The sequence below is a fragment of the Paenibacillus sp. GCM10027626 genome (assembly GCF_042676285.1).
Classification (GTDB): domain Bacteria; phylum Bacillota; class Bacilli; order Paenibacillales; family Paenibacillaceae; genus Paenibacillus_Z.
In genome coordinates this window covers 1-57,671 of the sequence record NZ_JBHTHC010000014.1, presented here as the reverse complement: position 1 = coordinate 57,671, position 57,671 = coordinate 1, and the positions used below count along the sequence as shown (strand labels likewise).

General features: G+C 51.5%; 52 protein-coding genes and 1 other annotated feature (1 of these 53 running past the window's edge). Of the genes, 12 read left to right on the top strand and 40 right to left on the bottom strand.

Translation table 11 applies throughout. The features are described from left to right. The 4 genes from ACFQ0N_RS24325 to ACFQ0N_RS24310 form a co-directional block, all read right to left on the bottom strand. Positions 1-2,563, bottom strand: the 5' portion of a protein-coding gene (locus ACFQ0N_RS24325) for a ComEC/Rec2 family competence protein (RefSeq protein ID WP_379331162.1). It extends 50 nt beyond the left edge of the window; the window shows 2,563 of its 2,613 coding nt (coding positions 1-2,563); its start codon is at positions 2,561-2,563; its stop codon lies beyond the left edge, outside the window. A gap of 79 nt (positions 2,564-2,642) precedes the next feature. Beyond that, positions 2,643-3,179 carry a deoxycytidylate deaminase gene (locus ACFQ0N_RS24320; RefSeq protein ID WP_379331160.1) on the bottom strand — a complete coding sequence of 179 codons (537 nt, stop codon included), beginning with the start codon at positions 3,177-3,179 and terminating at the stop codon, positions 2,643-2,645. A 32-nt stretch (positions 3,180-3,211) separates the two neighbouring features. Further along, entirely contained in the window at positions 3,212-4,504 is a 1,293-nt protein-coding gene (locus tag ACFQ0N_RS24315; RefSeq protein ID WP_379331158.1) for a homocysteine synthase, read from the bottom strand. Between the two features lie 69 nt (positions 4,505-4,573). After that, positions 4,574-5,026 carry a ComEA family DNA-binding protein gene (locus ACFQ0N_RS24310; RefSeq protein ID WP_379331156.1) on the bottom strand — a complete coding sequence of 151 codons (453 nt, stop codon included), beginning with the start codon at positions 5,024-5,026 and terminating at the stop codon, positions 4,574-4,576. 180 nt (positions 5,027-5,206) lie between these two features. Between ACFQ0N_RS24310 and comER the strand changes: the two genes are divergently transcribed. Further along, positions 5,207-6,046: a late competence protein ComER gene (gene comER, locus ACFQ0N_RS24305; protein WP_379331154.1), complete on the top strand. Its 840-nt coding sequence runs from the start codon at positions 5,207-5,209 to the stop codon at positions 6,044-6,046. 46 nt (positions 6,047-6,092) lie between these two features. Here comER and leuS read toward each other — a convergent pair whose 3' ends face one another. The 17 genes from leuS to ACFQ0N_RS24220 form a co-directional block, all read right to left on the bottom strand. After that, positions 6,093-8,534: a leucine--tRNA ligase gene (leuS, locus tag ACFQ0N_RS24300; RefSeq protein WP_379331152.1), complete on the bottom strand. Its 2,442-nt coding sequence runs from the start codon at positions 8,532-8,534 to the stop codon at positions 6,093-6,095. A gap of 159 nt (positions 8,535-8,693) precedes the next feature. Further along, positions 8,694-8,933, bottom strand: a binding site (T-box leader). Between the two features lie 100 nt (positions 8,934-9,033). After that, positions 9,034-9,813 (bottom strand): class I SAM-dependent DNA methyltransferase, encoded by a 780-nt coding sequence (locus ACFQ0N_RS24295; protein ID WP_379331150.1) that lies wholly within the window; start codon positions 9,811-9,813, stop codon positions 9,034-9,036. 28 nt (positions 9,814-9,841) lie between these two features. Beyond that, positions 9,842-10,756 (bottom strand): CvfB family protein, encoded by a 915-nt coding sequence (locus ACFQ0N_RS24290; protein WP_379331148.1) that lies wholly within the window; start codon positions 10,754-10,756, stop codon positions 9,842-9,844. Next, a complete protein-coding gene (gene rsfS / locus ACFQ0N_RS24285; RefSeq protein WP_379331146.1) occupies positions 10,753-11,100 on the bottom strand; it encodes a ribosome silencing factor in 348 nt (115 codons plus the stop codon). Before rsfS ends, ACFQ0N_RS24290 begins: the two co-directional genes overlap by 4 nt. Beyond that, positions 11,091-11,672: a bis(5'-nucleosyl)-tetraphosphatase (symmetrical) YqeK gene (gene yqeK, locus ACFQ0N_RS24280; protein ID WP_379331144.1), complete on the bottom strand. Its 582-nt coding sequence runs from the start codon at positions 11,670-11,672 to the stop codon at positions 11,091-11,093. The genes rsfS and yqeK overlap by 10 nt, the downstream gene beginning before the upstream one ends. Next, on the bottom strand, positions 11,662-12,249 hold the full coding sequence (nadD, locus tag ACFQ0N_RS24275; RefSeq protein ID WP_379331421.1) for a nicotinate-nucleotide adenylyltransferase: 588 nt from the start codon (positions 12,247-12,249) through the stop codon (positions 11,662-11,664). Before nadD ends, yqeK begins: the two co-directional genes overlap by 11 nt. 34 nt (positions 12,250-12,283) lie before the next feature. Next, the gene (gene yhbY, locus ACFQ0N_RS24270; RefSeq protein ID WP_379331142.1) at positions 12,284-12,574 is read right to left on the bottom strand and encodes a ribosome assembly RNA-binding protein YhbY; all 291 of its coding nucleotides are present in this window, start codon (positions 12,572-12,574) and stop codon (positions 12,284-12,286) included. A 40-nt stretch (positions 12,575-12,614) separates the two neighbouring features. After that, on the bottom strand, positions 12,615-13,463 hold the full coding sequence (locus tag ACFQ0N_RS24265; protein WP_379331140.1) for a shikimate dehydrogenase: 849 nt from the start codon (positions 13,461-13,463) through the stop codon (positions 12,615-12,617). Between the two features lie 25 nt (positions 13,464-13,488). Further along, positions 13,489-14,610 (bottom strand): ribosome biogenesis GTPase YqeH, encoded by a 1,122-nt coding sequence (gene yqeH / locus ACFQ0N_RS24260; protein ID WP_379331138.1) that lies wholly within the window; start codon positions 14,608-14,610, stop codon positions 13,489-13,491. Then, positions 14,607-15,272, bottom strand: coding sequence for a YqeG family HAD IIIA-type phosphatase (locus tag ACFQ0N_RS24255; protein ID WP_379331419.1), 666 nt, complete (start codon positions 15,270-15,272; stop codon positions 14,607-14,609). Before ACFQ0N_RS24255 ends, yqeH begins: the two co-directional genes overlap by 4 nt. A gap of 751 nt (positions 15,273-16,023) precedes the next feature. Further along, entirely contained in the window at positions 16,024-18,237 is a 2,214-nt protein-coding gene (locus tag ACFQ0N_RS24250; RefSeq protein ID WP_379331136.1) for a DUF4129 domain-containing transglutaminase family protein, read from the bottom strand. Positions 18,238-18,239: 2 nt separating this feature from the next. Continuing rightward, a complete protein-coding gene (locus ACFQ0N_RS24245; protein ID WP_379331134.1) occupies positions 18,240-19,475 on the bottom strand; it encodes a DUF58 domain-containing protein in 1,236 nt (411 codons plus the stop codon). Between the two features lie 6 nt (positions 19,476-19,481). Then, positions 19,482-20,438 (bottom strand): AAA family ATPase, encoded by a 957-nt coding sequence (locus ACFQ0N_RS24240; RefSeq protein WP_379331132.1) that lies wholly within the window; start codon positions 20,436-20,438, stop codon positions 19,482-19,484. A 153-nt stretch (positions 20,439-20,591) separates the two neighbouring features. Next, complete coding sequence (spoVAE, locus tag ACFQ0N_RS24235) at positions 20,592-20,942, bottom strand: stage V sporulation protein AE (protein ID WP_379331130.1); 351 nt, start codon at positions 20,940-20,942, stop codon at positions 20,592-20,594. Between the two features lie 2 nt (positions 20,943-20,944). Next, a complete protein-coding gene (gene spoVAD, locus ACFQ0N_RS24230; RefSeq protein WP_379331128.1) occupies positions 20,945-21,955 on the bottom strand; it encodes a stage V sporulation protein AD in 1,011 nt (336 codons plus the stop codon). A 1-nt stretch (position 21,956) separates the two neighbouring features. Beyond that, positions 21,957-22,445: a stage V sporulation protein AC gene (gene spoVAC, locus ACFQ0N_RS24225; RefSeq protein WP_379331126.1), complete on the bottom strand. Its 489-nt coding sequence runs from the start codon at positions 22,443-22,445 to the stop codon at positions 21,957-21,959. 64 nt (positions 22,446-22,509) lie between these two features. Further along, complete coding sequence (locus tag ACFQ0N_RS24220) at positions 22,510-23,586, bottom strand: LacI family DNA-binding transcriptional regulator (protein ID WP_379331124.1); 1,077 nt, start codon at positions 23,584-23,586, stop codon at positions 22,510-22,512. 154 nt (positions 23,587-23,740) lie between these two features. Here ACFQ0N_RS24220 and ACFQ0N_RS24215 point away from each other — a divergent pair, with 154 nt between their 5' ends. After that, positions 23,741-26,908: a beta-galactosidase gene (locus ACFQ0N_RS24215; RefSeq protein ID WP_379331122.1), complete on the top strand. Its 3,168-nt coding sequence runs from the start codon at positions 23,741-23,743 to the stop codon at positions 26,906-26,908. An 82-nt stretch (positions 26,909-26,990) separates the two neighbouring features. Here ACFQ0N_RS24215 and ACFQ0N_RS24210 read toward each other — a convergent pair whose 3' ends face one another. The 8 genes from ACFQ0N_RS24210 to ACFQ0N_RS24175 form a co-directional block, all read right to left on the bottom strand. After that, complete coding sequence (locus tag ACFQ0N_RS24210; RefSeq protein WP_379331417.1) at positions 26,991-28,352, bottom strand: serine hydrolase; 1,362 nt, start codon at positions 28,350-28,352, stop codon at positions 26,991-26,993. Between the two features lie 765 nt (positions 28,353-29,117). After that, positions 29,118-29,597, bottom strand: coding sequence for a MarR family winged helix-turn-helix transcriptional regulator (locus tag ACFQ0N_RS24205; protein WP_379331120.1), 480 nt, complete (start codon positions 29,595-29,597; stop codon positions 29,118-29,120). 162 nt (positions 29,598-29,759) lie between these two features. Further along, positions 29,760-30,329: a nitroreductase family protein gene (locus ACFQ0N_RS24200; RefSeq protein WP_379331118.1), complete on the bottom strand. Its 570-nt coding sequence runs from the start codon at positions 30,327-30,329 to the stop codon at positions 29,760-29,762. Between the two features lie 134 nt (positions 30,330-30,463). Continuing rightward, positions 30,464-31,348 (bottom strand): carbohydrate ABC transporter permease, encoded by an 885-nt coding sequence (locus ACFQ0N_RS24195; protein ID WP_379331116.1) that lies wholly within the window; start codon positions 31,346-31,348, stop codon positions 30,464-30,466. A gap of 25 nt (positions 31,349-31,373) precedes the next feature. Continuing rightward, positions 31,374-32,273, bottom strand: coding sequence for an ABC transporter permease (locus tag ACFQ0N_RS24190; RefSeq protein WP_379331415.1), 900 nt, complete (start codon positions 32,271-32,273; stop codon positions 31,374-31,376). 80 nt (positions 32,274-32,353) lie between these two features. Beyond that, positions 32,354-34,084: an extracellular solute-binding protein gene (locus tag ACFQ0N_RS24185; protein ID WP_379331114.1), complete on the bottom strand. Its 1,731-nt coding sequence runs from the start codon at positions 34,082-34,084 to the stop codon at positions 32,354-32,356. Positions 34,085-34,185: 101 nt separating this feature from the next. Continuing rightward, complete coding sequence (locus ACFQ0N_RS24180) at positions 34,186-35,811, bottom strand: response regulator (protein WP_379331112.1); 1,626 nt, start codon at positions 35,809-35,811, stop codon at positions 34,186-34,188. Next, on the bottom strand, positions 35,786-37,513 hold the full coding sequence (locus ACFQ0N_RS24175) for a sensor histidine kinase (RefSeq protein WP_379331110.1): 1,728 nt from the start codon (positions 37,511-37,513) through the stop codon (positions 35,786-35,788). Before ACFQ0N_RS24175 ends, ACFQ0N_RS24180 begins: the two co-directional genes overlap by 26 nt. 314 nt (positions 37,514-37,827) lie before the next feature. On the opposite strand from ACFQ0N_RS24175, the gene ACFQ0N_RS24170 reads away from it, so the two are divergent. Continuing rightward, positions 37,828-38,469 (top strand): helix-turn-helix transcriptional regulator, encoded by a 642-nt coding sequence (locus ACFQ0N_RS24170; RefSeq protein ID WP_379331108.1) that lies wholly within the window; start codon positions 37,828-37,830, stop codon positions 38,467-38,469. A 33-nt stretch (positions 38,470-38,502) separates the two neighbouring features. Continuing rightward, positions 38,503-39,405, top strand: coding sequence for an oxygen-dependent tRNA uridine(34) hydroxylase TrhO (gene trhO / locus ACFQ0N_RS24165; protein WP_379331106.1), 903 nt, complete (start codon positions 38,503-38,505; stop codon positions 39,403-39,405). 77 nt (positions 39,406-39,482) lie between these two features. Here trhO and ACFQ0N_RS24160 read toward each other — a convergent pair whose 3' ends face one another. Further along, on the bottom strand, positions 39,483-40,265 hold the full coding sequence (locus tag ACFQ0N_RS24160; protein ID WP_379331104.1) for a phytanoyl-CoA dioxygenase family protein: 783 nt from the start codon (positions 40,263-40,265) through the stop codon (positions 39,483-39,485). A 193-nt stretch (positions 40,266-40,458) separates the two neighbouring features. On the opposite strand from ACFQ0N_RS24160, the gene ACFQ0N_RS24155 reads away from it, so the two are divergent. Next, positions 40,459-41,067 carry a DedA family protein gene (locus tag ACFQ0N_RS24155; protein WP_379331102.1) on the top strand — a complete coding sequence of 203 codons (609 nt, stop codon included), beginning with the start codon at positions 40,459-40,461 and terminating at the stop codon, positions 41,065-41,067. Between the two features lie 44 nt (positions 41,068-41,111). On the opposite strand, the gene ACFQ0N_RS24150 is transcribed toward ACFQ0N_RS24155, so the two are convergent. Continuing rightward, positions 41,112-41,948, bottom strand: coding sequence for a sugar phosphate isomerase/epimerase family protein (locus ACFQ0N_RS24150; protein ID WP_379331100.1), 837 nt, complete (start codon positions 41,946-41,948; stop codon positions 41,112-41,114). 155 nt (positions 41,949-42,103) lie between these two features. Beyond that, positions 42,104-43,606 (bottom strand): L-arabinose isomerase family protein, encoded by a 1,503-nt coding sequence (locus ACFQ0N_RS24145; protein ID WP_379331098.1) that lies wholly within the window; start codon positions 43,604-43,606, stop codon positions 42,104-42,106. Positions 43,607-43,730: 124 nt separating this feature from the next. Between ACFQ0N_RS24145 and ACFQ0N_RS24140 the strand changes: the two genes are divergently transcribed. After that, positions 43,731-44,603 carry an AraC family transcriptional regulator gene (locus tag ACFQ0N_RS24140; protein ID WP_379331096.1) on the top strand — a complete coding sequence of 291 codons (873 nt, stop codon included), beginning with the start codon at positions 43,731-43,733 and terminating at the stop codon, positions 44,601-44,603. A gap of 58 nt (positions 44,604-44,661) precedes the next feature. On the opposite strand, the gene sigK is transcribed toward ACFQ0N_RS24140, so the two are convergent. From sigK to ACFQ0N_RS24125, 3 genes are all read right to left on the bottom strand, one after another. Beyond that, positions 44,662-45,363: an RNA polymerase sporulation sigma factor SigK gene (gene sigK, locus ACFQ0N_RS24135; RefSeq protein ID WP_379331094.1), complete on the bottom strand. Its 702-nt coding sequence runs from the start codon at positions 45,361-45,363 to the stop codon at positions 44,662-44,664. Between the two features lie 170 nt (positions 45,364-45,533). Then, positions 45,534-46,457 (bottom strand): ADP-ribosylglycohydrolase family protein, encoded by a 924-nt coding sequence (locus tag ACFQ0N_RS24130; protein ID WP_379331092.1) that lies wholly within the window; start codon positions 46,455-46,457, stop codon positions 45,534-45,536. Between the two features lie 28 nt (positions 46,458-46,485). After that, positions 46,486-47,208 (bottom strand): NAD-dependent protein deacylase, encoded by a 723-nt coding sequence (locus ACFQ0N_RS24125; RefSeq protein WP_379331413.1) that lies wholly within the window; start codon positions 47,206-47,208, stop codon positions 46,486-46,488. 170 nt (positions 47,209-47,378) lie between these two features. Between ACFQ0N_RS24125 and ACFQ0N_RS24120 the strand changes: the two genes are divergently transcribed. Then, positions 47,379-48,287 carry an AraC family transcriptional regulator gene (locus ACFQ0N_RS24120; protein ID WP_379331090.1) on the top strand — a complete coding sequence of 303 codons (909 nt, stop codon included), beginning with the start codon at positions 47,379-47,381 and terminating at the stop codon, positions 48,285-48,287. A 50-nt stretch (positions 48,288-48,337) separates the two neighbouring features. Here ACFQ0N_RS24120 and ACFQ0N_RS24115 read toward each other — a convergent pair whose 3' ends face one another. The 4 genes from ACFQ0N_RS24115 to ACFQ0N_RS24100 form a co-directional block, all read right to left on the bottom strand. Next, entirely contained in the window at positions 48,338-49,111 is a 774-nt protein-coding gene (locus tag ACFQ0N_RS24115; protein WP_379331088.1) for an SDR family NAD(P)-dependent oxidoreductase, read from the bottom strand. 19 nt (positions 49,112-49,130) lie between these two features. Further along, complete coding sequence (locus ACFQ0N_RS24110) at positions 49,131-50,135, bottom strand: zinc-dependent alcohol dehydrogenase (RefSeq protein ID WP_379331086.1); 1,005 nt, start codon at positions 50,133-50,135, stop codon at positions 49,131-49,133. A gap of 23 nt (positions 50,136-50,158) precedes the next feature. Next, positions 50,159-51,307: a mandelate racemase/muconate lactonizing enzyme family protein gene (locus tag ACFQ0N_RS24105; protein WP_379331084.1), complete on the bottom strand. Its 1,149-nt coding sequence runs from the start codon at positions 51,305-51,307 to the stop codon at positions 50,159-50,161. 89 nt (positions 51,308-51,396) lie between these two features. Next, a complete protein-coding gene (locus ACFQ0N_RS24100; RefSeq protein ID WP_379331082.1) occupies positions 51,397-52,038 on the bottom strand; it encodes a GntR family transcriptional regulator in 642 nt (213 codons plus the stop codon). 87 nt (positions 52,039-52,125) lie between these two features. Here ACFQ0N_RS24100 and ACFQ0N_RS24095 point away from each other — a divergent pair, with 87 nt between their 5' ends. The 4 genes from ACFQ0N_RS24095 to ACFQ0N_RS24080 all read left to right on the top strand — a co-directional run bounded on the left by ACFQ0N_RS24095 (position 52,126) and on the right by ACFQ0N_RS24080 (position 54,598). Continuing rightward, positions 52,126-52,740, top strand: coding sequence for a GntR family transcriptional regulator (locus ACFQ0N_RS24095; protein ID WP_379331080.1), 615 nt, complete (start codon positions 52,126-52,128; stop codon positions 52,738-52,740). Between the two features lie 84 nt (positions 52,741-52,824). After that, entirely contained in the window at positions 52,825-53,730 is a 906-nt protein-coding gene (locus tag ACFQ0N_RS24090; RefSeq protein WP_379331078.1) for a hypothetical protein, read from the top strand. Positions 53,731-53,894: 164 nt separating this feature from the next. Further along, positions 53,895-54,272: a hypothetical protein gene (locus ACFQ0N_RS24085; protein ID WP_379331076.1), complete on the top strand. Its 378-nt coding sequence runs from the start codon at positions 53,895-53,897 to the stop codon at positions 54,270-54,272. A 47-nt stretch (positions 54,273-54,319) separates the two neighbouring features. Next, positions 54,320-54,598 (top strand): HEAT repeat domain-containing protein, encoded by a 279-nt coding sequence (locus ACFQ0N_RS24080; RefSeq protein ID WP_379331074.1) that lies wholly within the window; start codon positions 54,320-54,322, stop codon positions 54,596-54,598. Positions 54,599-54,717: 119 nt separating this feature from the next. Here the strand turns inward: ACFQ0N_RS24080 and ACFQ0N_RS24075 are convergent, their stop codons facing one another. Then, entirely contained in the window at positions 54,718-56,595 is a 1,878-nt protein-coding gene (locus ACFQ0N_RS24075) for an ADP-ribosylglycohydrolase family protein (RefSeq protein ID WP_379331072.1), read from the bottom strand. A gap of 207 nt (positions 56,596-56,802) precedes the next feature. On the opposite strand from ACFQ0N_RS24075, the gene ACFQ0N_RS24070 reads away from it, so the two are divergent. Continuing rightward, positions 56,803-57,156, top strand: a complete 354-nt coding sequence (locus ACFQ0N_RS24070) for a hypothetical protein (protein ID WP_379331070.1) — start codon at positions 56,803-56,805, stop codon at positions 57,154-57,156. Positions 57,157-57,671 lie beyond the last annotated feature (515 nt).

Below are 57,671 nucleotides of genomic sequence, written 5' to 3'. Positions count from 1 at the left end.
TTTTAAACTGAATTTCTCCCCCTTTATCTGTGCGATAGATTGGAATGCCCAATTGCTCAACCCGCTCGAGCACCTCTGGGCTAGGGTGTCGGTATAAATTTCGGCGGCCTACTGAAATAGCCGCATATTGCGGCTGCCAGTACTGCAGCCATTCGATAATTGACGATGTTTTGCTGCCGTGATGGGATAGCTTCATCACATCGATTGCGGCATCATTAATCAGACCTGCTGCCTCAAGCTGCGGTGCTCCCAGCAGCATCTTGCGCTCTGACTGCGCCTCTGCATCCCCAGCAAACAAAAAGGTCCGGTCATACAATTGCAGAATTAAGGCAACGCTGTGCGCATTTTGGTCGCTGGCTTCGGAAATGCGTTGTCCCGCAAACAATCCCTCGTCTGCGCCGCCGATAATGGTCAGCTTTGTATGCGAATCCAGCTGCCACTGCCGTCCTTCGACCGCCCGATACATTGGGATATCCCGGCTCGCGATAGCATCGAGCAGCGCTTTGCTGTCCGCGGATTCTTTAAAGGTTCCATTCCAAAGTACATGCCTGATTGGAATTGTGTCGACCACGGCAAGCAGCCCCTTAATATGGTCACTGTCCAGATGGGAAATGACTAGCAGGTCGATCGCCTGAACGCCTCTTTGCAGCAGCAGAGGGACAACAACTTTCCGCCCGACCTCAAAGGGATCACGGCGGGTTCTCCAAGCGTCTTCCGCCTTGCGGAACATAACCTGCCCTCCGCCATCAATAAGCAGATGCTTGCCGCCTGCAGTGCGCACCAAAATAGCGTCGCCTTGCCCTACATCAATGAAGCTGACAATCGCATCGTTACTGATGAGCGGTAAATAATAAGCGCCTATTAGCGGAAGGAGAATGAGGCAAGCCGTCCCTGGAAGCAAAGCTTTCCGTTGCTTTGATCGCGGCGCGTTGGCGGATGCCGCATGTGCCGCGTGCTCAGCTGCAAGCGGTATTGTCTCATCCTCTGTATACTGCTGCGAATTAGGCTGCAGAGGAACTGACTCGGCTGTAAGCCGCACCCAGCAGCGCGCGCACAGCAGCAATATAATGTAATAAAGGGCAATCCACCACAGCGGCGGCGTAGCAAATATGAACCGGAACCGGTCAAATTGATTGAGCCACTCAACGATGGCATAGCTTAAGCGGTTGCACGCTTCCACTGCATAAGCCGCGGCTTTCCCTGCCGGAACATAGAGCAAGGAGAGCAATAATGAAACGCCCCCCAGTGGAATGACAAAAACGCTTATAAACGGTATGAGCAAAAAATTGGCCAAAAAGGACAGAAGATGAAACTGATTAAAATAATAAAGGGTGATCGGCAAAGAAACAGCTTGAGCCACCACAGTTACCGCGGCGGTATCCAGCAGCCATTTCCACCGCTTCCCTTGCGGCAGTAAATTGCGAAAAGGCGGCACAATTAAAATAAGCCCTGCCGTCACCAGGAAGGAAAGCTGAAACCCGATATTATGCAGGAGCAAAGGGTCGTATACAAGCATGATCAGGGCAGCCGCGGCGAGGACATGCAGCCCGTCCTTCAGCTTGCCAAATCTGGCTGCCAACAAGCCCAGCATCGCCATGATGCCGGCTCTGACAACGGATGGCGAACCGCCGGAAATCAGCATATAAGCCGGTATGGCTGCAATCATGCCGGTCATCGTTTGCTCGCGCGTTAATCGCAATATTTTCAACAGCCGCTGGATCATAAATAAAAACACGGCAATATGAAGCCCGGAGATCGCCAAAATATGAGTCAGGCCCAGTTGAGAAAATTGGCGGTACCGCTCCTGGTCCAGATCATCGCGCACGCCAATCAGCAGCCCCTTCATATATCCGGAGTGCTCTCCGGTATAGAGCGCCTCAAGCTTCATGCCGAGCCAGTCCCGCACTGTATCGACACGCCCGAGCAGGCCCGGTATATTGTATTGCATCGTTTGGTCTATTTTCACATGGGCTGTACCAGTTACTTTTACGAAACCATGCACCCTTCTTTCCTGCAAATAATGACGGTAATCAAACCCGCCGAAGTTCGAGGCCGTGAGCGGCTGTTCCAGCAAGCCGGCCAGCTCGATGCGATTTCCCCGCCGCCACTGCCTGGCAATATCCGCTTCAACCGGCTTCTCCAGCTTCAACTGTACGAGCAAGCGCTCCTGAACGCCACGCGGCGCCTTTTCCCCGTTTATATGCACCGATTGCGCCATCACATCAAACTGCACCCGATCGCCGTCAATCTCAATTGCCGTATGAATCGTTCCGGCTAGCCTCACCGCCACCTCCTCCTCTCGCGCCGATGCATCAAGCGCATCCTGCAGTCCGCTTATATTCCGCGAGTCCACCCAGACCCGCTCCGCCCCGGCCAGCGAAAATCCGATTACACAGACAAAAGCGAGCGCAAACGATACTCGGCTATACAGCGCAAACGCCAAAAGTAAGGCAAGCAGGGCAGCTGCAGCTCCTGCCAGTCTCCATCCGGCGAGCCCTGCGGCCGCCGCAGCACTTCCGGCAACCCAGCAAAGCACAAATATAATTAACGGCCGATTCGCCATCCCCACTCCTCCTATAGACACAAAAAACCTCCCGATACAGCCGATAACGGCGTATCAGGAGGTTCTTCCCCACAATTTATCAGTTGCTAATATCCATGCCAGCCTGCGGCGGAGGCTCATAACCTTCCAGACAACGAAAGGTAATGCCCCGCTGCTGCATTAAATCGAACACCTTGACACTGTCCTTCCGATACGGACGGTGGTACACAACTTCAACGATGCCGCTATTGGCCAGCATATTGGCACAAGTCCAGCACGGTTGATCCGTCACATATACGGTCGAACCTTCCCTGTCCGCCCGGTCTGTAAAAAGCAGCAAATTTTGTTCCGCATGAATCGTGCGGATGCACCGCTGTTTTTTGACCATTTGCTCCTTGCCCTCAATGATCGCAGTTTCAATCTCCTCTACAATCATACAGCCCGCCTCCGAGCAATCGGGCACTCCCATCGGCGCTCCATTATAAGCTGTGCCGAGCAGTTTTTTTCCTTGGACGAGCACGGCTCCGACATGTCGGCGTGAGCAGCGCGAGCGTGTCGAGACCATGTAAGCAATATCCATGAAGTAAGTGTCCCAATCTTTACGCATGCTGTCTTGCTGTGACGCGGACGCAGCCATAGATAACGCTCACCCTTTCTTGCCAGTCATTGCTATTGTTGGCTTGCTTCGATCGCTTGACGCAAATCAGCCAAAATATCTTCGATGCCTTCTGTACCGATGGACAGGCGGATCATGCCCGCGCCTACGCCGGCAGCAACCTGCTCTTCAGGGGACAGCTGCTGGTGCGTAGTGCTTGCCGGGTGAATAATGAGAGACTTGGAGTCGCCGACATTCGCCAAATGCGAGAATAGCTTAACGGCATTGATCACTTTTTTGCCGGCTTCCAATCCGCCTTTAATGCCAAAGGTCATAATCGCTCCTTGGCCTTTCGGCATATATTTTTGTCCCAGCTCATAGGATGGGTGGCTTTCCAAGCCTGGGTAGTTAACCCACTCTACAGCATCGTGAGCTTCGAGGAAACGGGCAACCGCCAGTGCATTCTCGCTGTGACGCTCCATGCGCAGATGAAGAGTCTCCAGACCTTGCAACAGCAGGAATGAGTTGAATGGCGACAATGCCGCTCCCATGTCGCGCAGCAATTGAACGCGCATTTTAATAATATATGCAATCGGGCCGACAGCGTCCGTATAAACTACACCGTGGTAGCTTGGGTCCGGCTCGGTCAAGCCAGGGAATTTGCCGCTTGCTTTCCAGTCGAATTTCCCGCCGTCGACAACAATGCCGCCAATCGACGTGCCGTGACCGCCAATAAACTTGGTCGCCGAGTGAACGACGATATCTGCCCCATGCTCGAGCGGGCGGCACAGATACGGGCTTGGGAAAGTGTTGTCGACGATGAACGGAATGCCGTTCTGATGCGCAATGTCGGCAACGGCGGACAAATCAACGATGTCCCCTCTAGGGTTGCCAATTGTTTCGCAATATAATGCTTTTGTTTTATCCGTAATCGCCGCTGCGAAATTTTGCGGATCGGACGGATCGACAAATTTCACAGTAATGCCCAGCTTGGCAAGCGTTGTCGAGAAGAGATTGTATGTACCGCCATACAGGCTTGTCGCCGATACGATTTCATCCCCGGCACCAGCAATGTTCAGAATGGCAAAAGTGATCGCAGCTTGACCGGATGACACAGCTAATGCAGCAGCTCCTCCTTCGAGCGCCGCTACCCGTTGTTCAAATACATCGTTAGTTGGGTTCATAATACGGGTGTAAATATTGCCAAACTCTTTCAGCGCAAACAAATCAGCTGCGTGATCGGTATCGCGAAAACCGTATGAGGTTGTTTGATAAATCGGCACCGCGCGGGACAATGTAGTTGGGTCAATCTGCTGTCCAGCATGGACCGCTAAAGTCTCCAGCGATAATTTCTGTTGATCGGACATTCGTACAATTCCTCCTTACCGGATATAAAGCCAGGCCATATATTGCCTGTCCCTCCTATTTTCTCACAATCAGGGCGCCGCGACAATGGAAGGTTTTAATTTTTCCAGCATTTTCGCGCCAATTCCTTTCACGCGCTGCAAATCTTCGACGGAGCGAAAGAAGCCGTTCTGCTCGCGATCAGCAATAATGGCCTGCGCTTTAGCTTTGCCGATCCCGGACAAAGTCATTAGCTCTGCTTCCGTAGCCCGATTAATGTCGATCGCCTTGTCTGTGTCAGGCGGCTGCAGCTGCGGCTTTTGTTGCGGCTGTACCTTTGAAGACGCAGCTGCGGGCGCTGCGGCAGCTGCGCGGGCCGGCAAAGCGCTGTCAGGCTCCCTCTGGTGCACGCGCGCCTTTACTTCGGCTTGCAGTTCGATCCACTCGGACGGCGCCTTAGTCCCCTGATCAGCGGCCAGAACAGCCAGCATTATACAGCAAGCCGCAGCTGCTAATATTCCCGCTCCCCACAATTTCACATTCATTTGTCAAACCTCCGGAATCGAAATATTTTTCTGGCATTTCGGCTGCCGCCCGGCATACAGTAATAAGAGCTATCCTTCTGGGTGCAACAAGGAACGGCTGATGGCGCCCTTGGCGCAGCAACAGACTAAAAACGAGCGGCTTCGGCTTCTATTTACAAAAAGCTCTGGGAGGGATCGTTGATGAAAGTCGGCTTTATCGGTATCGGAAGCATGGGCAGCCTGCTTATTGATGCATTTATCGGCTCCGGCGCACTGGAACCGTCCCAAATTAAAGCGAGCAATCGCACATTCGCAAAAACAGAACAAATAGCAAACCGCCACCCAGGGCTGCAAGGTTTTCATTCAAACCTGGAGACGATCGATGGATGCGATATCGTTTTTCTCTGCATTAAGCCTCATGAATATAAAACAATCGTCGATGAACTCCTGCATAAAGTGCAGCCTTCACAAATTTTCGTGTCGATTACAAGCCCTGTACTGCTGAAACAGCTGGAAGACAGGCTTCCCTGCAAAGTAGCTAAAGTGATCCCCAGCATAACCAACTATATTTGCTCGGGTGCTACTCTTTGCATGTATGGGTCGCGAATGCAGCCTGACGATATCGAGAAGCTTAACGAGCTGCTTGCCTATATTAGCGACCCGCTGGAAATCGATGAGCGGCATACCCGCATCGTATCGGATCTGTCCAGCTGCGGCCCCGCTTTTATCGCTTTTGTGCTGCAGAAATTTGTCGATGCGGCTGTGGAGGAAACCGGAATCGATCGCGATGAGGCAGCCTCTATTGCATGCGCGATGCTGAGCGGCACCGGACAATTGCTTACAGACGGCGGGATGACGCCCGAGCAGCTGCAAGCGCGGGTCTCTGTACCGGGAGGCATAACTGCGCGCGCCCTGCAATTGCTCGAGCAAAAGCTGGACGGCGTCTTTGGCGAAGTCATCCGCACAACGCATGCCAAATATGATGAAGATTTGGCCAAGGTTCAAGACTTATTATACGGCGAAGAGGCGAATGGCCCCTGACGCATGCTTTGCGTCATAAAGCCTTCACCTCTTCATCACAACTTATTTAGTTAGCGACAATGTTGACAAGCTTGCCTTTGACGACAATGACCTTGCGAATCGTCTTCCCTTCAATTGCTTCCGCAACGTTGTCGGACGCTTTTGCGGTTTGCTCCATATCCGCCTCGTTCATGTCGGCAGCAATCGCAATCCGGTCGATAATTTTGCCGTTTACCTGTACAACAATCTCGATTTCTTGATCGACTGTCCACGCCTCGTCATGGGCCGGCCAGCCAACATATGTTATGCTGCCTGTATGTCCAAGCTTCTCCCACAGCTCTTCAGCAATGTGCGGCGCAAGCGGGGACAGCAGTTGTGCGAAGTTTTCCATCGCCTGCCGCGGCAGCGATTCTGCCTTATAGGCATCGTTGACGAAAATCATCAGCTGGCTGATTGCTGTATTGAAGCGCAGATTTTCGTAATCGTCTGTTACTTTTTTAATCGTGCGATGCCAAGTCCGCTTGAAAGCTGCGGAACATTCGGCGTCGTTGATTTTTTCGTTCAAAGAACCGTCTTCGCCAACAAACAAGCGCCATACGCGGCTCAGGAAGCGATACATCCCTTCTACGCCTTTCGTATTCCATGGCTTCGTCGCTTCCAGCGGTCCCATGAACATCTCATACATCCGCAGCGTATCTGCCCCGTATTCGCCGACGATTTCGTCCGGATTGATGACATTGCCGCGCGACTTGGACATCTTCTCGTTATTCGTCCCCAAAATCATTCCCTGGTTGACCAGCTTGTGGAACGGCTCCTTGGTCGAGACAACGCCAAGGTCGTACAGCACCTTATGCCAGAAGCGGGCATAGAGCAAATGCAGCACCGCATGCTCGGCGCCGCCGATATACAAGTCGACAGGCATCCATTCTTTTTGCTTTTCCGGCGAGCAAATCTCCTTGTCATTATGCGGATCGATAAAGCGCAGATAGTACCAGCAGCTGCCTGCCCATTGCGGCATCGTATTCGTCTCGCGGCGCGCCTTCATGCCAGTCTCGGGATCGACCGTCTCCACCCATTGCGTCACATTGGCCAGCGGCGACTCGCCTGTACCTGACGGCTTGATCTGGTCGACGTCCGGCAGCAGCAACGGCAGCTGGTCTACCGGAACAGGCTTCATCGTTCCATCCTCCAGATGCAAAATTGGAATCGGCTCGCCCCAATAGCGCTGTCTGCTGAACAGCCAGTCGCGCAGACGATAGGTCACTTTGCCTTTGCCTTTCCCTTCTGCTTCCAGCTTTTCGATCATGGCAGCGATCGCCTGTTCGTTGTTCAAACCATCCAAAAACCCGGAATTTACATGCGCGCCGTCCCCGGAGAAAGCTTCGACCGACAAATCGCCGCCCTGTACAACTTCCACAATCGGCAGGTCGAATTGCTTGGCAAACTCCCAGTCGCGCTGATCATGGCCGGGAACAGCCATTATTGCCCCTGTACCATAGCCGGCGAGCACATAGTCGGCAATCCAGATCGGCGTCTTCGCGCCGCTGACCGGATTAATCGCGTAGGCGCCAGTAAAGACCCCCGTCTTATCCTTGGCCAGATCAGTGCGCTCCAGATCGCTTTTGCGCGCAGCCGCTTCACGATAAGCCTCTACCGCCGCCTTCTGCTCAGCTGTCGTAATTTGCTCCACCAATTGATGCTCCGGAGCGAGTACGCAATATGTCGCGCCGAACAATGTGTCCGGGCGCGTCGTAAAGACGACAAGCTCGCTCGAATGCCCATCGATGGCAAAGGTCACTTCCGCGCCTTTCGACTTGCCGATCCAGTTGCGCTGCATGTCTTTAATGCTTTCAGACCAGTCGAGCTCTTCCAGATCCTCCAACAGCCGCTCCGCATATTCTGTAATTTTCAGAACCCATTGCCGCATTGGCTTGCGCACTACCGGATGGTTGCCGCGCTCGCTCAAGCCGTTAATAACTTCCTCATTGGCAAGCACAGTGCCAAGCGCCGGACACCAGTTGACCGGTACCTCGTCGACATAAGCCAGCCCCTTGTTATACAGCTGGATAAAGATCCATTGCGTCCATTTGTAGTATTCCGGATCGGTCGTGCTAATCTCGCGGTCCCAGTCATACGAAAAGCCAAGCGATTTGATTTGCCGGCGGAAATTGTTGATGTTCTTGATCGTAATATCCCGCGGGTGCTCGCCAGTATCGAGCGCATGCTGCTCGGCCGGCAGCCCGAATGCATCCCAGCCCATCGGATGGAGCACATTGAAGCCGCGCATCCGCTTATAGCGGGAAACGATATCGGTGGCCGTGTAGCCTTCCGGATGGCCTACGTGCAGCCCCGCCCCGGATGGATACGGGAACATGTCAAGCGCGTAAAACTTCGGCTTTCCTGCCTCCTCCGTCGTCTTGAATGTTTTATGCTGATCCCAATATTGCTGCCATTTTGGTTCAATCGTTTGCGGATTATAACCTTGCGGCTCTTGTCGTTCTTGTACCATAATTAACCGCCTCCCTATTCTTCATCTGCACAAGAAGAAACGGCTGACGCCGTACTTGGCGCTATCGCCAAGCTTCTTCCCCTGAAATTTTTATAAAACATATCGGGTGAAAACGAATAATTTCCATAAAAACAAAAAACTCCCGCCCCCAGCGACAACGCTAGGGACGAGAGGATATTGCTCCCGTGGTACCACCCTAGTTAGCAAAAAGCATGCTTTGCTCCTGCTCACTCAGCACCCTTAACGCGGGTGAAACGGCATGCTTTCCTGCAGCTGATCTTCCCGCAGCTCGCACGCGGCTCCAAGGCGAGTTCATATCCGCGTCGCTCCGGCTTGCACCAACCGCCGAATCTCTGAAACCGACACCGCAATACTACTGATCCTTATCAACGCCACAACCAAATATTAGTTTGATTATAATGAAGCTCTGCCCCACTGTCAAGCGATGCCGGTCCGAGTCGGATCCGGATTACAGCCTTAAGCAGCGGCCGCCCCCGCATCATGACGGTTTGACCGCTACAAAAAATAACCGTTCCGCTTCTGAATCAGGGGCCGCGAAAGTGAAGTCCGCATATTGCTCCACACTAGTGAAGCCTGCGCGCCTTAAAGCGCCCGCGATCCATGAAGGCTCATAGGCCCGCTGCACATGCGTCTCCTCAAAACGGATGAAGCGCGCGCCGCGCTCATTTCCCTCCCGGGCAAAAATCGTCAGATGGTGCTCGATTTCTCTGCGCGCCTCATCGTAATCACTCGTCCAAATGTATGCCACATCCCGCTCATCGAGCGTAAACGGCTGCTGCTCGGCGTACTGCTCCAGCTGCCGCGGAGCGTGCACATCAAAAATTAACAGCCCGCCGGGCTTCAACCCTTTATAAGTCGCGCGGAAGGCCGACTCTACATCCTCTTCTTCGAGCAAATAATTCAAGCAATCGCAAAATGAGATCGCCGCATCTACCGGTTCAGGGAGCTCCCAGTCCCGCATATCCTGCTGCAGCCAGCGGATCGAACCGCTATCCGGGTTTATCGCTCGTGCCGGCGGCTCGTCCCACTTGCTGCGCCCTACGGTCAGCATATCGGCGGAAATGTCAATCGCATATACTTGAAAGCCCGAACGAGCGAGCGGAATGGATAAGCTGCCTGTCCCGCAGCCGAGATCCGCTACTGTTGCAGGAATGCCATACTTTTCCCAGCACTGCCTGGCAAAGCGCAGCCAATCGGGATAGGGCATATCTTCCATCAACCGGTCATAAACAGCGGCAAACTGCCGATAAGCCTGCATTTGCCCTTCCCCTCCCATTCGCCTTGCGCTAATTGTCCCGTTTTTGCTCCTGCTGCTCTGCTGCAGCAGAAGTCAGTTTCGTCCAGTTGCCCTCTTGAACGACCAGACCTTCGCGCATCAGCTTGCCAAGCGCCCGCTTGAACGCTGATTTGCTGATCCCGAATCTTTGCTTAATCAGATCGGCCTCAGTCTGATCCGAGTAGGGCATCGCACCACCCGGACGCTCCTTCAAAAATGCCAGCAAACGATCGGCGTCCTCCACGCGGCCAACTTCTTTGACCGGAGTCATCGACAGGTTTACACGGCCGTCCTCGCGAATAAAGGTGACGCGCCCCCGCACCCGTTCGCCGAGACGAAGCGGGTGAGCGCGCTCTGCCTCAGGGATGAAGCCAAGCGCGCCAAAACCGACCACTCCGCCATCAATCAGCACAAAGGAGCCGATCTTCAGCGTCTTTGTCACCCAGCCTTCCACCCATGTATTGCTCCAGCTAACCGGCGCCCGGAAGACAAGCGCAAGCAAATCCTCTTCAGTGGCCAGCTTGGCGAATAAGCGGCCGATTTTATCATGAGCCAGTTTGACGAACACCTCATCGCCGCGGCGCGGACGAAGCGATTGCAACTCAGGCTGCTCAGACAACGGCAGCAGCAGTTGACGCCCAAGCCCCATCTCCAGAAATACGCCAATGCGCGAATGAACATCCGCTACCTGCAAGCGGGCAACCTCGCCCAGCGTAATGAGCGGGCGCTTCATTGTCGCGGCAATCCGATCCTCGGAATCAAAAAAAATAAACACTTCCATTTCGCTGCCGATTTTCGGCTTGCTGCCAGTAAGCTCTGTATAATGAAGCAGCACTTCCTGCTCGCCGTCAGTCAAAAAAAAGCCGTAGGGCGACACTTCCCGCGCCACCCTTAGCCGGGTTACCGTTCCCGCTGTCAGAGTCATACGAACTCCACTACTTTCGCGTCAGACCATAGCCGTTCAATGCTATAATATTCGCGTTCATCGCGATGGAACACATGGACGACAACATCTCCGATGTCGATCAGCACCCATCGGCCGGAATCGACACCTTCAATGCCGCGGATATGCGCCCCTTGCCCCTCCGCCTGCTTGCGAATTTCAGTCGTAATCGATTGTACCTGCGTATCTGAATTGCCGTGGCAAATGACAAAATAATCAGCCACAAGAGAAATACCCTCCAAATCAAGCACTACGATCTGATGCGCCTTTTTCTCTTCCGCCGCCGCCACGACAACCTGCATTAGTTGTTCCGAAGTTACTGCCATTGCTCAGCCTCCCGTATTTTTAAAATTAAATCGTTGCGCGCAGCTACCGTTAACGGAAAGATGCGCTTGCCCTTCGCCAGCAAAAATCCGATTGTCGAATCGAACCCCGCCAGCAGCGCTTCATCCAGGCTCACCTCTGCCAGCTCACGGATCCGTTCCACCCCCGGGAACGCTCTTCCCGGCTCCATATAGTCTGCCAAACATACAACTTTATCAAGCAGAGTCATCTGTTCGCGCCCGGAAGTATGGTAACGGATAGCGTCCAGTACTTCGATATCGGCAACGCCATAGTCGCTTTCTGCCACAACTGCTCCTACAGGAGCATGCCAAAGCTCTTTATCGTAGAGCAGCAGTTCGCCAGGCAAGCCTTTCTCCCTAATTATAAGTTCCATCCTGGACGTCGGCCAATATTTGGCCACATCATGCAAAATGGCCGCTCGCTCCGCCTTCTCCGCATCTGCGCCAAACCGCTCAGCCAGCTGAACCGCCGTCTCCATGACACCCAATGTATGGATCCAGCGCTTCTCGGGCATTTCCGCCCGCACCCTTTCCATCATCGTCTCACGATTCATAAAGCGCATTCCTTCTCATAAAAGAATAAACCTTATCGGGCACTAAAAAGCGCACCGACTTGCCGGCAGCGCGCCGCTGGCGGATCGCCGTCGAGGAAATGTCTATAAGCGGCATGTCAATAACGGTTAAACGCTCGCGAATATAGGCCGGCAGCGAGGAAACGTCAATCTTTTCTCCCGGACGCTCCACCCCGATAAAGTGGACAAGCCCGGCAAGCTTTTCAATTTGATGCCACTTAGCCAAATCATTGACACGGTCCGAGCCGATAATATAAGAAAACTCCCGGCCGGGATATAGCTGCTGCAGCGCTTCGACTGTATCGATCGAATAACTTGTGCCGCCGCGCTCCAGTTCGATGTCCATCGCACGAAAATGCGGTTGAAAATCGATGGCCCGATAGACCATTTCGAGCCTTGCCTCGCCGTCGGCGCCGGGCTGATGATCCTTTAACGGCGGTACAAAGGACGGAATAAACCACACCTCGTTCAGACCGCAAGCTTCTCTGGCCGTCTCCGCTGCAAGCAAATGCCCATAATGAATGGGATCGAATGTTCCGCCCATTAATCCGACTTTTATCATCCACTTCCGCTCCCTTCACACAAAGCATATCTTAAGGCAATTCAATTGTTTTATGCTCTTTGGACTCTTTATACAATATAATCGTCTTGCCGATTACTTGCACTAGTTCGGCACCCGTCTCGTCTGCAAGCCACTGCCCGACTTCCTTCGGATCTTCCAGACAGTTGTTCAAGACGGACACCTTCAGCAATTCGCGCACTTCAATCGCTTCGTTAATATGGCGCACAAGATGCTCGTTGGCGCCGCCCTTGCCTACTTGAAAAATAGGCTGCAAATGATGCGCCTCAGCACGTAAAAACCGTTTTTGTTTGCCTGTCAGCATAGTAGGTAATCCATCCTTTTATTCGAAAATAGATAATTGCTTAACCTTTTAAGGCCTGCAGCACGACTTCTCGCATCGCCTTCACCGGAGCGGGCGCGCCTGTCCAATATTCGAAGGCATAGGCACCCTGATAAATAAACATGCCCAAACCGCCATGAATGCGGCATCCGTTCTCCCTTGCTTCTTCCAGAAATTTGGTCGTCAGCGGATTATAAATTAAATCGCTTGCGATCGCGCCTTGTCTAAGCCAGCGTGCGTCTACAGGCGTCTCTTCAACATGTGGGAACATGCCGACAGAGGTTGTATTAATTACGATATCGGCTTCGGCGCATGCCGCTTTCAGTTCGGAGTGGGCAATTGCGTGAATCGGCAGCAGCCCAGAGAAGGCCTGGGCCAGCTGCTTCGCACGTTCGACGGTGCGATTGGCAATGACGATCGAGCCGGCCCCCTCCTTAGTCAAGGCGTATACGATACCGCGCGCGGCGCCGCCGGAGCCGATGATCAAAATGCGCTTGCCGCGCAGATCCGGCTCCGCCTCCTCCTTCAAGGAGCGGACATAGCCAAGGCCGTCCGTATTGTAGCCCGTCAATCGTCCATCATTGTTGACGATTGTATTTACTGCGCCGATCATCTGCGCGCTTTCGTCAATTTCATCCAGCAGCGGCATAATAGCAAGCTTGTGCGGAATCGTCACATTGACCCCGCGAATGCCCATCGCTCTCACGCCTGCCACAAAAGCGGCCAAATTTTCGCCCTTGATATGAAAGGCGGTATAGACCCCATTAATATTGCATTCGCGGAATGCGCGATTCATCATTATAGGCGATTTCGAATGGCGAATCGGATCGCCAATTACACTATATAACACAGTATGGCTATCTACTGTCATCTCATCCCCCGCCCTTAACGGCACATTAAATTAACGCATCGCGCAACAGAACGCGAACGCCCTTCGGAGCATGGACATCGATTAGCGCACCGGTCTGTCCATTCACATGAATCCAGCCAAGGCCGGAGATGAAAACATCCACTTCGTCTCCGCGGCGCACTGTAAGACGGTGCCTTGTCCATTCCGGCAGCTCCGCCAATTGCTCCCGGTTGGGCGGTGCCAGCAGTTCGCCTTTGTGGTCCGCATACAGTTCATCTGCACGCTCCAGTTTGGTCCGATGAACCGGCATGCCGGAAGAAATATAAAACGTAAACGATTGACGCTCCCCTTCGATAAAATCGAAACGGGCTAGCGCGCCGATAAACAGCGTCTGCCCGGCATTGAGCTGATAGACGAGCGGCTTGATTTCCTTCTCGGGCAGCAGTGCCTGCAGCACGCTGCGCGGCACAAGCTCCGTCATCCGGTGCGTATAGACAATTCCTGGCGTATCGATAATGTCATGCCCGTCGTCAAGCGGGATATGAACCGCATCCAGAGTCGTTCCCGGATAACGAGATGTTGTCAATTCCCGCTCAAGATCGCTGTAATCGCGAATAAGCCGGTTGATCAGCGTGGATTTGCCGACATTCGTCGCGCCGACGACATATACATCGCGCTGTCCGCGGTGCTGCGCCAGCGCTTCAATTACCCGCTCAAAGCCAATATTGCGCTTAGCGCTGCAAAGCACAACGTCCAGCGTGCGCAGCCCTGCTGCCTTCGCCTGCTTCTGCACCCAATTGCGCAAACGATTGTAATTCGTTCCTCTCGGCAGCAAATCGATTTTATTCACAACGAGCAGCACAGGGTTCGACCCGACAAAGCGCTGCAAACCGGAGATGATGCTGCCTTCGAAATCGAATAAATCGACAATATGCACAACAAGGCTGTCCGTCGCAGCAATGCCGCCGAGCAACCTTAAAAAATCATCCTGATCGATCGCAACCGAGGATGCTTCGTTGTAATTTTTAATGCGGAAGCAGCGCTGGCAGACGACTATCTCCTTCTCTAATGATGATGCCGGTATGTACCCTGGTTTTTCTTTCGCTTCGCTCTGCAATTGAACGCCGCAGCCGGCACACCGGCCTTCCTTATGCTGCAATTTTGTCACTTGCTGTCCTCCTTGGGCCAGAGCCCTTTTTTGCGCAGACGAGCCAAGGCAATTTTCTCCAGCCGTCTGTTTACACGAGTCATTACGCCTTCATCCCCCGGTGAAACCGGATTTACCAATATCGTTTGAAGCCCCATCCGGTTGCCGCCCAATACATCGGTCATCATCTGATCGCCGATGACAACGGTCTGTTCGGCAGGAAGCTCCAGCAAGGAAAGCGCCTTGCGGAATGCTTTGTTAGCCGGTTTGCGGGCAGCATGAATATACGTCAAATTTAATGGTTCTGCGAATTTCGAGACTCTTGTCCGGTTGTTGTTGGACACAATCACTACCTTAAACCCGCTATCCCGCACATCATCGAGCCAGCGAACCAGCTCCGGCGTAGCTAACGGCTCCTTCGCGCCGACCAGCGTATTGTCCAGGTCGGTAATAATTCCTCTTATGCCGCGCTTCTTGAGCGCCTGCAAATCGATATCATAGATGGTATTGACGCGCATATGCGGCAACAGCCGTTCGAACATGAATTTCGACTCCCCTGCTATCACTATCATCGAAACTATACCATATAACGGGATTTGCTTGCAAAGTCCGATTGCCCACGATTCGTTATTGGCTCGTAAACCAGGTCGATTGGAAGTTTTCGCGTAAAGAGAATCCGTTATTTGCGGATTTTGCCTGATTTTCTTGGCAATTTGAGCCAGATAACGGATCTACGGAGGCTGTTTAATGTGGACAACGATTTTTTCCGCAGAAACGGGCAGCTGCGAGTCATGCGGACACAGGATCCGTTATTTTGTCAAAACCGGCTCATTCGTAGGGTTCGCGGACATACGATCCGTTATATGCTGGTTTTGCCGGGATTTCGCGGCGATTTGAGGCAAATAACGGAACCACGGTCCGCATCCCCGTCAATTTGACACGTTTGTTCACAGATAACGGATCTACAGTCCGCTTCGCCCGCGCTTACAGATGTCCAGAATTGATAGACAGCCTCCTACTCAAGTCCGCTCGGATCCGCGCGGATCCGCTTGTGTCCGCTTCGCCCTCGCTTCGGCCCTTGGCACGGGCGCTGAGGTACTATTATTGCACGGAATACAACAATTGAACCCGGTTGTAACCTGATTTGCTGAAAATGTTGTACGCCGTGCAACAATCATCGCCATGTATGCCCCTAAGAGGGGCAGATTGTTGCATTTGGTACAACATTTCGCGGGTATCCCCGGTTCGCCCCATCAGTTTGTTGCACAATCTGCAACATTTGAGCGCGTTGTCTCCGTCAGGCGCCCCACAGCACGTGGCACCGCCGCTATCATCCGCAAATAATAATTGTAAGCCAGTAGGGCCCGCGTGGCTAGCGGGAGGGCACCCCATTCAGCAAGAAGAGGCCGTCTCAAAGGACAGCCTCTTGCCCGATTAGGATAACTGTTCGCGAATTGCCCTGGCGTGGGACTCGAAGCGGCTCACTTCATCCTCCGACATTGTCCGCCCGCTGTACAGCGCCTTTTCGAATAGGGCAAGCACTGCGCGAAAATCAGCTTCCAAAGAAGCGGCGCCCTCGATCCAGCGTAAGACCGCTTCGCGGACCGTCTCTTGCCGCGAGCGCTCCAGCCCTTTGCGGCGGCAATGCTTCAGCAGCCGGTCAGTCTCGCGGACAATGCGCTCATTGGCCGTTCTCGAGCGATCGCGGTATTTGCGCCATGCCTGCACCAGCGTGCGATAACGCCAGACGGCCGCCGCGAGCAGCAGCACCGCTGCGCCTGCAAATATTGTCCATACCGGGAAGGAGCGCTTCACCGCCTGCTCTTCCTTCTTGACCGGCGCCGGCTCTGTTTGCTCCTCTTTTTCTTGCGGCACAGACTCCTGCGAAGCCGTCACATAAGGATAGGAGAAGCCTGCCGTCGGCTCGAACGGCAGCCAGCCGTAGCCGGAAAAATACGCTTCGACCCAGGAATGGGCATCGGAATTGCGGACCGTATAGGTCCCTTGTCCATCTGACTCACCCGGCATTCCTTGCATTCGCATAAATTCCGATTCATTGAGCGTGCCGGACGAATATCCTTTCACCCATCGCGTCGGAATGCCGACTGACCGTGCCAGCACTGCCATCGAGGTAGAAAAATAATCACAATAGCCCTCTTGGATTTCAAATAAAAAGCCGTCGACAAAATCGTCGCTCTTCCGCTTGGATAAGTCCGGTTCGTTCGTATATCTGAAATTGGACCGCAAATACGACTCAATCGCCCGCGCTTTTTCATATGGCGTTTTTTCTTCCGCAGTAATGCTAATCGCCAGATCGCGCACCCGGTCAGGCAAGCCGCGCGGCAGTTCCAGGTATGCAGGGTCAAGCGATAAATGATCCATTTTGCTGTTCAATAACATATTTTCATCAAGTACCGCGACCTCAGAACGGACGGCATAGCTTTGCAAATGGCGGCCATCTTTAAGGTGCAGCTCCCAAGACTGCGGCATCCAGACCAGCGCGGGTAATTCTTGCGAACCATCGATATTAATGACGCTGGCGATCGGCCCCGCCCCAAACAAAATAGGGTAGCTGTCCTCCTCGCGCAGCATCGTAAACATTTGATCAACTGCTGTAGTCGCAGCAGTAGACTCTGACTCCAGCGGCAGCTTTTGCTCGGCGGCGATCGCTGTGAAGCCTTGTTCGCTTCGCTCGCCCGGAGAATCCTCCCAGCCTTTGCCTGTATAGCGCGCTTTGGTTTCGCCGCGCCAATAGCTTTTTTGATTCGTCGTCACTTCCATAACAGGCGAATAGTCGAATTGAAAGCCGCCGCCCAGCTGCGTGTCATTGCGGCTGTAGCCTGATCGCGCATCGGCCGCTTTAGGAGGCGGGGCAATCTCGGTGCCGATTTTATCGCCAATATACGACGGCACTGCCTCCCCGCGCGATTCCTTCCATATCGTGTAAGGATCTTTAAGGATTGGATCTATAGACGGCACGAACAGCCCCGCGCCGACAACGACTGCAATGACAAGCATAATCGGCAGAAACAAGCTGAGCGGATACTTTAACAGCTCATACCAGCTGTCCGGATGTTTTTGCTTGAACTGGGCGAGATGGCTCGCCACAAGCCAGCCAAGGCAAAGTGATACGATGAAAGCAATCTCACCCCATAATTTGATGGGCGTAAACAATGAATCAGCCACCAGCAGGGTCAATAAAGCGCCGCCAGCGAATATTACGATTCCGAGCCGCCTGGTTCCTGCAAACACTGCAGCCTGTACGATGGCCCAGACGGCAAGGCTGATCCATATAATCGGCGACATCTGACCGGCAATTTCTCCACACCATGCCATCCATGCTTTGGCCGCTCCCTGCTCCATTGTCTGCGACGAAGGGGCAGGCGGCCAGTATATGTCTCCATAGACAAGATTAACGGCCAGCAATGTCACCAGCTGCACAATAAGGGAAAGCAAGCGCCAAGGAACGACCACGGCAACTGCCGCAGTTGCAAGCAGCATGGCGCGGATGACACCGAAGGTCTCCTCCCACCAATAGTCGCCGAGGCAGTTGATCCAGACCAGGACAATCCCTGTGCCAAATACGGCCGATAGCTTACGGTACCAGCCTTCAAAAAAAAGCTGCTTCATTCGCTGAAGGTTTGCCATACTTATTTGCCTCCTTCCAGCGCGGCCGGAAGCTCCTGCAAGCTGCCGATCGAATGAACGGCTATCCCTCCGCGACGGAGCAGCTGCATCCAGTTCACCGCGCCCCCGCCATTATCAGCCGCTGCATGCCCATCCTGCACATGAATTAGCAGCGGGGCTGCGCCGCGGCGGGCAAGCCACTCCATTGCCAGAATGGCTTCTTCTCCTTGCTGCGGGCTGATGATGACAACGAAGGCGCCGTACGGAAGCGCGCCTTCCGACTGACGCAGCATCCGGTAAAGCGGCACTTGTCCGTCCGGCTGAACCCGAACCAAATGATTCATGATCAGTTGCAATTGATTCGGCGCTTGCTCCGGCATCATCCCATCGGAACCGGCGGATAGTAACCCGATTGAAGCGGAGCGTTTGAAAGCAAACTGGATCATAGAAGCTGCAGCGGATACGGCCAGCTCAAACGCCGCGCCATTGCCGTAGCCCGCTTCATAACGGTCAAGCACAAAAATGGTGCGCGGCAACGATTCGCGCTCGAATTCTTTTGATTTCCACTGCCCGGTCTTCGCGGTCGCATTCCAATGAATACGCGATAGACGATCGCCGTAAATATATTCGCGAACACCGTTAATCTGGGTCGTTTCTTTTGCCGATCGCTGAATCGCTGTCGTTGAGTACGGCCCTTTGCCGCCGCTGCGAAACTGCTGCCAGTCCCGAATCGGAACAATTTGCGGATATACGCTGAAAGGCGCCGGGTTGTCAAAAGCTCCCTTATGCTCAAACAAGCCAAATATATCCTGGGTCGAGCAGACCGTCGCCGCGAAATGATAATTTCCCCGCTCTAAAGGAGGGGTCTTGTAGCTGACAGCTCCGGCTCCCCGGTATCGCGGTACATACGAGGCCTCGAAGGGCAGCTCTCCGCCATTGGCGCGGATGAGCCGCTCGCGCACAAGTACAAACGGAATCGGCCAAATACCGGGTATTTTTATGTTCAGCTGCACATCAAGGCGCATTCCGGCCACAAGCGTGTGGTCCTGCGCAGCCCCCTCCTGCCCGAGCTTCCTGCTGCCCGATACTTTGCCGATGCCGCTCCATCGGCCAATTATTAAATAGATGACAAGCGCATTAAAAATACAAAATAGCATGAAGGCCGTTTTTCCGCCCTGAAACAACAGAAACAACAAGCAAATCAAATAAATAAGTGCAATAATCTTCCAGCGTGCCATCGTTTTAATCGCTGCAAACATAACGTCCTATCGCTCCATGCGGACAGGTACGTTTAATTGCTGGATAATCGCCTCCACAACCTTCTCTGCAGTGAGGCCATTCATCCGCGCCTCTGTCTTAAGTACAATTCGATGACAAAGCACCGGTGCCGCCAAATCCTTGATATCATCAGGGATGACATAATCCCGTTCATTTATAAAAGCATTGGCTTTCACGGCTGCCATAAGCGAAATCGCCGCCCGCGGACTTGCGCCCAGCAGCACCCCGTCATGCTCGCGTGTCGCACGAATGATCCCCACCATATAATCTGCAACCGCCTCATCGACGTGCACCTGGCTCACCGACTGCATAAGAGCGCTTATCTGCTCAATATCGGCAACAGGAAACAGCTTGTCGGCTTTCGATGAGGAATCGGCAGATAGCACCATTTGTCGTTCGGTCGCTTCATCAGGGTAGCCTAACGACAGCTTCATCATAAAACGATCCAGCTGCGCTTCGGGAAGAGTATACGTGCCTTCAAATTCGATTGGATTTTGCGTGGCAATGAGAATAAAGGGAGCGGGAAGATCGTAGGTGTCGCCATCCACTGTTACGTGCCGCTCCTCCATCGCTTCCAGAAGAGCAGATTGTGTTTTTGTCGTTGCGCGGTTGATTTCATCGACAAGCAGCAGGTTGGCCATAACCGGCCCTGGACGGTAAATAAACGCTTCATCCCGCGGATGATAGATGGATACTCCGGTAATATCGGTCGGCAGCAGATCGGGATTGCACTGTACCCGCCTGAAATGGCCGCCAATCGTTCTTGCCAATGCTTTGACCAGCTGCGTCTTCCCTGTACCCGGCACATCCTCCAGCAGCACATGCCCGCCGGCGAGCAAAGCGATTAGCAATCTTTCTATTTCGACCCTTTTCCCCAGGATGCAACGTTCCAAATTGCTGCGTATAGCACTGCATAATGAGTAGTCGGCACTACGATTGTCCATGGAATAACCTCCCGGATGATAGAAATAAGTCACCATAGTCCTATTCTACCTAAAATGGAAGGAACGGTACAACTGCATAAACAGACAAAAAAATTGGAGAATCCCACAAAGGACGCTCCAATGCCGCTTCTGTATAGGGGCGCGGGCCTTAGCCTACCCTTTTGGCCTTACGACCAGGGCTGCCAGAAAGGAAAAGATAATGGCAGCGGATATCCCGGCGCTCGTCAAATCGAATATGCCTGTAATTACGCCGATCCAGCCATCGCGGTTATACTCCGTAAGCGCTCCGTGAACAAGCGCGTTGCCAAAGCTCGTAATCGGCACAGTCGCACCTGCCCCGGCAAATTTGATCAGCGGCTCGTAAAGGCCCAGGCCATCTACGATCGCCCCGGCTACGACCAGGGTCGCCATCGTATGTGCAGGCGTCATTTTGAATACGTCGAACATCAGCTGGCCGATAACGCAAATTGCCCCGCCGATAACAAAGGCCCAAACAAAATGCACGGCTATCCTCCCCTTTCTATTGCTACTGCATGGGCAATACATGGAATAGACTCGCCTTGCTGGTAAGAGATCGGCGATAGCAGCGCTCCGGTTGCAACGACCAAAATTCGCTGCAGTTCGCCCCGCTGCAGGCGCTTGAACAGATGACCATAAGTGACGACCGCCGAACAGCCGCAGCCGCTGCCTCCGGCTTGCACCTTTTGTTTTGCCACGTCATATACCATCAATCCGCAATCATTAAAATTGGTTTGATCGATCGGCACACCGTCGCGGAGCAGCAAGTCTCTGGCAATCGGATGGCCGACACCCGCCAAATCGCCGGTTACAATCATATCGTAATCCTTCGGCTCCCGGCCGGTATCGTTAAAATGCGCCTGAATGGTATCGACCGCTGCCGGCGCCATGGCCGCTCCCATATTAAAGGGATCCGAGATGCCCAAATCTTTTATTCTGCCGATAGTGGCACATTCTACGACCGGTCCGCTGCCTGTCTCCGCAATAATTGAAGCGCCTGCGCCGGTTACGGTATATTGCGCTGTCGGCGGCTTTTGCGCGCCATATTCCGTCGGATAACGGAATTGCTTTTCCGCTGTACAGTTATGGCTGCATGTGCCGGCCATAACGTAGTTCCCCGCGCCTGAGTTGACCAGCATTGCCGCGAGCGCGAGCGATTCCATGGAGGTCGAGCAGGCTCCGAACACGCCCAAGTAAGGAACGGCAAGCGTCCGCGCCGCAAAGGAGCTGCTAATAATTTGGTTCAATAAATCGCCGCCGACATAGAACTCCAATTGATCACTTTTTAAATTGGCATGCTTCAGCGCAATGGTAGCGGCCTGCTCCATAAGAGTTCGTTCTGCTTTTTCCCAAGTTTTTTGCTTGATTTCCAGTGTCGGATGGATAAAATCGAAATCGGAAGCAAGCGGCCCCTGTCCTTCATCAGGCCCGCCTACTGCTGCTGCACCGACAATGACAGGTCTGTTTTCGAACCACCATGTTTGCTTGCCGCGCAGCATATTAATGTCCCTCCAATCCTAAAACCATGTAGATGATGCTAATAACAAAGGCAGCGACAGCGCCAAAGACGATTACCGAGCCCGCCAGCTTGAACATGTTGCCGCCAACGCCAAGCACAAGTCCTTCACTGCGATGCTCAAGCGCGGCCGAACACATTGAATTGGCAAATCCGGTTACAGGAACAGCCGACCCTGCTCCTGCCCATTGCGCGATTTTATCGTATACGCCCAGACAAGTTAAAATAACCGAGATTAAAATCAATACAGCTACCGTCGGATTGCTGGCTGCGGTTTTGCTCATTCCGGCCGCGTATACGAATAGATCCTGAATGACCTGTCCCAACAAGCAAATCGTCCCGCCCACCAAAAACGCCCGAAAACAATTTCCCCATACTGTTCGGGAAGGCTCCCGCTTTTTAGCAAATGACTGATACTCCTTGGGGGACATTGTCATTTTCTTGTATTTAGATTTCCCTGTTGTAGTAGCCATTTTCGCCATCTCCTTTCAAATAAAGTATTTGTTGTCAAACGTTTCATTATGCAGGAAATTCCTCTTATCCCGTCGCCCGCACCACTAAGTTTGCCGGTAAAATAATTTTTTCTGCAGGCTCGCCCGGCCGGGCCAAACGGCGGCTTAAAGCCTCAACAGCCCGCAGTCCAAGCCGTTCTTTTCCCAAATCGACAGATGTGAGCGGCAGCCGGGCTTGTCCGGCGCTCGCCGTATTATCGATTCCTACGACCTTTGTCTGGCCTGGAACGTTCACTCCTTTTTCATTCAATGCCGCCAAAAGCTCCAAAGCAATGTCGTCATTCGCGCAAATAAAACCATCGGGCAGCCGTTCCGACTCCAGCTCGATTTTTTTGCGCAACGGCTGCTGCCAGGCTGAAGTTCCATAGCTGATTGTCCATTTTCTTAACTGGGCGCCGGCAGCTAAGACCTCTTCCGGCACCTGCGAGTATCTGCTCCCGTACTTCAATACTGCCTGCTTGCCATTGCGGTCATCCAGCGCCATCCGGCAGCCCCACCAGCGCTCGCGGAAGCTGACTGCATAATGATCGCGTCCGACGAAGGCCAAAGACCGGCACCCATGCGCCAGCAAATGATGACATGCCATTCTTCCGGCATCGACATTGGCATTGAGCACGCAATCTGCAGCAATAATCGCTTCCTCATGATCGGCAAGCACGATCGGCTTGCCCGTATGGCTTAAACGAAGCAAGGCATCGGTAGGACAATTGCCGGCAATAATAAAGCCTGCCGCCGCAGCGCATTCCTCGCTATGCAAAAGCCGCTGCAGCCAGTCAGCAGATTTGCCCGCATGAAAGGTAAAAAAGACCGGATGCATTGCCGCCGTCCGGCAGCCCGCTTCAATTCCTTCCTTGACATGCGCCCAAAAAAGCGGTTCGGCAATGTGACGCGCCTCCATGCCAACAAGCACGACCCGTTCGGAAGCGCCAGCTTCATCCGCCCCTGCAGCTGAACGCACCTGATATCCGAGCGCCTGGGCTAATGCGGTCACTTTTAAACGGGTCGCCTCGCTGACCCCCTCCTTTCCGGCGAGCGCTTGGGAAACGGTATATTTTGAAACCCCTAGCCGGTCAGCGATATATTGCATGGAAATTTTTTTCATTTCTTCGCCAGCTCCTTTCTCCCCCTAAATTTACTGTTGACAAACCGGGATGTTGCTTTTAGATTATCGGCATGACAAACGGAGAGTAACCTAACAAACCTAACAATATTATTCTCCTGTTTATATTAAATTTCAAGGATGGTGTCACTGTACCATGTCCAAAAATATCGTTGTTTTCTACGATCCGGCCTTTCCGTTCTCCGGCCCCAGACCGCAAGAGCAATTTTTGCAGCAGCTGAGCGGCAGCTTTACGCTGGCCGATGCAGACGGTCTCGCGGCAGCACTCTCCGGGGGTGAGGTTAGCGGCTATATTCATCTGCACGGCTCCTATTTTCCTAAAGCGGCTTGGAATGCCATATTACAGCATGTGAGAGCCGGCAAGGGGCTGCTAGCAGCAGGAGGCGCTCCCTTTAAAGTACCCGTCAGCCGCATAGGCGCTTCCTGGGTGCCCGAGCAGCCGCAAACCGCTTATCATCAACAATTGAGTATCCACGAAATGCTGCAGATCGATTGCTCAGAAGTAGCCCGGCTGCGCGCAAATTCCGCCCTTCCGCTAATGGAAGAGTACGAAGCTTTATTCGATATTGAATCGACTTACGGACTCGCCTTTCATTTGACACATGCTGAAGATTGCCCGAATGAAATGGGATCCGGCGGCCCTATGGACGGTCACGTCTATCCGCTGCTTAACGGCCTCAGCGGCGATTCTTTGCAGCGTGAGCTTTCCGCTCCGGCAATCCTGCTTGAACATACAAAAGGCGACTTCTCGGGCGGCCGCTGGATACTGATCAATCAGCAGCTTGCTGCACGTTTTTGGGCGGAGAAGGGCTTGCAAGCTTTACAGCAATGGGGCAGCTTTATCGCGCAAGGCGTGACCGAGCTGTGGCTCAAACCGAATTATGCGGCATACGAGCCTGGCGAACGGGCAGTTTTGATGCTTCAAGGCCAGCAGATTGCTGCAGCGCGCGATTATACGGCCGCTTCGCATTCCGCTGCAAGCTGGAGTTTCCGTCTGCGCGTATTAAAGGCAGATCAAGCGCATTCCGCCGCTCCCGATCCAACCTTTACTTACCGTTCAGGCTTCACCGAAGTATGGCATACTGAGTTCGAGCTGGCAATTGGACGTGAATTGACCATTCAGCGGTTTACAATGCCTGTGGAGCTGGAGGCCGGATTTTATGTCATTATTTGCGAGGCTGTATCGGATTCCGGCGAAAAGCGGATTTTGCGCCAGGGCATCTGGGGAATTGATCGGGAACTGCTGCAGAGCGGAGAGCCAATCAGCTGCGACCGGGACTACTTCCGCAAGGAAGGACGGCCGCTGCCAATTGTCGGGATGACTTATATGACAAGCGATGTTGCGCGCAAATATTTATTTTTGCCTAACGCCGCTGTATGGGATCGCGATATGGCGCAAATGAAGCGTGCCGGCATCAACATGATTCGGACAGGCATTTGGACGGCTTACCGTCATATTATGTTTGTCGACGGCCATCCTTACGAAGAGGTGCTGCGCGCAATCGATGCCTTCTTCCATACAGCCAAAAGATATGAACTGGAAGTAACGTTCAATTTCTTCTCTTTTGCGCCGGAATTGTGGGAAGGCGTCAACCCTTACCTTGACCCGCGCAGCGTAGAAGCACAGAAACGGTTCATCGCTGCCGTCGTAAGCCGTCATAAAGATTCGTCCCATGTGCACTGGGATTTAATCAATGAACCGTCGATGTTTGATCCAAAAAGAATTTTCAGCGGCCCGCGCTCCTGTCAAGACAAATTTGAACATGCGCACTTTATCGAGTGGCTGCGCAACCGTCATGGCGATATTACGAAATTGCAGCAGCGCTGGAATATGACGCCTGAGCAATTGCCTTCCTTCGAGGCCGTCAAGCTGCCCGAACCGGAGCAAATCAATTTCCGCACGACTGAAATAACGGAGAAAAAGGGAGGGCAGTGGCTCGATTACACGTTGTTCACTATGGATATGCATAATCGCTGGGCCAGCCAGCTTACGGACACGATCCGGGCCATTCAGCCGCGCCAGCTCGTGACCGTCGGTCAGGACGAAGGCCTTGGAGCGCAGCGGCCGTCGCCATTCTTCTATGCCGAGGCGGTAGACTATACGACAGTTCATTCCTGGTGGAAGATGGACGATCTTGTATGGGACGGCATATTTGCGAAAGCGACAGAAAAGCCGAATTTGATTCAAGAAACCGGCATTATGTATGTAGAGACGCCGGACGGGCGTGCCAAACGAAGCGAGGCCGAACTGCGCAACATTTTGGAGCGTAAATATGCGTATGCTTTTTCTACAGGCGGCGCCGGGGCTGTACAATGGATCTGGAATATTAACTTCTACATGAACAATATTAACGAATCGCATATCGGCGCTTTGCGGGCTGACGGCTCGGAAAAGCCGGAGGCGGACGTTTCCTATGATTTCGGCGCCTTTATGGCCAAGACGCGTGATCTGTTTGAGGACCGGGAGCTGGAGGATATTGCTGTTATATTCCCTTACTCCAACGATTTCTCCAATCGTCCGTTGGCTGGAGCGGCCACAACGAAGTTAACGCGCACTTTAGCTTATGAAATGAATGTGCATGTGCGGGGACTGGGGGAATATCATCTCGATTCGCTTGCTCATGCCGTACCTAAGCTTATTATTGTTCCAAGCGCTCATAATTTCAGCAGCAGCGCGCTCGAGCAGTTGATGAATCATATTTATACTAACGGCGGCACATTGCTGTTTACCGGTCCGGTGGATCTTGATGAATATTGGCATCCTGCTGACCGGGCGCAAGCCTTGTTTAACGTGGCAGACACTGGCTTAGCGAATGTATTGCGCGAAGAGATGCTGCAGGTTGATGGTCAGTATTATCCTGTTTCCTTTGGCGGCACGCGCATCGCCGACAGCTGCAAGCAAGCTGATCTGAATAGCAATGAGCCTGCCCGGCTTTATGAGCAGACCCATGGCGCAGGCAAGCTGCTCTGGTGTCCGCTGCCGATCGAGCTGAATGACAAAACCGAGGTGCTTAAGGCCGTATATGCACAGGCGATGCAGCTGGCAGAGGTATCTGCTGAGCTGGAATGGCTGGAAGGCGGCGACTTGTACGGCATCTATGGACGTAAAATGTCGTTTGCCCAAGGCTCGCTATTCATCTTTGTATCCGAATATGGCTGCCCTGCATCGATCAAGGTGCGCGATCCGCAGAATGGAAAACAATATTCCTTTACATTAGAATCAGAACGCTCGCTGTTATTTGCCACTGATGCAGAAGGCCAGCTTATTGCGGTTTACCGCAACCTGCCCGTTGCAGTCAACTAATTAAAAAACAAGGATGGAGCGGAAAGCTGAATTGCGCTCCATCCTTGTTTTAGTTTAGCTGTCAAACTCCCTCTCAATGGTTTTAAATACGGACCGCTTCTTCCTTTTCACCGCCTTGAATAATAAACAACTTATTCACGGCTCCATTCTCCTCGTTTACAAATTCCACTTCAACTGGAGCGGAGCGGATAAAAAATAATGTTTTCGAAGCAGGGTATAACTCGACCCGGATACTGCCGGTCGTTTGCAAATAGAGATGATCGTTCTCAATTTCGATGGCAGCGGTAACCTCTTCCTGAGCCGTTAACCGATAAAGGCCCGCGAAGCTGTCATATAAAGAAGGGTCCGCCTCGATAACCGCTCGCGGCGGCGGACATACCGGAACCTCATACGGCTCATCGAATAATATGTTTTCAGCTGCCTTTATCATCGCTAGATCGAACTCGACATCTTTTTCCATATTCCGCAAAAAGATAAGGGTCTTATTATAATCGATATAACGGTTCATAACGGTGGCATATCCGGGCCATCCTCCTGTATGGCTTACGACTTTTCCTTTTCCTTCGATTTGTTCAATGATCCAGCCCAAGCCGTAATCAAAGGGCTTGCCCTCGCCCGGCTCAGCCGGCGTAAAAGCCTCCTCTGCCGCTGCGCGGCTTATGAGTTGTCCTGTATACAGCGCTTGATCGAACTTCAATAAATCGCGGACAGTGGAGTTCATCACCCCGTCTCCTTGAATCCCGTCCATATAAACGACAAAGCTTGTATCCGCTACATGATCGGGCAGCTCATAGCGGTCTGTAAAAGGATTATGAATATAACCGTATGCATAGTCGTTTATCGGCTCAGGACGATAGCGGCGATTATATATTAATGAGCTGTCCATCTCCAGCGGCTTGAAAATATGCTCCTTCATAAAGGCCGGGAAGGACATGCCCGACACTTTCGCAGCAATCATCGCCAGCAGGACATAGCCTGTATTGCTGTATTGCCAGTTTTCGCCCGGGGCAAAGCAGCTGTCCGGCCGATGCTGTATCAACAGCTGCAGCATATCCTCATTCGCGGCGATTTTTGAGCGATCCCAATACATAAAAAATAAGTCCATATAATCGGGCAAACCTGATGTATGCTGCAGCAGATGCCGGATCGTTATTCCTTTGTACGGCAATTCCGGCAGCCATTTTTCTACAAGATCATCATAGCTTAGCTGCCCACGCTCCTGCAGCAAAATAATCGCAGTCGCCGTAAATGGCTTGGATAAGGATGCAAGATCGAATATAGAATCAATAGTAAGCGGCCGTCCAGTCGCCAGTTCGGCAGTACCGATCGCTTTTTCATAAATGATCTCTCCGCGCTCCGCGGCCAAAAAAACTCCGTTAATTTGCGCCTGGTTTTGCAGCTCCTCAAACAGATGATCGAATCGCTGTTGTTTCGTTTTCATGATTTATCAGCTCCTATAAATATATAAAGTTTGTTAATATTTAAGCAAACTTAACTATAAAGCGAAGAGAAACGGCTCACGCCGTTCCTGGCGAGGAACAAGTTTCTCTTCCCCTGAAATTTAATAGCCTTCATCGCCGGCAGCGGTGGTCAGCGGTTTGATCCCCGAAGAAGGGGCAAGCTGCAAAGCGGGCTCATCTAAGGGAAGCCACAGACCTTATTTCGCCAATCACCCCTCTTTTTAAAATCTAACGGAAGTTAGCGATCTTAATTGGACGTTTTCTTGCGAAATCGTGCTCATCATCATCAAATAGCGGCGCTCAGTTCCGTTACAATTTCAAATCGGTCGAATTTTCGCAAATAGCGGCCGTGACTTCCGTTAGATTTGGTCCTTTTGGACGGCGAAGCGGGGCGGGGCGGACCTGTGATCCTCTTTTGGCACCCAAGAATGTGGGCCAACTTTAAGGCATTCGGACCGACGATCCGTTATTTGTACGAAAACCGGCCAATTCGGAGTTTCGTCGGACACACGATCCGTTATTTACGGGTTTTGCCGGGTTTTCGCGGCGATTTGAGGCCAATAACGGATCCACGGTCCGCGAGCGAGCCGTTTTTGCTGTTTTGTTCACAGATAACGGATCTACGGTCCGCGAGCCCCCTTCACCCGCGCTTACAGATGTCCACAATTAATCGACAGCCCTCCCACGGCCCACTTACAGCCCTCTTCGCGAACCTATCCATAAGAAGCTCAGCGGACATCTCCCCTCAGCTAGCTTTCTCTGTCCGTCTGCTGTCCGGGCTGCAGCTCCCGCTCCACAACCTGCTTCAGCTTTAAAATGAGATGATGTAAGGTCTCTACTTCATCCAGCTCAAGCTGAGTATAGAAACGTTCGATAATGGTCTGCTCGATCCACTCTTCCTTCTTGACATGCTCAATTCCGCGCTCGTCAAGCAATACTAGTATTTCTCGGCGATTATGCACATTGATTTCGCGCTTGACATACTTCATCTTCTCAAGCTTGCTGATAATTTGACTGACTGCGCTTGAAGTGACGCTCATATGCTCGGCAATTTCACTTACGGTAAGCTTCGTATGCTTATGCACCAAATCGAGCAATATCGTCTGCTTGGACGTAATCTCATTGTCCAACACATGCGCATAAGCTTGAAACAGCATCACATTTATTGCATAATCGGCTTCATTCATTTCTTTAACGAGGCGAACCAGCTCACTATTGTCAGCCTTCACAAAAACATTCACAACCTTTATAGTTAAGTTACCTTAACAATGATATCACGCGTATATCCGGAAAGCAACCGGCGCGCAGGGATGCACAAAGGCGTACCTTCACTAATCCCTCTGTGAAGATACGCCACACATGATGTCCACAGGAACGCGCATTATCTGTCGCTACTCCACCCAAACTGTTTTTTCAGCTGCCTGAATGCGGCGGGGAACAGGCGGCGCCATGTCGGGCCGGCCGATGTAGATAAAGCCAAGCATCTTATCCTGCGGGCGTAAATCGAACGCCTCGTTCATTAGCGGGTCGTAGCAAGGTGCGCCAGTGCGCCATATTGCGCCCAAACCAAGAGCATGTGCCGCGAGCAGCATATTTTGTGCAGCTGCGCTAACTGCGCAGATCTCCTCAATTTCAAACAGATCGGAGCGCCCGCTCGGCACAGCGGCGACGGCAATCACTACCAGCGCGCGAAAAGCTTTCTTTCTGGCATTTTCCGCCGCCTTCGCTGCTTCTTCCCCTTCGGGGTCGACTGCCTGCGCGCGGGCAATTTGCGCATACGCCTCGCCTAATTTATCGCGACCTTCACCTGTCATTACAGTAAAATGCCAAGGCTCTGTCATGCGATGATTCGGCGCCCATACAGCAGCGTCCAATATTTGCTCGATCATTTCTTTTGCTATCGGCTCTCCGCTTACTTTGCCAATCGATCTTCTTGTACGAATCGCTTCGAATAATTCCATTGTCGCTCTCCTGTCCGCAGCTCCCATTCTATATGTCTTGTGCAAGCCATATTGCTGCCTCTCTATCGTAACATAACAAGGCAGCATTCGGGAGCTACAACGGAAGTTCGCGGTACCGCTTCATCAAACCATGTTTATTCTTTCACGCTGCCAAGCACAATACCTTTCATAAAAAAGCGCTGTAAAAACGGATAAACCAGCAAAATCGGCAGCGCCCCCAAAAAAATCTGCGCCGCCTTTGCCGTGCGGTCGTTAACTTCAGCCAGCGATTTCATATCGGTAGACGACATGAGACTAATATCCCGATTGATGACAACAGTCTGCAGGTAGCTTTGCAGCGGGTATTTTTCCGGGGCATTCATAAAAATAAGGCCGTCAAACCAGGCGTTCCAATGTCCGACGGTCGCGAACAGCGTTAAGGTCGCCAGCGCGGGAGCCGACAGCGGCACGATAATTCGCCACAAAGTTGTAAAATGGCCCGCTCCATCCATAAAGGCTGCCTCCTCCAGCTCCTTCGGCAGTGCGCGGAAAAAGTTGAGCAGCAGTACAACATTAAATACCGGAACGGCGCCGGGCAGCACAAGCGCCCAAATCGTATCCATCACACCGGTATATTTGACCGTCATATAAAGCGGAATGAGCCCCCCTTGAAACAAAATCGTAATGACAAAAATCCATACGTAGAGCGTCCGGTACGGAAATTTGTGCACTTCCTTGGAGAGCGGATAGGCGACCAGAATGGTTAGCACCATATTAATGGCAAGGCCGATCCCTACCCGCTGCAAGGTGACGCCAAGCGATGCAAGAAAAGCCGGCTTGGCAGTAACAAATTGATAGGAGCTTAGCGTAAACTCTACCGGCCATAATTTGACTAGGCCGCCTGTAGCGGCAGCACTCGAGCTGAACGATATGGCTAGTACATGAATAAGTGGCATAAGGCACAGCAGCGACAATAACGTTAAAATCGTATAATTCAGACTGACGAATACTTTTCTTCCGATTGTGAGCCGCTCGACCATACTTCATTCCCTCCTCGCCTGACAGTTAAAAAATACGGTAATTGGCAAAGCGGTAGGCCAAGTAATAGGAGACAGAAATGAACGTGAAGGAGACGACCGACTTGAACAAGCCGACTGCCGTCGCGACGCCGTACTGCGCATCGACCAAGCCGATCCGGTAGACAAAGGTATCAATAATATCGCCCGATTCATACACCTGCGGGCTGTATAGATTGAACACCTGATCGAAGCCGGCATTCAGCACATTCCCCATTGCGAGCGTCATCGTCAGCACGATAATCGGCAGCATGCCAGGCAATGTAATATGAAAGGTCTGTCTCCAGCGCCCCGCCCCGTCCATAATGGCTGCTTCATACAACGCCGGACTAATGCCGGTAAGCGCCGCCAAATAGACGATTGTATTAAACCCGAATTCCTTCCACACATCCGATATAACCAGCACCGGCCGAAACCAGGAATTGTCGCCAAGGAAATAAATCGGTTCGATGCCAAACAGCCCCAAAAACTGATTGACGATTCCGCTTGAAGGCGACAAGACATCGATTAAAATTCCGCCGAGTATAATCCAGGATAAAAAATGCGGCAAATAAATCAGCGTTTGAAAGCTGCGCTTAAACAGATCTTTACGCACTTCGTTGAGCAGCAGCGAGACGACGACCGGCACAATAAAGCCTGCAATAATTTTTAACAGCGCAATTATGACCGTATTTTTTAAAATCCGCATCGCGTCCGGCATATCGAGCACATAACGGAAATTGTCCCAGCCCGACCACGGCGAATGAAAAATGCCTTTAGCCGGCATAAATTTCTGAAAAGCGATCACAATGCCCAGCATTGGACCGTAGCTGTACACCAACACAAAAATTAGGCCCGGCAGCAGCATCAGGTGCAGCGGCCAATAAGGGGATTTCAATCTTCGCAACATGTTGCCGCCTCCTCTACGTTTGTGAAAGGCAGCGGAGGAAGACATGCCTTCCTCCGGCAGCCATTCATTCGCCGGCAGCGTTACTGCCGCTCGGCGTACCAAGCGTTTACTTCCTCTGTAATCGCATCACCGCCAAGCTTGCCCCAATCGCTGACAAATTTATCAAAGGTATCAAGCGGAGCGCCCATAATAATTTTGGAGAATACTTCAAGCTCCATCTTTTTCAATGTAGAATCTTTCTCGACCATCGTTGGCGTCGGTGCGCCATAAAATTCATTGGCCAGCAGCATATCATTGGACACATATTGATTGATTGTCTTGAAGGAGCCGTCCTTGCCAAAAATGCGTTCATAGCCCCAGCCGAGCTCAGAGCCTTCCTTCCCTTGTAAAAACTCATTAATTTGTTTGTAATTATCCTGTTCCTCCGGATTAAGCTTCGAGAAATCGCCAGTCTCCATTGCTTCTGTAATATGGAGATGAATATCGAGATTTTTGCGGGATGGCCATGCCTGGAAAGGAATATATTTATGCCGCTCAAAGCCGTCCTTGGTAAAGTGCTCGGCATAGTTTTCAGCGGTTGTCGATTTCCCCCAGCCCGTTTCGATAAATAAATTGATGATTTTCATTACGGCTTCCGGATTTTTTGTATCCTTGAGCACGGCATAATATGTGCCCACAGCCAAATTCGTTCGCGGCTGGGCAGGCTGACCATCGACTGAAACAAGCGGATAGGACTGCCACTGCGCATTTTTATCGTTGCGCTTATTGTCTACGAGAGGCCATAACGGATTGGACATACTGCCGAAATGCATGCCTACGCGGCCGGATGCGGCAAATTCAGCGGCCTTGCCGCCGTCCTTAACGCCAAATTCGCGATCGATTTGCCCCTTTTTATATAAGTCCTGCAGCTTGGCCAGCGCTGTTTTAATTTCCGGCTGGATGCTGCCGTAGACCAGCTTGCCGGAGTTGTCCTTGATCCACTGCTGCGGATAGCCATGATAGCCGATCATAAAACCGTCAATTCCGGCATAGCCGCCATACAAATCTTTATTGAGCGACAGGCCGATCGTATCCGCTTGACCGTTGCCGTCCGGATCCTTTGTCGTGAACGCTTCAGAGATGGCAAACACGTCATCCATCGTTTTCGGCTCAGGGAGATTCAGCTTTTGCAGCCAGTCGCTGCGTACCCAGATCATACCCGCTCCATCCATAGAGGAGCCGGTATTGGGAATCGCCATCAGCTTCCCGTCAAAGGTGGCCGAAGCCAGCGCATTGGGGCCATCCTGATTCATAATTTCCTTCGTGAATGGCGCTGCATATTTTTCGTATATCTCCGTCATGTCCATCAGCATATCGGCTTCAACAAGCTGCTGCAGCTGCCTGGCATTGACCGGAATAAAGTCAGGCAAGTCGCCGGAGGCGATCGATACATTCATTTTTTGCTCACCCTGTCCGCCAGGCCCGTCTCCGCTTACAACCCATTTGTTTTTTACCGTAATGCCCAGCTTATCCTTAAGCGTGCGCGTCCATGCGTTATTGTCGATCGACTCGCCCTCGGCAAAGCGGTACGTATCGTTAATAATCCGCACGGTCGTAATTTCAATCGGAGGATCGTATTTGCCAAGAGGATCAATCTCACCGCCGGCTGTTTCTTTTTCGCCTGCGCCGGTATTGACAGGAGCATTCTTCTCATTGCCGTTGCCGTTGTCTGCAGGAGCCGGTTTGTCTCCCCCACTAGAGCAAGCGCTTACAATTAACATTAGTGAAGCTATCGCTGCTGCGACCCGCTTTTTAGTGCTTAATTGTCTCATCCTGATTCCTCCTCTTTTTTCTAACTTGCTACTGTATTTTCAGTATAGGGAGAACAATGCTGCAGCTAAATGGAACAAATTATAGATTCCTTCTCTTTTGTTTAGACATTTGCTTTTTCCCGGTACTCCTGCGGCCCTACCCCCAGATGCTTGCGGAAAAAGCGGGTAAAGTAGCCGGCATTGTCAAAGCCGATTTCCGCAGCAACTTCATGGATTTTCAGCGGGGAGCTTTGCAGCAGCCTGGTCGCTTTTTCCAGCCGGAAGCGCGTAATATAATCCGAGATATTTTCTCCGGTCATCTGTTTGTACAAGACGGACAAGTATGCCGGATTCAAATAGACGACCTCCGCGAGCGCTGTCAACGACACATCGCCGTGAATATGGTCGCGAATATGGCTGTTGATCTTCTCGACGATCCGGTCTGTCCGCTCCTCCTGCAGGCTTTGCTTGAAGCCGGCCAGCCGTTCTGCCGCATCCTGCAAATAGAGTACAGCCTGCTGGCGCGCTGCGTGCGCCTGTATATTCATCAGCTGCTCCAGCTTGATCGTTTTTTCCAATTGCTTGATCCAGTCCATACGGTTCATTATGCCAATCAACTGGTTGGCGACTGTGTAATAGGCCTCCAGGTAATGGGAGTATTCCGTAATTCCTTTGAACCACGAGGCAATAACCGCTCTTGCTTCCTCAGGGCGACCTCCTTCAAGCGCAGCATCCAGCCTTTCCCGCAATATGCCGCTGTTCATGCCATGCGCGGTTGCCGGCTCCTCTTCCCGCTTTGCCAGCAGCAGCATGCTCTCGCCCGTTCCGATGCCCAGCACAAGCTGCTGCCGCAGCAGCAAATAGCGCTCCACCAGCTGCTCCCATGCCACAAAATGATGGCTGCAGATGAAGGATACGGGCAGCTTCAGCAGTTGGGCGCAAGATTCCTGAATTGTCTCCAGCGTCCCTTTAACAAAACGCAGCGCCGCCCGCTCAAGCTCATCCGTGACGGCTTGGTTGTCTGCATTGCGCACCGGTTGAATGAGCAGCATAAAATAGCTGTCTTCAAGCAATACAGACTGCAAGCGCACATCGGCCAGCCATTCTGCTGTAATGTTTTCAATCGCATACAGCAGCAGTTGGCGGTCCGTTCCTTCTTTACCCTCCGGCCAGCGGTCGATCCGCATCAGCACCGTCAGTAAAGGCTCAGTTACGACAAGCGAAGATTCCAGCTCATCAAGACGATGCTGGGAAAGGCCCGCATATTCCCCGCCGTACAACAGCAAGCGCTGATACCAGCTATGACGCAAATCGGGAACCGCCTGTCGTATTCTCGCCCGCGCCTGCTGCAAAAACTGATCATTGTGCAGCTCCACCTCCAGCGCTGCCTGCGCCGAGCGAATACGCTGAATGATCGGCTCATCGCCTTCCGTTTTCAAGATATAGTCGATGCTGCCATCCCGAAGCGCCTGTCTGACATAGTGGGCATCGTTCATTCCCGTCAAAAATACAACTTTACAGCGGGGCCATCTTGCACGAATTTCCCGCAGAAGCTGCAGCCCATCCATTCCCGGCATCCGGATATCGCTTAAAACGAGATCGATTTTGACCCTGTTCAGCCACTCGATCGCTTCCAAAGCGGAGTAAGCCCGATACAAATCGAGATCTTCCAGTCCGCTTTCCTGCAGCATCTCGTGCAAGCCATCCACGGTATATGGCTCATCATCCACGATTAAAAGCCGGTACATGCTGATCCTCCTCCTGTATAGAACGTAATCTAACTTCGACACGCAACCCGCCCCGATCGCCGCTCTTCAGCGTCAAGCCGCAGCCTGTCCCGTATTTCATCTGCAAACGCCGGTGCACATTGCGCATCCCCGTGCTTTCCGACAATTGCTCGGCATTTTTCAAATGCAGCCGCAGCTGCTGCAATCGCGCTTCATTCATCTCGGTCCCGTTATCCTCGACAGCAATGACAAATCGTTCCCCTTCGCGGGCAAATTGAACGGTAATGCGTCCGTCCGCCATCGTATTTTCCAGCCCATGGTCATAGGCGTTTTCAAGCAGCGGCTGCAAAATCAGGCGCGGGACGGTCAAGTCATGAAACTCGGCCGGCAGATCCTCAAACCGGCATTGAATGCGCTTGCCAAAACGAAACGATTGAATATCCGCGTAGGTTTGGGCGTATTTCACCTCAATCTGCAAAGTCGTTTCCTCCATCCCGTCGCGCGTAATGAATTGAAAATATTCGCCCAAATATTTCGTAAAGCGTACAATGTTGTCGTTGTCCTGCAAAGTGGCCATCCGATGCAAAATAAAAAAGCTATTATACAAAAAATGAGGGTTGATCTGAGATTGCAGCTGCCGCAGCTCGGCCAGCCGCAGCCGGTACTTATGCTCGTACACTTCATGCACAAGCACATTCAGCTCCTTCACCATCATATTAAAGCGGTTGAATAAAAAGCCGAACTCATCTTTAAACTGGTAATGCACGACCGTATTCAAATTTCCCTGCTCAACTTTGTTAAAGGAGCGGAGCAATGTCCGCAGCGGCCGCTGAATAATGCGGTAAATGCTGAAAGAAAAGAACACGACAATAACGATTGCCAGCAGCGTCAATAACAGCATCCAGATCCGGTACCGCTCAAGCGAACCGAAAATATAACGCTTGGGCATAAAGATCGACAGCGTGGCATCAAGTTTGCCGGATGATTTCGCGATTGCCAAATATTGCTCTCTGTCCGCTTCGGAAGGGACCATGCCATCATCGCTTGAAATGCTCCAATGCTTGTGGTTGTCATTCCACACCGCGCTCTCGCCATTATTTGTAAATTGGCGCAGAACATTGCGCAATTCGGCCTTCGATATCTCCACTGTTAATAAAAAAATCGGTTTCTTCTTGCCCGTGGCCGGCGGATCGGGATACGGCATACTGATAAAAATCCGGTCCTCCCATACCAAATAAGGGGATTCGAACCGGTTCGTCGGTACCGACAACGCCTCATATTGGGCCACGTTGAAGGCCGTGATCGCATTATCGCGAGATGAAATGCTGCGGTTCAGCAGCGGAATAAACGCGGTGACATTTTCGACAAAGCTGTTCGAGTTCATAACCAAATCCAGCTTGCTCTTGAGCGCCAGCACCTTGTCTGTACGCTCAATATCGCTCATCACCCCGGCAGCCGTGCTCAGCTTCATTAAATCATCGTCATTGACATAGGCCTCAATCTGTTTAATGACACGCTGAAATTCCGATTCAATCAAATTGACATACAGCTCGACCTTGGCATTCATCGAGCTTACAATTTCATTCCGCACCGAGCGCTGACCGGATTCATTCATATACATATTCAGCGCATACATCGGTGCCAGCAAAGCCAGAAACGTCAACACAATTTTGATAAAGATTGAATTACGCGGCGATTCCGTAACAATTCTCAGATCGAACACCCCTTTCCATAGCGAATGAGAGGATATTCTATGCCGCTTTATTTGTTCCTGCATAAGCGATTTATTATAAATATCCATTGATTATGTTGAATAAAATGCTAGAATAATAATTACCTCTATGCTTTTTATAGAGTGGAACCCTCAGAAGATGGCGCCAAGAAGAAGCTGCCCTTTTTTCTTGCCGCCATTTTCATCCTGTAATTCCCCGATCTGTCGCCCGGGATTGCATCCACTTTCCCTGCAAAGAGGACAGCCGTTCTAAAACATGTTATGATAGCGTAATACAGGTAAAGCGAACAGAGGTGTTGACTTTGATGGAGGAGAGCTCCCTTTCCACGCGTGAACATATTATTCATATGCTCAAGACTAACGGGGAACTGAGCGCCAAAACGATCGCAGAACAGCTGGGGATTACCGGGATGGCTGTTCGCAGACATATAGATGCACTCGAACGGGATGGATACATCGATTCCCGAACGCTGCGCCAAGCGATGGGACGGCCTACGGCAATGTACCGCCTTACGCCGCAAGCCGACAAATTTTTCCCCAAAAAATATCAAACGCTTGCCCTCGACTTACTCGGCGAATTAGGCCGGGAATCCGGAGATGAGATGATCAACCTGCTATTTCAACGCCGGCAGGAAGGGCTTTTTAATAAATACACTGCTGCGATGCATAATAAAGATCTAGCCGATCGAGTGTCTCAGTTAGCCCGGATTCAAAACGAAAACGGCTATATGGTTCACTACGAGCAGGAAGGGCCGGATGAATTTGTGCTGCAGGAGTACAACTGCCCTATCTCCGATGTAGCGAATGAATACGGACAGGCCTGCCAATGCGAGCTGAATCTATTCCGCTCCTTGCTCGGCGCTGATGTAACGCGGACGGAGTGCTTGGCCAAAGGCGGCCAAAAATGCGTCTATCGCATAAAAAGGGCAAAAGAAAAAAAACAATGATGACTAATTTCAAATAAAGGTTGGAGAAATAAAATGAACGAAAATCACCCATATCGCATTTTACTGTACTACAAATATGTTCATATCGATCAATACGAGCAATTCGCTGCCGAGCATTTGGCTTATTGCAAGGAGCTTGGCGTCAAGGGCCGCATATTAGTTGCCGAGGAAGGCATTAACGGAACATTGTCCGGCACGGTCGAACAGACTGACGCTTATATGGCCCATATGCACAGTAATCCGCTATTCGCCGACATGGTATTCAAGATTGACGAAGCGGATGAGCACGCCTTCAAAAAAATCTTCGTCCGCCCCAAAAAAGAGCTTGTAACGCTGCGTCACGACCGGCCTCTTGATCCGAATAAAGTGAGCGGCAAACGGCTCGCGCCAAAGGAATTTTACGATAAGCTGCAGCGCGAGGATGTCGTTATTCTTGACGGACGCAATGATTATGAATACGATCTTGGTCATTTTCGCAACGCGATTCGTCCGTCGGTCGAATCATTTCGCGAATTTCCGGAATGGGTTCGCGCGAACCTGAAGGATGCGAAGGACAAGCCGATCCTCACCTATTGTACAGGCGGGATCCGCTGCGAGAAGCTTACAGCTTTTCTAATTGAAGAGGGCTTCCAGGACGTCTCTCAATTGGAAGGCGGCATTGTCACATACGGCAAGGATCCCGAGGTGCAGGGACGCCTGTTCGATGGCAAGTGCTATGTGTTCGACGAGCGCATCTCCGTGCCGATCAACCATACGGACGAGGATATTGTTGTCGGCCGCTGCTATCACTGCGGGCAGCCTTCCGACCGCTATATCAACTGTGCGGACGATACTTGCCATCGCCAGCATATTTGCTGCGAGGCCTGCGATGAGGTGCATGAGCAGTATTGCTCCCCTGCTTGCAAAGAGCATGATGCGCAGCTCACTGTCGGTTAAGCAGTGTATAAGATAAAACTAAAAAGCAGCAGCCCTGCCGGATTGATCACACAAATCCAGCAGGGCTGCTGTTTCATTTAAGCCAGTTTCGGAAACAGGCCGCCGCGAATAGGTTGGTCTTTTACGAGATTCAAGCCGTCCGTGCATGTATGGCTGGCACCGCTGAATGTTGTGCCATCCGGCATATAGATGATGGCCAGTGCGCGCCGCGGGTTGTCCGTCTGATTCGCATGCGCGTAATGGAAGGTTAGCCCGTCATGGAAGGTGCAGCTGCCCGCTTTCATCCGCACGATTACCGCTTGATTGCGGTCCATTCCGCTCGCGCCCTCGTCGCTAAAAATATCGTGCGGTTCAACCAAATCGACATGCTTCAGATTTTTAATTTTTTGCGATTTTGGCACAAACATCATACAGCCGTTGTTTTCATCTACATCGTCGAGCGCGATCCAGATGGACATGGCTCCGCTCTCATTCATCGGCCAATAAGGCCAATCCTGATGCCAAGGCGTCGGCTTGGAATCCTGCGGCATTTTGAACAAAGCGTGGTCATGAAACAGCCGGATGCCGTCTGCTCCGGTCAACTGTCTGGCCGCATCGGCAAACCGGCGGGACAATACGAATCTCGCCATCCCGCCATGATCGCGCCAAGTATTGACGCGCTGATTCAAAACATTGAAATAAGCATTGCCTTTTTTCGATGTTTGCACCGAATTGCCGCCCTCAACACCCATTACTTCGCCAAGATACTCCCGCAGCTCGGCCAGTTCCTCTGCAGAAATAATATTATCAACCTGCACAAATCCGTTTTCACGATAGTAGTTAATTTGAGATTCCGACAGTGTTAATCTGTTGTCCAGCATTACCGCTTGCACCCCTTCAAGTTCATCTCGCTTACATCTCTACTGTACTGTAAAACCGGCAGCGCTTTCTTGGTTGATTTGCTTTGAAACTAGGTCGATCTTACAGTAATAGATATTCAAGCCTTTTTCCTGCTTGTCTCGTCAATATAACGGGCAGGCTGTTATAGAGAAGCTTAAATAAAGGGGTTTTAATATGAAGTTATTGGAGCTGGTAGAGCAATTATTTGCGCAGTATGGATACTGGGTGCTGCTGCTCGGACTTCCGCTCGATGCAATTGCGCTCCCGATTCCGCCAGGCAATACGACCATTACCTATACCGGCTTTTTATCCTACTCCGGTGTGCTATTTTGGCTGCCAGCGATTGCTGCTGCTATAGCCGGTTCGATAATCGGAATTACTGTCACCTACTTGCTAGGTTACCGTTTGGGCAATCCGTTAATTGAACGCTATGGCAAATGGCTCTTTCTGAAGCCCGAGCATATTGAAAAAACGCGCAAATATTATGATAAGTACGGCAATAAAGTTTTGCTGTTCAGCTATTTTATCCCAGGCTTGCGGCAATTCATCGGCTATTTTGTCGGCATTATCCGCATCCCGTACCGCACCTTTGCACTATACGCCTATTCAGGCGCTGCTATATGGGTTGTCGTATTTTTCTCTATCGGCTTCTTTTTCGGGGACCAATGGCCGCTTATCCAGTCACTGCTGGAACGCTATTTAAAATACATCGTCATTGCCGCCGGCGCGCTAATTATCATCTATATTATCATCAAACGGCGCAGCCGCAGAGCAAAAGCATAAAAAAGCCGGATCACGCTGCAATTCGCGGCGGTCCGGCTGTTCTTTTATTGAAGTCCTGCTGCTGCATACAGCTTGTCATAGCCGGCACGGGAGCGGTCCAGCCGCTCTTCAATCGTCTCCGCAAGCGGCACGGCAGTCAATATTTCCTGCGACACCGCCCCTTTGTAGCCAATCTTGTCCAACGCCTGCAAAAACCCGATCAAATCGATTACGCCCTCGCCAGGATAAATCCGGCCATTATCCAGCACTTCCTCAACCGGAATATCCGGTGCGTCGTTAATATGCACATGCACAATTTGCTCCGGACGCAGCCGCTCAATATCCTGTACGGTGCCATGATTGGTATACCAATGAATCGCATCCAACAATAACCCGACATTGCTTTCACCGATCGCCTCGATCCAATCCAGCGTCTCCTCCATCGACCAAATGAACGGATGCTTCCAAGCTGTCCGCAAATGATGCGGCCCGACAAATTCAAGCCCCAGCCGCACACCATAGGCGCCCAGTATTTGGGCGCATACTCGCAGCCTTCTTGTCGCAATCGCCATAAAATGCGCCGGCTTCTCATCTGTCGAAGGCAATATGTAGGTGCAGCAGCTTGCACAGCCTAACGCCTTGGCAGCAGCAGCCGCTCGCGGCAGCTTCTCCAGCCCTTGCAAAAACTGCTCTTCCGTTCCTCTCCACTCTACCGGCAAGCCGATTGTACCCAGTACGACGCCATGCTTGGCCAGCAGCTGCCTGGCCCCTTCAATGCCATGGGCTTCCACTAATGACAACGCATCCAAATCAACCGCTTGAAAGCGGTAGCGCCCCGCCAGCTCGATCAGTTGCTCATTGCTTACCGCGCCGATTCCGGCCTGTGTTAATCCTTGCAGCATTTGCTGCACTCCCCTTTCCCGCATCATACTCCTTCTTTATCGTAGCCGCTTGAGGATGAAATGAAAAGCTTTTTCTTTCGTTCATAAATATACTGAAAAAGGGGCCATCCTGTCAGTTATCTAGATCAGATAACTGGCAGGACGCCCCCTTCGCATTATACCGTTACATGCTTCATTTGCAGCAGTTCGCCGACCTTCCGGAACAAGGATGCATTATGCCCGATCGACATCGCGCAATGGTGAGTAGGCGCTTCGGCAAACCATGCGCTCATGTAATCGTCCGGATGCTGGGTGAACTTGACCGGCGTCTGCGTATTGCCGATCTTCATAGTCGGCCCGTCGGTCGACTCGCCTTCACTAATAATCAGCTTCAGCTTGCCATCGCCGGTTTGCGTCATGCCGAGGGTAGTTATCGGCCCTGTCTTCACCTTCGCTTCAACAGACACGCCCGATCCTTGCTTTCCGTGATACAACCCCATTCCGCGCAAAATCGGCTTTCCTTCCGAAATGGCGATATGAAACGGGCCGTCATGGCCGAGCAAAATTGTCTTGTCGATGTAATCAACCGTCACAATTTCCGAGTAGCTGCCGCTCGTGCCCACAATATCACAAATCTTCATGGCGACCGCAGTCTTCATATCCCCTTCTCCTGCGCAGGGAATGCCGCGCGCCGTCAGCAAGGAGTGTCCGACAATAAAGCCGCTTTGCAGCTTTTCATATTCGCCTCCGGGAGTGCCGTGATAATAGTAGCACAAGCCGTCCAGATCGTATTCGCGCACGAGTCTCTCCTGAGCTGCCGCTACTCTGCATGCCCATTCCATTTGCTCTGCCGATGGCTTGCGCGCGATCGGATCGCTTGGCGAATCCTCGCTTATTTCAAACATCCGGTAAACCTCTTCAATCTTCGCTTGCACTTCTTCTTCCGTAACTTCTTTCAGCATGCGGTCCAGGTCGCACATTTCGAGCACTTCGATATGCAGCCCGGTCTGTGCCTGGATCATCGTAAAGTCGCTGTACATATCGAGCATGCCGCTGTAGGTGTTGCCCAAAAAGCCGAAACGGCTATGCTGCAGCGTCCGCGGCACAGCCGCCGCCTGCACCCATTCTTTAATTTCCTTCCAGGCGCGGATCGCCTCGGGCCTGTCATCTGTCTTTTCATCTGTAAGTGAAACAGCTGGCGTATAATTCAATCCAAGCAGCCCGTTCACAACGCGGAATGGAATATTGCCGCGATTGAAAGCATTGGAGAACTCCGGAACCGGGCAAGCGCCGCAATGAGCCAGCCACTCGCCTGTCGTAGTTTCGTCATAGTTAATGCGGGCAGCAGGCTGCAAATTGAGTACAATCACTGGCGCTTTGCAAAGCTGATGCACCGGCAGCACGGTTGAACTGACCGCATAAGTCGCCGCATGGCAGAACACCAGATCAACATGGCGCTCGCTTAGCCATTCCCCTGCTCTGCGCCCCTCCATTTCACTATCAACCATTCCGTAATTGTACACCTCTGCCCAGGCAGAAACCCGCTGCTCAATAAACCGGCCATATTCAATCAGACGATCCCGAAGCGTCGGAAACTGTCCCCAATAAGCTTCCAGGCCGACGCTGTACAGACCGATACGCGGCTTTTTTACCGGCTTAACCGCTGCATTCATCGTCATCTTTACCACCTCAACCAGTTATGTAATAATAGAATTATCACTTCTATAGTAAAGGCTTTCATTCGGGAATACATCCAATTATATTGCGGATAAATAACAGTATCTTGTGGAGGAAATGTCAGCGATGAGCAGCTACATGGAACGAGCCGAGCACGCATGGACGGAGGATTCCTTGCGCCTCATTATCACCCCTACCGATTTTGCCAAATCCTCATTATACTACGTGCAGGAAATCGGTCATTTCCACGCCTTTCCGGCCTACTTCACCGAACGCTCCAAGCTTGATTCGTATCTGTTCGTATATACAGTTTCCGGACATGGCAGGCTGACTTATAAAGGCAAAACTTACCCCCTCTCTGCACACCAGCTCTTTTTTATCGATTGCCGCGAATATCAGCATTACGCCGCGCAATCCGGGCAGACATGGGAGCTGCTCTGGGTGCATTTGCATGGTCAAAGCACCGCGGCTTATTATGAACAATTCGCACAACAAGGCGGGCCTGTCCGGACCGTCTCGCCGGATCATCGCTACCAGCGGATCATCCATGAATTGATTGCCCTCCATCGTTACAAACGGCTGCACAATGAGCTGCTGGCTTCCCGCCTGCTGGTCGATCTGTTGACCGAATTATTGCTGACTGAAGAGGCTTCGGAATCGGCCGCCGGATCCATTCCTCCCTATATCGCCGAGCTGCTGCATTTCATCGAACAGCACTGCCATCAAAAATGGTCATTAGAACAGTTCTCAAAGCTCGTAGCTGTCAATAAATATCATCTGGCCAAACAGTTCAAAAAATATACCGGCTTGTCCCCCGGTGAATATATGATTAACGCGCGGATCACCCGCGCCAAGGAGCTGCTCAAATATTCCGGCGTTCCGGTTGCTGAAATCGCTGAACGAATCGGCATTGACAATGTCAGTCATTTCATCAACCTGTTTAAAGCTCGTACCGGGCAGACACCGCTCGCCTTCCGCAGAACTTGGCAGTCCAAATAATATCAGAAGGACAGGCCGCATCTCCCCGCCCGGCAATATGTGGTCTGTCCTTCTATATTCAACGCTTCACTTTATAAAACTCATGATACAGCTTCATTAAAGCCCGCTTCTCAATGCGCGACACATACGATCGTGAAATGCCGAGCTCCTTGGCAATTTCCCTTTGCGTGCGCTCGTCGCCGCTGCCGTCCAGGCCGAATCTGCCGCGGATCACTTCCTGCTCCCGTTCATCCAATATGTCCAAATTGCGATAGATTTTACTTTTTTCTATTTTAAGCTGTACCTTATCCAGGACCTCATCCTGTTCCGTACCCAGAATATCCTGCAGCGTAATCTCATTGCCTTCCTTATCCGTTCCAATCGGATCGTGCAGCGACACGTCCTTGCGCGTTTTTTTCAAGGAGCGCAAATGCATAAGAATTTCGTTCTCAATACAACGGGCCGCAAAAGTAGCCAGCTTCGTTCCCTTGCCGGTCTGAAAGCTTTCGATCGCCTTAATCAATCCGATCGTCCCGATCGAGATTAAATCCTCCAGATCTTCTCCCGTGTTATCGAACTTTTTCACAATATGGGCGACCAACCGCAAATTATGTTCAATGAGCAAATTTCTAGAATGCTGATCTCCTGCCGCCATCAGCTGGAGATGCTTAATCTCCTCCTCCTCATGCAGCGGCTGCGGAAATGCGTTGTTTTTCACATAAGAGATGAGCAGAGAAAACTGCTTAATAAACAAAGCTATTGTCGCAAACAATCCAGGCATTTTATCGGCCACCCCCTTGATGTAATGGCCGGGGACACTCCGCTTCCCCGACATTCGCAATGACTGTTTTATATCGTATGTGGGCAGTGGCCTATCTGTGCCTGTACGTCTTTCGTATCATGTAAAAAAATGAAAAGGGATGCTTCCGGCAATAGAAGCATCCCGCTTTCTCATCTTATGCGTGTATGAAATAAGTCCATACCGAGCCCGATAATGGCATCCTTCATAGCGAGCTTGTTTATCCAGCGCTCCGGGATGCCGCTGCAGCCATAATAAGCGCCTGCCAATTGGCCGTAGACAGCCCCGGTCGTATCTGCATCATCACCCAAGTTGACTGCCAGCAAAGCCCCCTCTTCGAAAGTCGAAGCTTTGGAGAACGCCCACAGAGCCGCTTCCAGCGATTTTACAACATATCCCGATCCCTGAATTTCAGGGGGCTCGCTATTTCGGTAGGAGCCCTGCCGTATTTCTTCAATTTTCGGAGTAAGTGCTGCTCCTTCCAGCCAGGCATCGTATCTGGCACCTTCCAGTATTTCTTCTTTGGTACATCCTTGCAAAGCAGAGACGATATACGCGGCAAACAATTTACAAGCATCGACGCATTCCGCCGCGGCATGTGTCGTCTTCGAACTTGCAGCGGCATAATGAATCGCGCTGGCAGGCTGCTCTGCATAATACATCGGGATAGGAGCAAGCCGCATAATTGAGCCGTTGCCGGCGGAAAACGGACTCTCCGATCCGCAATAGCCTTCTCCTGTCCGGACATGCCGCAGTATAGCCTCCCGCGTTGCATTCCCAATGTCAAAGCACACTCCAGTGCTGCTTCGATAGCCTTGGCGCATCCATTTCTCATATCGCTGCATTTGATCAATCGCATTAAATCCCTTTTCGGCGAGCAAGCTGTCTGCCAAACAAAGCGCCATCGACGTATCATCCGTCCACTCGCCCGGCTGCAGCGCAAATACTCCGCCTCCCGTCATATCGGCGACAGGAGGAAAGGAGCCCGGGGGCTGAAATTCAACGGTCGTTCCTAAAGCATCGCCGGCAGCAAGTCCGATCAAGCAGCCGATATGCCTGTCCAATGTAAGCTCCATCTCACATTACCTCCCTCTTCTACCCGCGTTAATTGACAAGTTCATGCAAGACATCCCCAATGTTGCCGCCAAGTCTGGCATTCGCCAAATGATCCATGGGCGTCGGATCGCGATTAATGATGATGAGCCGGTTCCCTTCATATAATCTGACCAGGCCCGCGGCAGGCTGTACCGTGAGTGACGTGCCGGCCACAATCAGCACGTCCGCCTGTGTGATAAGGGATGCCGCCTGTTCCAGCACCTCCATATCGAGGCTTTCCTGATATAACACGACATCCGGCTTGATGAAACCCTGACACTTCTCGCAGCGCGGAATGTCATCCGCAGAAGCCATTATCGTTTCCAGCGGATATTCCGCCTTGCACGACATACAATAGTTGCGCAGCACCGAACCGTGCAGCTCCAGCACATTGCGGCTGCCGGCAAGCTGATGCAGACCGTCAATATTTTGCGTAACAATTCCCCGCAACTGCCCTCTTCGTTCCAGTTCGGCCAGTGCGAGATGCGCCCTATTGGGCTTCGCCTCAGGATATAGCATTTTTGTTTTATAAAAGGTATAAAAAGCTGCCATATGGCTCATAAAAAAATCCCGGCTTAAAATTTGTTCAGGCGCATACTGCTGACCGCTTCCCGCATGGTAGAGGCCGTCAGCAGAACGAAAGTCGGGAATGCCGCTTTCGGTGGATGTTCCAGCCCCGCCAAAAAATACAATATTGCTGCTTTCAACAATTACTTTCTGCACTTCTTCCATGTTCACTTGTTTACCAGCCTCCTTCGCCCTGCTAAAAATTATAGCATGCTGATGTCCGGTTGATAAAACGGCAGCCGCAGCAGGACAAAGTATTCCGGCGACCACCGCTGCTTCCTATGTTATAATGTTGCTAAAACTTAGAGTAAAACCAGTACTGTGAGGGATCTCCAGTGTTCTATTCATTATCAAGACTTGTACAGCTTGATGTCAAATGGGCCGATTTATTCGATGCCAATTCAAGCTCCTTCAAGTCAGCTCATTCCAATCCCTACTATCAACTGATCGCCGTTGCAGAAGGTCCTGTGCGCATCGAGGCGGGCGGCGAGCGGCTTACATTAAAGACGGGACAAACCTTACTGCTGCAGCCGTGGGAGCAGCATAGCGGCTGGCATCACCATGAGCTGCAGGGCAGCTTTTTTTGGGCGCAGTTTTCGTGCGAGCCATCCATTGCTCCATTTCAGATTGATCCGGGGCAGGCACCCGATATTCAACAGCTCCATGCGGAGAAGACCGAGCTGCGCACCTCGGCGCCGAATCACGAAGATCTGATTGTTATTCCGCGGCTGTTTCAAAGCAATAACCGGTATCGCATACTGGGACTGTTCGAGCAGCTTATTCAGACCGCCCGGGCAGCCAAAGGGTATTATCGTTTTCAGGAAACCTTGTTGCTAAGCGAGATTTTCCGGCTGATTGCTTCCGATTTTCTCGAGCAGCATCATTCGGATACGGCGCTGCCCTTGTCTTATTTCACCTATCGCAATTTAGTGAATTTCTTGAATAACTTTTACCAGCAAGAAATTGGCAAAGAGCGGCTTGAAAGTGCGCTGGATCGCAAATATGAACATCTCTGCCACATATTCAAGCGTTACTCCGGGACGACAATCGTCAACTATATTACTCAGCTGCGCATCCAGCGGGCCAAGCATCTGCTGCTATATACCGATGCCACTGTAGCGGAAATTGCGGCAGACGTCGGCTACAACGACCCCTTTTATTTCAGCAGGATGTTCAAGCGTCTGGAAGGCAGCGCTCCGCAAAATTACCGTACAGCTGCAGTGCAGCTGCCGCCTTCAACCTAACACAAAAGGCCCCGCCGACCTCACTGCTAGTCGGCAGAGCCTTATCATTTTTACAGCTCAATCGTCATTCCGCCATCGGCAACCAGCGTTGCTCCTGTCATAAAAGAGTTTTCCGGACTCGCGGCAAACAGCACGACCGCGGCAATTTCATCCGGTTGACCGACTCTGCCGATCGGCTGGGAGTCGTTCCACTGACGCATAATTTCTTCTTTCGGGGTGTCCAGATTTTTCACACTGCTTTCGAGCATCGGGGTGTGCACGGCTCCAGGCAGCACGACATTGGCCCGAATGTTTTCTTTGGCGTAATCGAGCGCGATCGCCCTCGTCATGGCGGCAATTCCGCCTTTCGAGGCCGCATAAGCCGAATAGCCCTCCAAAGTAGCCACTGCATGCACGGAGCTGACATTGACGATTACGCCGCCGCCAGCTTGCAGCATCGCCGGAATAACCGCTTTGCTGAACAGAAAGACGGAAGTTAAATTGTTCGTAATCACTTCATTCCACTGGGACAGCGATAGATCGGTCAGCCGCACCTGCGGGCAAATTGCCGCATTGTTGACCATGACGTCGATTCTTCCGTAATGCGCAAGCGTGTCAGCTACGACGCGGCTTACATCCGCCTCTAACGACACGTCTGCCGGCAGCGCTATTGCTTCCCCGCCCGCTGCACGTATTTCTTCGGCTGTCTGCTCCGCTTTAGCGGCCGTGCGATTGACGACCACGACGCGCGCCCCTTCCTGCGCAAAGCGCCGGGCAACCGCACGGCCGATTCCGCCGCCGCCTCCTGTAACAATTGCAACCTTCCCGCTCCATTTCTGCTCCATTTCAAGCCCTCCTTTGCGGCTAGACCGCACCAATTTGCAGCAAATATTTCGCTATCTTGCCTGGGCCGGCAATTAGACGTTCAAAGCATGCCTGGCCGTCAGCCAGCGGCTCCGTTTTCGTCCAGGGCAGCAAGTTAACGCGCCCTTGGGCAATCCATGCCAGTGCAGTCTCGAAATCATCGTCCGAATAGGCAAACGCCCCATAAGTTGCCACTTCGCTCCGGATCATATCATTGATCGGCAGCTTGCTCTCCGCCTCATGCAAACCGGTAAATAGAACCTTTCCGCCCCGTCTTACCGCCTGAACACATTTTTGCCTCGTCACCTCTGCCCCGACAGCGTCAATCGCCGCATCAAATCCATCCTCCGGCAGATCGGCAGCCAGCTGCGGATCAGTCACAGCAATGGCCCCAAGCTCGCGGGCAATTTCGAGACGCGCCTCATTCAAATCTGCGACGACCGCTTGCCGGACACCGTACACTTGAGCAGCCTGCAGGGCAAACAAGCCGATCGGCCCGGCACCGTAAATGATAATACGGTCCGTTGGCTTCATTGCCAGCAAGCGGCAAATATGCACGGCACAGGCGAACGGTTCGGTAAATGCCCCCTCCGCATACGACACTTGATCCGGCAAACGGTAGACGTTGCGGGCAGGCACTGCCACATAATCGGCAAAAGCACCCGGCCGGTGCGCGCCCAGCAGGCTGCGCCGCTCGCAAAGCTGCGATGCCCCGTTGCGGCAATAGCGGCAGCTGCCGCATGTGGCGAGCGGATTAGCGGTTACCCGCTCTCCGATCGTGAATTGCCCTGCGGCCGCCCCAACCTCCGCAATTTGGCCGGAAAATTCATGTCCCATAATAAGCGGCGGCTTGCGCAAAGAGTTATGTCCCAGAAATCCGCCCAGCTCCGAGCCGCAAATACCAGCAACCTCCACGCGGATTAATACTTCATCCGGCTTTATCGCCGGCACTGCTACTTCTCTCATTTCAAGTATACGGGGACCTTCATAGACCAAAGCTTTCATTTGCCGCTCCTCCCTTTGTCTGCTTACTCAACTCGTTCTCTTTTTTCCCAGCCCTGACGGAATAAAGGCAGCCAATTGCCAACATGATACGGGTGCTTGCCGACCTCCTCCAAATTCAAGGTTACGCCGAGCCCTGGACCTTCCGGAGGCTGCAAATAGCCGTTCTCCACCTTTAATGCCGGAACCAGCACGTGCTCCTCCCACGGTTCATTGAACTCATCGAAAATTTCATGAATATAAAAATTGGGAGTCGCCATATTGAGATGGCTGCATACGACCGAGCATACAGGGCCTTGCGCGCTGTGCGGCGCAATAACGCCGTTGTGAGCATGCACCATGCCGGCAATTTGCTTCGAAGCGGAGATGCCCAAAAATTGCGGCTCGAGCTGCACGATATGTACAGCATCGTGCTTGAGCAGCTCGGCGAATTGCTCCCTGCTGTAATAATCCTCCCCGCAGGCAATCGGCACCGGGCTGCGTTTGGCCACTTCAACCGCGGACGAAATCAAATGCGGCGGCGTCGGAGCCTCAAACCAAGTAGGTTTGTAAGGCAGCATGGCATCGGCAAATTGCAAAGCCGTATGCACGGAGAAGCGATTATGCCCTTCGATCAGCAAATCTACATCGGGGCCGACCGCCTCGCGCACCGCAGCGATATTGTCGATCGCCTGCGAAAAATCTTTGCGCTCCACGGTCCGCCAAGCTGCGCCAAACGGATCAAACTTCAAGGCCGTATAGCCTTTGGCAATAACCTGCTTCGCTTTCTCATGGAAGCTTTCCGGCGTTCCCGGCCCTCTGTACCAGCCGTTGGCATAGCAGCGCAATTTGTCGTGGCAGCGTCCTCCGAGCAATTTATAGATCGGCTGATTGACAGCCTTACCCATAATGTCCCAGCAGGCCGTCTCAATTGCCGCAAGCGCCGAGCCTTGAATTTGCCCGCCGTCGGAATAGACGTCGCGGAACAATTTAAGGCTGATCGTTTCAACGTCAAAAGGATCCATGCCAATGACAAGATGCTTTAATTCATGAATCGCGGCCTCCACCGTCTTCGCAAAGCCGTTGAGCGTGCCTTCGCCCAGCCCGGTAATTCCCTCGTCCGTCTCCACCAAAACGAACAGCCAGTTCTTCCATGGATTGCCCAAAATATGAGTCTGCAAATTGGTAATTTTCATGTGCGCTTCCTCCTAAAATACAAGTATGAGTGTTGTCATAAACGTATCACAGAGGTTTAAAAACGCACAATATGTATAACTTGTATACATCAAAACATGACCGATTTTACAAATTCAATATGGTGAGCGACCAGCCGTTCTGTAAGCTGGGGATCATTCCCGGCGAGCGCCAGACGGATTTGCCGGTGCTCCTCAATACTGCCGGGGAGCCGCGCTTTATTACGGTTGAAGGTCGTGCGCACCGCCATCAAAAATTTATCCTGAATGCGATACATGGCCTCGTTATACTCTTCATTGTCAAGGCCTGCTACGATCCGCTCGTGAAACTGGCGATCCAGCCGCACATAAGCCGCGATATCCACTGCTGCTGCAGCCTGCTCCTGCTGGTGCAAATTTTCATCCAGCTCCATAAAAAAAAGCTCATCCATCCGTCCTGTTAATTTGCGGGCGGCAAACGTTTCGAGCGATAGCCGCAGCTCGTAAATTTCAAATATTTTTTTCAATGAAATTTCTTGCACGATGACGCCCTGCTTCGGCGATTGCTTGACAAGCCCCATGACCTCGAGGCGGTCCAGCGCGGCCCGGATCGGCGTATTGCTCATTTGCAGCAATTCCTTCAACATTTTTTCGGAAATGAACATCCCGCCCGGCCAGCGGCCGCTCACAATATTTTCCCGGATCGTCTCCACTGCTTTTTCTTTTAATGTTTTGTATGCCTGCTGAAATGACATGCTGCTCCTCCATCCTGTTCCCCTGCTTACTCTGATGGTATAATGAATACTCGTGAAACACAACAGCACGACAGGTGGTGTCTACTAATGTCGCGTCCTTCTCTTCGTGAGACGGCTTACCAGACCCTTCGCGGCTGGATCAGCAATGAGGAGCTAAAGGAGGGCGAGGTAACCTCGGAAACCTGCTTGGCAGAAAAAATGGATATGAGCCGCACTCCGGTCAGAGCAGCGCTGCAGCAGCTGGAAAACGAAGGCTTTTTGCGCATTGTGCCCAAACACGGGATTCTCATCCTGCATGCCTCGGCACAGCGAATCAGCGACCTGCTCGAAACATTATCCGCCATTATTCTATTTGCCTATACACATAATATGCGGTCCCGCCCGCATGATACGATGGCTCTCATTGCTGAGTTTATGAATCAGCTGGTATCGGCGCCGTCAGCTGCCGAAATTGCAGCCGCTGAGGGCGGCATGTGGGGACGGTTAATCGAACAAAGCCAGAACCAGGAATTAACCCGGCTCTGGCATGCGACGCTTGATAAGCTGCAATGGCATCACAATCACCGGCGGTGGAAGCCGCCCTACAAAACTGATACGGAACGGGAGCTGCACCGCCTGCTTACTGCAATGACGGAAGGCTCCGAAAGCGCCATATCTGCTTTGTTTGCTTACTTGCAGCTATGGAAAAAAACATGGTCTTAATCTACATTGGACCCGGTTCAGATCGAGCGGTTTAAAAACATGTATTGCATGAAATAAACAAAAAAAGGTGGAATTCAGAAAGCGATGAAAACATTTTGGGAAAGAAACACGTCTAAACGAGCGCAAAACAAAATCAAAAAGCTGGCCGATGGTTTAAGTTTGGATTTTAAAGCTTTGAATATTCTTTTTAATTCGATTTGGGATTATGATAACGATTTATTTGGCTGGGTTGCTTCCAGCGGCGGTGACACTAAAATTCCGGATGCCGAATTCGAATATGGCAGAGCAAAAGGATTATTAAGGCCGAATGAGGAAATAACCGTGCAAAAACTTTTCGATAGGATCGAGGCCCTTATAAAGGGACTGGAAAAGGAACAAGTGAGCAACGCTTTTATAAAAGGGATCGCCACGCAGAATCCGGCCTATATCTCAGTCCTGGGGAGCTATTCATATTATTTATCAATCAATGAAAATTCTGTCGATACTTATTTGCGCTATGAAGAAAAGAACAAACATTTCAACCCGAGCCAAGTTGTCATTAACTATAATGAAAGAGTTTTCGACAGGTTGTTCCGGTCAGGCATTATGTCTCATCAAGACCCGGTGTACGCTTATGTTGACTTACTCGACTTCTCCAACACTGAAAGGATATCTATTTCTGAACCCGAAACCGCCATACTGGCGAATACGCTGAAAGCGATTAAAAATGTACCTGACGAATCGCAACCATCGGAATTGGAAAAAGTAACAAAGTCGTTTTTAATGGGAAATAAGGCCTACAGACAAATTGTATTGCGCATTCTTGGCATCAGCGACATTTTGAATCCAAGCGTTAACAATCGAATTCGCGAAACCTATGAATTGGATCAAGAGCTGCCAAGTCACTTTTATAAGAAAGAAATGGGTTATCCGTTGGCTTGGTGGGAAGGTAAATATGGCTTGGATGATGAAGCAGTAACATTCTGGTTTAGCAATCTTGATCTTCGATAGACGCTTAGAACAGAGCAGAGAAGCTAAGAGAACAACCCTGCGAGGCTAAGTCCGTCGGACCTGGTCGCGTTGCTCCATTAAGCATCTCGGGTTCGTATATACAGAAACGTTATGTGAAATGCGGAAAGAACTAAAACAATTAGTCTCAAGGGGGGCAGAGAGAGATGATTATGGATCTCTTTAAAAAGCTTACTATCATTATACCTGATGATGTACTAGAAAAATTAGAAATTCATTCTAAGAATCAAAAAGTTCAAGAATTCTATTTTAGACTAATGGAACTAGAGGAAATATTAGAAACAACTGATTTTCTGTCAAGTATTGAAGTTTATCAGAATATTATTCCTTTATGGACTGATGATAACTCGAATTATATTGGCTTCCATTTTCAAGGAGCTTGTACATACAAGATAAGTTATTTGAATCATGAGGAAACTGACTTATCACCTGGATTTAGAAGTATAAATTCATTTATTACCGAACTTGAATTGCATCCTAATTTGGATTGGGATGAATTAGGAAAGACTACCCTTCTGGATTAGATATTGACAATAACAACTTAGTCGATGACTTGAAATGTATTTATGAATTGAACAAATTAATAAGCTCTGACGAACAAATTAATGATGAAATCCGTTGTCAATATATATTTTCCATCATGGCATTAACACCGAAAACACATCTTGATTCTATAGTTGATTATTTAAATGATGAAGATATGTATGTTCAAGAAAGAGCATGTGAGATTATTGGTTTCCATAGATACATTCCGGCTAGAGAAAAGCTTATAGAGGTTTCTACAACCGGAATGCATAATGGGAAATTTGCAGCCAAAAGAGCATTAGCAAGAATGAAAGAAAATCTATAGATCACTTGTAAGAGGATTCTATGAAGTCCGCACTTCACATAATTCACGCTTTGGGCCAGGCGGACACATCGATCCCCCTAAGATAAGAACTATCTAAGGGGAATCACAGCTTGATTGTGTTACTTACCACTTGTAAACAAAATATCGGTGTAGTAGTAGCAAGGCCCCGGCTCTAATGTCTGGGCCGTTGCCGCCAGCAGTACGTATACTTCCAGCGGCGCACCGTTTTTCTGCGCTGTCACCTCAAGCGTATGCTCGCCTGCCGGCAGTGTCAATTCAACAAGCTGACTGCCCGGCGCCCGATGATAGGCAGGCATAAATTCCTCTGCTTGCGTGCAGTTAATGACCGTCTCGCCGTTCAGCTTCGCAGCGACAAGCCCGTTCGAAGCGACAATGAGACGCAGACGGCGTTCGGCTGGATTATGCAATGTTGTTCTCGCACAGTAAGCGCCGTCTGCCTCCGTCTTAAGCACTTCATTCCAGCCAATGCGATTGCCGCTGAAGCTGGCCTGCCGCTCCGCCTCGCCGCCGGGTCCCGAGACGATCCACTCGCTGGCAGCAGTCAAGTAAATCATTTCCTTCCATGTTGACCATGGAGAGCCGTCATGAACACGATGAATAATCGCTGTCAACTCATAGGACGCTGCTGCAGCTGCGGACGATTCTACAGTAAAGGCCAGCTCCGCTGCTTGCCCCGGCTCCAAATTATAGGCTTTCGCCGCCTCACCCTGCCAATCTGCAGGAACCTGCAGCTCAAAAGTACCCCGCCACGGCGCCTGAGAGCGATTCGTCAGCGTCATTGTTATCGTCTTGCGCTCGCGGCGAGCGATGGCAGGCCCGCCTTTGCCATAATCGATTACGAGCTCCAGCCCTAGCGGCTCTGCCGTATTTCGCGGAAGCAGGCGGTGATCAAGCGTCACATCCCGTTCCCACAGCTGACGCACATAATCGCTTGATTCCGCAGCTGCGCCTGCGAAATCCGTCGGCAGCTCCGGATGGACAATAATGCCCGTATCCCATGCGGCCAGCACCTGCTTGCCCATTCGGATCGTCCGGTTCGTCAATTCATCCAGATTAGCCGGAGCCGGGAAGCCTTTGATCGGCGGGCTGACAACGACCCGGTCGCCTACTGGCTTCACCCATTTCTCGGGCAGGCCTTCAGGCCCTGCGATCATTCCCAAAATCGCGCCAAGCGTCGCCGCAGTACAATCCGTGTCGTAGCCGCAGTTGACTGCCTTTAAAATCGCATCCTCAAAATTGTCGCCATAGAGCCAGCCCAATATCGTAAAAGCAATATTTTGCGGTGCATCCGTAAAATTGTCCCGGCCATGATGCTCCAAAATTAAAGCGCGCGCTTCAATCCAGCTTTTACCTTCGCGGTGCCATCTCAGCAAATCCCGCATCGCTTTTGCCGTACGGCTCGTCTCGGGAATGTAAGTCATCCCGATCTCGATCAGTTTATCGCGATCGGTTTCCATAAAGATTGCGCTTTCGATCGCCGCGAAAAACATTTCGCCATATACGCCTTCACCGCCGGCATGATCGACGACAGCATCCTGATAAGCATACTGGGCAGCCACATGCGGCGCGCCAGGCGCAACCATCCCCCAAATTTCCGAGCGAATCGGCGACCCCATGCAATGTGTAAACGGATTGTTGAACACGCCTGCAAGCGGGGCAGGGATGCCTCTGCGCAAATTCGTCAAAGCGTAACCGTATTCATCAAACGGGAAAAAAATATGCTCTACCCATTCCTGCCCCAGCTCCTTGCACGTTAGCTTGGGCCCGTACTGCTCCAGAGCGTGCAGCCATACGAGCTGCAAATCCAGATCATCGTTTTCGAGCGGGCCATCCTGCAGCACCGGATAAAAATCGAGCGACAACAGCTCCTTTTTGCCTTCGACAGGCGCACCTAAGGTGCCGCCGATATTTTTTCCTAACCATCCGCCATATACAATGCGATAGTAATCTCGTTCATTTAGCACACGAACATTCATCGTTGCTACCTCCATTTGTATTGTTTCTAAAGCGCTGCTCAATTCCCCCTCATTATAGAAGCTCCACATATTGGTTTCCATGAACGATATTAATATATCGCACAGTGAAAAACATAAAACATGAACGAAAAAAGCATTCCATTTCGCGCGCATTTGTGATAGAATGAAAGCGCTAACAAAAATCATCTTTTCAAGGGGGATTGTACGATGATGAATGTTGCACATGAGGAACGCAATCGCAATGTTTATGAGAACTTTGAAGTCGAGAAGGACATTCTTTTTTTCAAGGTGGGGAGACTCGGTCTCGTCAGCTTTCACGGCAGAAACTATAATATAAAGAAACAGCTGCCTAACGATCAACTGAATGTGTATATTTCCAGCGGCTTGTTCGTAAATGTACATTCCAACTACTATGTCAATCTGGACAAAATTGTGGCGCTGGAGGACGGCTGTCTCCGCTTTGATCAGGGAGGAGCGGAATCCAAGGTAGTCCAAGTGCCCAGATGGCGCCAATCTTATATGAAGAACCTGATTGTCGGCCGCAAGCACCGGGCGATTTAGACAAGGAAAGAGCCTGCTCCGAAAGCTCCATTCGGTGCCAGGCTCTTTTGCCGCATACGGCGTTTCAAAGGCGACCCGCGCGAGACCTGATCAGGCCGTGGGATCAAAGCATCAAATCTACTGCGATTCCTGTGGGAAGCGTGGGCGAAGTGATCTCGAGCGGACTTGCGCGGACCGTCGATCCGTTATTTCTGAACAAACGCGCGAAAACGACCGGTCTGCAGACCGTGTGTTGTTACAATCGTTCATATCAACGTAACGTGTGTCCGATTTGATGGGCAAAGATAAGCCAATACCTGGAATAGTGGAAAAGACGTTCAAATACTGCAGTTTGTGCAACAAATCGATGGGGAGGAAGCGAGTATGCTCCCAATTGTTGTGCGAAATGCAGGCCTGTTGATTATCCAATATTTAGGGTCGCATTTTCAAGAAACTGGTAAGCAAAACTAGCCATTCCGATGGTAATTTGTCCAGCTCAAATAACCGATCAAATTCGGCAAAAGTTAACTTCGCAC

Excerpts from the sequence above, each read along its gene's own strand:
- ACFQ0N_RS24105 (WP_379331084.1), bottom strand. The coding sequence starts at position 51,307 with ATGAAAATTACCAATTTGCAGACTCATATTTTGGGCAATCCATGGAAG.
- yqeK (WP_379331144.1), bottom strand. The coding sequence starts at position 11,672 with ATGAATCGTGAGACGATGATGGAAAGGGTGCGGGCGGAAATGCCCGAG.
- ACFQ0N_RS24290 (WP_379331148.1), bottom strand. The coding sequence starts at position 10,756 with ATGACTCTGACAGCGGGAACGGTAACCCGGCTAAGGGTGGCGCGGGAA.
- comER (WP_379331154.1), top strand. The coding sequence starts at position 5,207 with ATGAAAGTCGGCTTTATCGGTATCGGAAGCATGGGCAGCCTGCTTATT.
- ACFQ0N_RS24125 (WP_379331413.1), bottom strand. The coding sequence starts at position 47,208 with ATGGAAGAAGTGCAGAAAGTAATTGTTGAAAGCAGCAATATTGTATTT.
- ACFQ0N_RS24220 (WP_379331124.1), bottom strand. The coding sequence starts at position 23,586 with ATGAAAAAAATTTCCATGCAATATATCGCTGACCGGCTAGGGGTTTCA.
- ACFQ0N_RS24250 (WP_379331136.1), bottom strand. The coding sequence starts at position 18,237 with ATGGCAAACCTTCAGCGAATGAAGCAGCTTTTTTTTGAAGGCTGGTAC.
- ACFQ0N_RS24100 (WP_379331082.1), bottom strand. The coding sequence starts at position 52,038 with ATGTCATTTCAGCAGGCATACAAAACATTAAAAGAAAAAGCAGTGGAG.
- ACFQ0N_RS24155 (WP_379331102.1), top strand. The coding sequence starts at position 40,459 with ATGAAGTTATTGGAGCTGGTAGAGCAATTATTTGCGCAGTATGGATAC.
- ACFQ0N_RS24075 (WP_379331072.1), bottom strand. The coding sequence starts at position 56,595 with ATGAATGTTCGTGTGCTAAATGAACGAGATTACTATCGCATTGTATAT.
- sigK (WP_379331094.1), bottom strand. The coding sequence starts at position 45,363 with ATGCCTGGATTGTTTGCGACAATAGCTTTGTTTATTAAGCAGTTTTCT.
- ACFQ0N_RS24215 (WP_379331122.1), top strand. The coding sequence starts at position 23,741 with ATGTCCAAAAATATCGTTGTTTTCTACGATCCGGCCTTTCCGTTCTCC.
- ACFQ0N_RS24180 (WP_379331112.1), bottom strand. The coding sequence starts at position 35,811 with ATGTACCGGCTTTTAATCGTGGATGATGAGCCATATACCGTGGATGGC.
- ACFQ0N_RS24130 (WP_379331092.1), bottom strand. The coding sequence starts at position 46,457 with ATGGAGCTTACATTGGACAGGCATATCGGCTGCTTGATCGGACTTGCT.
- ACFQ0N_RS24090 (WP_379331078.1), top strand. The coding sequence starts at position 52,825 with ATGAAAACATTTTGGGAAAGAAACACGTCTAAACGAGCGCAAAACAAA.
- ACFQ0N_RS24150 (WP_379331100.1), bottom strand. The coding sequence starts at position 41,948 with ATGCTGCAAGGATTAACACAGGCCGGAATCGGCGCGGTAAGCAATGAG.
- ACFQ0N_RS24310 (WP_379331156.1), bottom strand. The coding sequence starts at position 5,026 with ATGAATGTGAAATTGTGGGGAGCGGGAATATTAGCAGCTGCGGCTTGC.
- ACFQ0N_RS24190 (WP_379331415.1), bottom strand. The coding sequence starts at position 32,273 with ATGTTGCGAAGATTGAAATCCCCTTATTGGCCGCTGCACCTGATGCTG.
- yhbY (WP_379331142.1), bottom strand. The coding sequence starts at position 12,574 with ATGCTGACAGGCAAACAAAAACGGTTTTTACGTGCTGAGGCGCATCAT.
- ACFQ0N_RS24095 (WP_379331080.1), top strand. The coding sequence starts at position 52,126 with ATGTCGCGTCCTTCTCTTCGTGAGACGGCTTACCAGACCCTTCGCGGC.
- ACFQ0N_RS24200 (WP_379331118.1), bottom strand. The coding sequence starts at position 30,329 with ATGGAATTATTCGAAGCGATTCGTACAAGAAGATCGATTGGCAAAGTA.
- ACFQ0N_RS24185 (WP_379331114.1), bottom strand. The coding sequence starts at position 34,084 with ATGAGACAATTAAGCACTAAAAAGCGGGTCGCAGCAGCGATAGCTTCA.
- ACFQ0N_RS24265 (WP_379331140.1), bottom strand. The coding sequence starts at position 13,463 with ATGACAGTAGATAGCCATACTGTGTTATATAGTGTAATTGGCGATCCG.
- ACFQ0N_RS24245 (WP_379331134.1), bottom strand. The coding sequence starts at position 19,475 with ATGTTTGCAGCGATTAAAACGATGGCACGCTGGAAGATTATTGCACTT.
- ACFQ0N_RS24315 (WP_379331158.1), bottom strand. The coding sequence starts at position 4,504 with ATGTCCGATCAACAGAAATTATCGCTGGAGACTTTAGCGGTCCATGCT.
- ACFQ0N_RS24070 (WP_379331070.1), top strand. The coding sequence starts at position 56,803 with ATGATGAATGTTGCACATGAGGAACGCAATCGCAATGTTTATGAGAAC.
- ACFQ0N_RS24170 (WP_379331108.1), top strand. The coding sequence starts at position 37,828 with ATGGAGGAGAGCTCCCTTTCCACGCGTGAACATATTATTCATATGCTC.
- ACFQ0N_RS24295 (WP_379331150.1), bottom strand. The coding sequence starts at position 9,813 with ATGCAGGCTTATCGGCAGTTTGCCGCTGTTTATGACCGGTTGATGGAA.
- leuS (WP_379331152.1), bottom strand. The coding sequence starts at position 8,534 with ATGGTACAAGAACGACAAGAGCCGCAAGGTTATAATCCGCAAACGATT.
- ACFQ0N_RS24115 (WP_379331088.1), bottom strand. The coding sequence starts at position 49,111 with ATGGAGCAGAAATGGAGCGGGAAGGTTGCAATTGTTACAGGAGGCGGC.
- ACFQ0N_RS24085 (WP_379331076.1), top strand. The coding sequence starts at position 53,895 with ATGATTATGGATCTCTTTAAAAAGCTTACTATCATTATACCTGATGAT.
- ACFQ0N_RS24110 (WP_379331086.1), bottom strand. The coding sequence starts at position 50,135 with ATGAAAGCTTTGGTCTATGAAGGTCCCCGTATACTTGAAATGAGAGAA.
- spoVAC (WP_379331126.1), bottom strand. The coding sequence starts at position 22,445 with ATGGCTACTACAACAGGGAAATCTAAATACAAGAAAATGACAATGTCC.
- rsfS (WP_379331146.1), bottom strand. The coding sequence starts at position 11,100 with ATGGCAGTAACTTCGGAACAACTAATGCAGGTTGTCGTGGCGGCGGCG.
- ACFQ0N_RS24195 (WP_379331116.1), bottom strand. The coding sequence starts at position 31,348 with ATGGTCGAGCGGCTCACAATCGGAAGAAAAGTATTCGTCAGTCTGAAT.
- ACFQ0N_RS24160 (WP_379331104.1), bottom strand. The coding sequence starts at position 40,265 with ATGCTGGACAACAGATTAACACTGTCGGAATCTCAAATTAACTACTAT.
- trhO (WP_379331106.1), top strand. The coding sequence starts at position 38,503 with ATGAACGAAAATCACCCATATCGCATTTTACTGTACTACAAATATGTT.
- spoVAD (WP_379331128.1), bottom strand. The coding sequence starts at position 21,955 with ATGCTGCGCGGCAAGCAAACATGGTGGTTCGAAAACAGACCTGTCATT.
- ACFQ0N_RS24145 (WP_379331098.1), bottom strand. The coding sequence starts at position 43,606 with ATGACGATGAATGCAGCGGTTAAGCCGGTAAAAAAGCCGCGTATCGGT.
- ACFQ0N_RS24240 (WP_379331132.1), bottom strand. The coding sequence starts at position 20,438 with ATGGACAATCGTAGTGCCGACTACTCATTATGCAGTGCTATACGCAGC.
- ACFQ0N_RS24320 (WP_379331160.1), bottom strand. The coding sequence starts at position 3,179 with ATGGCTGCGTCCGCGTCACAGCAAGACAGCATGCGTAAAGATTGGGAC.
- ACFQ0N_RS24140 (WP_379331096.1), top strand. The coding sequence starts at position 43,731 with ATGAGCAGCTACATGGAACGAGCCGAGCACGCATGGACGGAGGATTCC.